Source organism: Butyricimonas sp. DFI.6.44 (assembly GCF_022132345.1).
Lineage (GTDB): Bacteria > Bacteroidota > Bacteroidia > Bacteroidales > Marinifilaceae > Butyricimonas > Butyricimonas muris.
Genome location: NZ_JAKNJD010000011.1, coordinates 173,015 through 230,685, shown reverse-complemented (window position 1 = coordinate 230,685; position 57,671 = coordinate 173,015). Strand labels below are relative to the sequence as shown.

Sequence of the window (57,671 nt, the reverse complement as noted above, 5' to 3'; positions counted from 1 at the left end):
CATTGTCGGTAATCGTTCCCCCGGACACGTTTTGACTCATGCCGGTAATCTGGGAAGCGATGGTGTTTGCCGTCAACCCGAAAGCTTCCAGCATGTAGGCGTCCGTGGAGATTTCCACGATAGCTTGCTCCTGACCGCTTAATTGAATATCTGCTATTCCACCCACGCGGACAAGTTCGTTGCGCATATAATTCTCCGCGACCTTACGTAACTCGTTCATGTCTTTGATCTCGTTGTGCGTGAGCGCGATGGTCATAATCGGACTGGCGTTCGCGTCATAACGGGTGACGTTAATCTCGTCCACGTTGTCCTGTTGGGCATAGGTGGAAACTGCGCGTTGCAGATCTAAAAAAGCGGCATCCATATCCTGATCCCAGCCGTATTCAACCGTGATTTTGGAATATCCTACCCTGCTGATGCTGTAAACGCTTTGTACACCTTCCTGTCGTGCGGCAGTACCCTCGACTTTTTGAGTGATTTGTCTTTCAACCTCTTCCGGTGGTCTTTGTCCGCTTTTTACTTCCACGTAAAGGGCGGGATTTTTCAAGTCGGGGAAAAGGTCTGTTCCCAGTTTATTATAAGATATCGTACCCAGTAAACATACCGCCAGCGTAAGCATAAGCACGCTCACCGGGTATTTTACTGCAAATTTGGTGATACTGTTCATATCGTTTTATTTCATGATTTTTACTTTGCCTCTGTTTCTCAAGAACTCGTAACCTTTGATAACGATCTTGTCACCCTCGTTCAAGCCTTCCGTGACTTCCGTGTAGCGGTCGTCGCTGATGCCTGTTTTGATGTATTTCTCCACGGCACGATTCTGTTCCACCGTGAATACGTTACGCATTCCCCGGCGGGCATTGACGATTTCTTTCGGGATAAATAACACGGAGTCTCTTTGCAAAGTAATAATCTCGCCTTTGGCGAACATTCCGGGACGTAATTTCAATTCCGGGTTGTTAATAGCGATGTATCCAGAGAATGTACGGGTTTCCTCGTTAATTGCCGGGGATAACTGGGATACGGTTCCGGATAAAGTATCTGATTTTATATTATAGTTGGTAACTAATACTTTTTGTCCCACTTTCACTTTTTCGATGGCATTTTCCGGAAGTGCGATTTCCATGTACATCTGGCTGTAGTCCATCATACCCACGATGATTTCGCCGGAAGCAACGTCTATTCCCGGAGTGAAATAGGGTAAAGTGACGATTACCCCTTTAAACGGGGCTCTGATATTTATTTTTTCCAACTCGGTATTTGCCGTTTCCAGTGCGGTTTGTGCTTGGATATAACTGCTCTCGGCGTTCAACACGTCTTTTTCGGTTGCCCCTCCTTTATCATACACGACCTTTTGCCCGTCCCATTCTTTTTTGGCGATATCAACTTGCATTTTCTTGGTTTGCAGCGATACGCTGTTCTCGTGTTCCTTATTGTTCAGTTTCACAATGACGGCTCCCGCTTCCACGATGTCACCTAATTTATAAGGGCGTCCGGTTTTGGGATTATTCATCAGTTCGTATTTACCGGTAATCTCTGATTTTATCTCGGCGGTTTTGGCGGCTTTTGCCGTACCCGTGGTGGTGGTCAATTCACGAATATTCCGTTTGCCGACTTCCGTGAGCCAGACGGGAGTTGTTGTTTCGGAAGAAGAGCTCGAACGTTGCTCGTTACAGGCGTTCAGAGAAAATGCGAGTAGAATGAACCCGATATATTTTATTGATTTATTTGTAGCCATAGTTGTTATATTTTGTTGTTTTTATTTTAGCAAGTCCACGGGTAAATAAGAAGTGTTCGTTTGGAAATCCCACAATGTCTGGATTTTCAGATCAAGTAATTTCAGTTTATAGCTGATGATCGTGTTTGTGTATTCAGTTTTGGCACTGGTTAGCTGATCTTGTTGATTCTTTAAATCTAAACCCGATAGAGAACCGCTGCGGTATTTTTCCACGCTGATATCATACGTGCGTTCGGCGTTTTCCACGTTTTTGCGTGCGATCTCTATTTTTTTCACGAGGCTGGGAAGTTCCCGGCATATTTGACGAATTTCGAGTACAACGCTTTTTTTGTATTCGGCTAAATCGATATCTTTATTTTCATTTGCAATCTGAGCCTTGCGTATAGCAGCTTTGCGAGTCCCCCAATCCCAAACCGGGATGGTAAGAGTGACTCCCACGGATTCGTTATCTTCCGGTTTGGTGAAAGCACCTTTTACCTTATCTCCATTACCGAATAAACCGACTTGGGCGGAAATATTTCCCTTGAATTCATTTGTTGCTTTTGCCGCGAGCAAATCAAAGAGACCTTGCTCGACACTGATCTGTTTTTGCCGGATCTCCATTCTTTGTTCCAAAGCATATTTGATAGCCAAGTTTTGGTCAACCTCTACCGGTGTAATATCTGTATTCGTGAGTACACTGATGTCCATTTCCAAAGGTAAACCCAAGGTTTGCTTGAATTGGTCTTTGGTAGACTCGTAATTTGTTTCAGCACTATACAGGCTTGTTTCATTATTTGCCAGAGTTACTTCCGATTGGAATAACTCTTCTTTTGGAAGTAGGCCTTGTTCAACCTTATTCTTGGTTATTTCATAGTTTTGCTTTGCACTTTCGAATGCTTCCCGTGCGTCTGTCAGGCTTTTGAAACTTTGGTAAACATTGTAAAATCCTGAAGTTACCGTCTTTTCAATGTTTAGTTGTGCCATAGCATAACTTATCTTGGCATTTTCCAAATCGAATTCCAATTGTTTCAAATCGATTTTGGTTCGATTATAGGTAAAAATAGGTTGATTCAATCGTAATGACAGGCGATTGGAAAAAGAAGTGTTTGTTAGATTGTTGGATTGATTCTGTGCATCTTGCCAGTTGAAATCATTACTTAGCGTCAATGTACCGTCGGTCCATTTCAAAGGTTGAGTGATACTGAAATTACCTCCGGCACTCATGGTACGGTAGGTATTCCATGTTGAACTTATTTCCTCGAAACTACTGCTTCTGGAATAGTTAAAAGGGCTCAAATCGAATTGGAATAAAGATTTTAAGGATGCTTTTCGTTGAAGTAAAGACAGTTCACTCTGTTCAAGTGACATTTTACTTTGTATCAACGACGGGCTTTGTTGATAAGCGATCTCCAAAGCCTTTTCTAGCGTCAAAATCTCTTGAGCGGACGTTGTTCCCGGGGAGAATATGATCAGTAGCCCGGAAATGATCAACGATAATGACGTACGTGTTTTCATAAACTGTTATTGTTATTATTTATTATTACTCGTGTAAACCCATTTTACCGCGTCGGCAATGATGATTTGTCCCGGTTCGGAACCTCTGTCACTCAAGGTAACTTTGGCGTTACCCTCCGAGAAATAGAAACTTCCGAGGGAAACCCAACCGGTGGTATTCCTGCCTCCCGTTTCGACAGACACTTCCTCTTCGCCGTCGTCATGTTTTACTGTATAATATTGGTATCTTTTGGGTTGTTCTCCACGGCCCCACATCATCCTGTCCATGCCGGGCGAGCTGTAAACGAAAACTTCATAGAAACCGGGGATTTGGATTCGCGTGTTCCATTCCGCTTGATTGTTCCCGCTTCCTGATTTCTTGTACATGGCACTATTAATATAGTCACCGTAATAATTTATACCGACGGTTGCCGTCCATTTACTTGGGGGCATCCAGAAATTCAAGTTTTTATACTTGTCTTCTTCCTCCTTTTTGAAAAGAGATTGTAACGTATTCTTCTGGTTCGACTCGATTACACGGAAACCTTTGTCCTCGTTGTCGACCGTGATTTCTTTCGGGTTAAAGGCGAAAACGGTAGGATTACCCGCGAAGATACCGCTTACCGTGTCGGTCGAGGTTGTGGTCACTTTCGCAAAATTGTGCATGATATCGCTCGGAAGATTCTGGGCAATATTCGTGTTGATCGTCAAGTTGCTGGGGCGATCGTCGCAAAGGATTCTAATCTCTTTATAACTTCTCGCGTCGATAATAAAATTTTTTGGCGGATTCTCTTCCATTTGGGCTGCTCTTCCCCGTCTGCCGGGACCACCTCGCATGAAACCGCCCTGTTCAACGCTGACAGAGATGATTCCGTCAATATTTGTCGGGTTATAAACTTGGAAGTGTACCATGTATTTCGTGTATTCACCTATGGCAACCTCGTCCGCGTCTATCCCTTTTACAATAAATAATGGCGTGGCGTTTATCGAGTACCACCCGGGAATGAAATCCATCAAGTTGAAATGGAATTTACGGATAAATTCATTATTCAAACGTGTGAAGTTGACTTCTTGGAATTTATATTTCTGAGAGAAGTCGGTCATGAATTTCTTGAAGTCTTCAGAGGGAACTCGTGAAGTGATATAATTTCGCAGGTATATCCCTTTTAATTTCATCATCTCGTAGAACACTTCCGTGGAAAGCGTGTTGTCCAGAACGGCTTGTTCAAAACTCTTGCCGTTCAAATAGGCCGAAGCCCGTTGACTGTCCCCCATGCCCGAGAACATACGGAACCACCTTCTTCCGGGATTTGATTCTTCCTGCTTCAACATGGTGTTCATCACGATGTCAATAATCGGGAAGTCCTGCGAATAGATAGATGTCGCGTAGTTAAAGTACATGGACGAGATGTCGTATTTATTTAATTTGGATGTACCGGACCAACCGCTGGTAAACATATTGACAAAAGAATTACCCTCTTCTTGATAGATTTCTTCCGATTGGAACACGCTGCGGATAAAATCACGTATCGTGTTCATTTCAAGATCAATATCTTCCGATGAACCTCCCCGCGGATCATTTTGAGCCCACATTTTCATCCTTTTCTTGGAGGCTTTGAAATCGCTGCGCGGCAGAGTGGCTGCCAGTTCGGGCAAGAACACCATTTCCGGTTGCATCTGTTCGCTATTGCCTTTCCAGTTGCGCACGTATCCGGCATAAGAGATGGGCGTTTCCGCCAAGACCAGCTTGGGGAACGGGTATTTGCGTCCCTTGCGCATCTCGTATTCCGTTTTGACATCTGAAAGGAAACCGGCTAGGGTATCCGCCATGTTCGGAAATTCTTTCGAGAAGTAATCGTGACCTTTAAAATTGTATAGTTCGATTTCCACGGAATCTACCGTAACGCTTTTTTTCTCGTAATCCCCGATTGCCAGACTTACCCCCAGTAAGGGAGCTGCATTGGTGAATAACGTCGTGTCGCCGCTTCGGGAGGAAGTACCTTGAGATAAAACCACGCGTTCCGTCGGGTTATACACTTTTAAAGAGAACGTGGCGAAATTCTTCCTTATATTATAAGGTGCTTCCGGGTTTACAGGAGGCAACGTGGTCGGGTACCAGAGACATTCCGGGGTTAACAGGGTAAATTTGTCCTGCACGTAAGCGTAGTTCTTCCCGAATCGGAGAATGCTATTCCCGTTTTGAGTGTCATAATATTCCTCGTCCGTGATATCCAGATAGCAAATATTCTCGTCTATTGTACCTTGATAACTGATTTGAAGTTCAGCCGTTTCATAAGGACGGAGTTTGTAATCCGCCACAACAACTTGAGCGTCCCTCTCGAAAGGGATATCCTGTCCCTTGGCGGTTAATTTTTCGACCTTCAACGACGGGTTCAAATATAGTAATACGTTATTGATCGTTTTATGATTCCGGTTCTGTACTTGCAGGTTTGCCGTAACCGAGATTTCTTTTTTGTTTTGTGAATAAGTGATATCCTGACTCAATAAATTAACTTTATCCGCGATGTTGTATTTTTGGTATTTCTCGGAATACAGGTGGCGTTGATTGTCGATGTGATGGTAGGTGGAATAGTAAGAGTACCCGCAACCTAATCCAAAAATCATGATAACGCAACCGATAAAGTTGAGTAAGATATTTTTCTTGGGATGCAAAGGAAGACGGTTTACCAGCGCGATAGTGAAAGAAAGTAATCCCATACCCAAGAACAGGAACGTGAAGCGTTGTGTCAGATAGGGAACGAGATTCGTGTGTCCCAGCACTTCGGAAAACATGTTCGGGACGGTAAGCGCGAAAAAGTCAAACGTTCCTTGCTCCACTCCGCCCAAGTACAACAATGTACCGCTTATGAATCCCAGCATGATAATAAATGTCACCGCTTGGTTGCGGACAAAGCTCATGACCACGAATGAAAGACCGAGCACGAATACCAGTGACGGGATAGACAGGGTAAGTAAATAAAAAATATAAGGGAGGAACGCGAACGGGGAATCGCTCGCGAAAACGTGTATAAAACCAGCGATGATTAATGCAATAATGTTCAACGACACGAAAGCCTTGATAATCCCCCATGTCTTGCCGACAATATAATCGGCGTTGCTCATCGGGCGTACATAGATCACCTCCGCCGTGTCCAGTTTCTTATCTCTCTTCAAAAAATTGCCCGCCAGAAATATGGCTATGATAGATTGAGCGATATTGAAAAGATAAATATTGACAAACGGGATTGACGAAGGCATGGCTACCATGCTCCAGCGATACCAGCCGAAAATATTTGATTGAAGGCTGATCTGGAAAAAGACAATGATTAAAAGGGATAAAACGGCAAATATCCGGAATAACCAGCTCCGGCGTAATAATTTGGTTTCGTATCTTGATATCGTGTTGATATTGTGGATGTTCATCGCTGATTTTAGTATAGGTTTACTTGAACAATTCGTTTTCTTGAATGGCTTCCACCTGCATGTTCATTTTGTCTTTCAGCAAGTAGTCCATGTAATAAACGTAGGCATGTTCCAGATTCGGTTCAATGGCTTTATGCGAGTATTCCTCGATGTTCTCCGCCACGACTTGAATCTCGAGTCCCCCGTCTGTAGGAATTGTCGAGATAATCGGGTATTTTTCCTTGATTTCCTCGTATTCCTGGTCGGTCACGAAAATCTCCCATACTTTCCCTCTTGCCAGATTGACCATTTCATCCGGAGAGCCTTCGAATTTCAATTCGCCCCGGTTCAGGAGAGCCAGCTTCTTGCAGGTACTGGAAATATCTCCCACGATATGGGTGGAAAGGATGATGATGGAATCTTTGTCACTGATGTCCGACAGGATATTGCGGAACCGGATTCTTTCTTCCGGGTCGAGTCCTGTCGTCGGCTCGTCGACAATGATTACTTTAGGATTGCCGATAATGGCTTGTGCTATACCCAACCTTCTTTTCATACCACCGGATAATTTATTTGCCCAGCGGTCACGGACTTCAAATAATCCAACTTTACGCAGCATCTCGTCTACCACTTCGCCCCGGTGCTGTTTGCCCTTGATTCCGGCAAGACCTGCCCCGTAATCAAGGAATTCCCACGTTTTCAGCTTCTCGAAAAAGCGGAAGTCCTGCGGCAGGTAGCCCAACATGGAGCGAATAGCCTTCCTGTCTTTCGCGATGTCATAGTCATCGAAGTAGATCGTTCCGGATGTGCAGCTCTGCAAGAGAGTCATGATTCGCATCAAGGTGGTTTTTCCCGCTCCATTCGGTCCCAACAGACCAAACATTCCCGGTTCGATTTCAAGATTCAAGTCTTTTAAGGCTTTTTTACCTCCCGGGTAAACTTTGTTTAGATTTACAATTTTGATACGCATAACATTGGTATTTTAGGTTGGTATAAATCTATGCATAATAAGTAGGAATGTATGTTAATAAAATGTGAAAACTGATTGTCCATATAAGACCTGTTTCGCTTAAAAAGGTTTATTTTTTTAACAAAACATTAACAAAAATCTCTCCTTATGCCCTGTTTGCGCTATTTCGGGTAAAAAATATGTCTTGATTTTAAAACTTGCCTAAGAGAATATTTCCCGGATTACCCGGATGCTTTTCGTGTTGAAGTCCATGTTTAAATGAAAACCGAGAAAGAGCAGGGCGATATCGAGAAGGATTTTCCGGCTTTGTTGATTGAGAGGGATGTCTTTGAGCGATTCCATCGGGCAGGAACAGAGTTGGTGTATGATTCGGGCGGAACGCGGTCCCGTGCAATAATTCTCGGGAGCGCCCGCGGGATAGAAACACCCGTCGTTAATGTTAAAAACATAATCCGGGTGATAGGTGCTGTCGTCAATGCCGAATCCCATGAGCTTGCTAAGCCGGAACAGGAACAGCAAGTTGAAGTTCGCGATATCCTCCCGGCTCGTGTTGAGATATTCCACGGAGTACCTGATATACTCGTACATGTTCTCGTTCGGGTCAGAATGTCGTAGTACCAAGTCCAGAAGCTCCCCCCATAACAAGGCGATATTCATCTTGTACACGTCGAAATAAATAGATGACGTGTTCACCAGTGAAGACACGGATTTTAACTTGTGAAGCCCCCCTCGTTCATTGGGATAATATTCGAGTTCGACGATCTGCATACATTGCACGGCGTGGTTGTTCTTCCGTTTATAAAGCGTCATGGGGGTGATAAATTGCATGTACCCCCGTTCTGCCGAGTACACGTGCATGATTTGCTGCTGCTCGGAATAGGGTAGACTTTTCAATATGATGCCTTTGATCGTCTGCATGGAAGCGTGTTACCGGGCATTTAGGAACTCGTACAGTTTCCGTACGGCTCGCCCCCGGTGGCTGATCTCGTTTTTAGCGTGCAGGGGCATCTCCGCGAAACTTTCCGCGTAACCGTCGGGGCGGAATATCGGGTCGTAACCGAAACCCTCGTGCCCGTGTTTCCCCGTGAGAATCTCCCCGTTCACGATACCCTCGAAAAGATACTCCCGATCACCGAGGATAAGGGCGATCACCGTTCTGAACCGTGCTTTACGATTACTGACACCCTCCATCTCCCGAAGCACCTTTTGCATGTTCGCCTCCGAGTCGTGGGCAGTTCCGGCGTAACGGGCGGAATAGACACCCGGGGCGTTATCAAGTGCTTCTATTTCCAGTCCGGTATCATCCGCGAAACAATCGTAGCCGAACTTCTCGTGTATATACCTCGCTTTTTGCAGGGCATTCCCCTCCAGTGTATCTTGCTCCTCGGGGATATCCTCGTGGCATCCGATGTCTTTCAGGGAAACGATCTCATGCCGACCGTCCAACATTTCCTTGATTTCTCCCAACTTGTGCGTGTTGTTGGTCGCGAAAACTAATTTCATAATCTATCAAAATTCGTGTATCGCGAAATTAACGAAATAGATTGTCTTTGCAAACGCGAAACGCTATATTTGTACCCGCTTAACGTGTTTCGACAGTGTTTATTATGGAACAAGGTCGGATATGAAGCATGAATTGTAAATCAAAGAACAATGAGAGGAATTGTCGTAAAATCTACCGGTAGCTGGTACGCGGTACGGATGGAATCGGGTGAAGTCTTGGAATGCCGGATAAAGGGAAAATTCAGGATGAAAGGGATTAAGACCACGAATCCCGTGGCGGTCGGTGATGTTGTGGAAGTAGAGATAAATCCCGATGGCGCGGTGATTCACCGGATAGAGGAACGGAAAAATTATATTATTCGAAAATCGACGAATCTCTCGAAAGAAGCGCATATCATAGCCGCGAATGTCGATCAGGCGATGCTGGTCGTAACGGTGAATCATCCCGTGACCTCAACGGTTTTTATCGATCGTTTTTTAGCTTCCGTGGAGGCATACCGGATTCCCGCCATACTCGTTTTCAACAAGATCGACTTGTATGACGAGGATGATCTGATGCTGCTGGGTGCTCTGACACAAATATATATGGAGATCGGGTACGAGTGTTTGCATGTGTCCTCATTGACAGGGGAAGGCGTGGAGGATGTCGTGGCGGTGCTGAAAGATAAAGTGACCGTGTTTTCCGGTTTGTCGGGCGTGGGGAAATCCTCTTTGATCAACCGGGTGGAACCGGGCTTGCAATTGAAAGTTGCCGAAATCTCCGAGTTCCACGACACGGGCAAGCACACGACCACCTTTGCGGAGATGTTCCCGTTGAGTTTCGGGGGGTATATCGTGGATACTCCCGGCATCCGGGCGTTCGGGCTGATACACATGGAGAAGACGGAGATATCACACTATTTCCCGGAGATATTCAAGCGGGCAAAAGATTGCCGTTTCTACAATTGCACGCATATTCACGAGCCGGGATGCGCTGTTATTCAGGCGGTAGAGGACGGGGAAATCAGCGAAAGCCGTTATTTCAGTTACACGAGCATGTTCGAGGAAGGGGAGGAGAAGTACCGTAAATAAGGTGAAAACCTACCTGAATTCAAGATGAATCCCGTATCAATTCCGGTGCAGTAGTACTTGAAACATTATTTGTATCCTTTTAGTAAGCTATTAAAACGCTATTATAGTATAGGGTTTTAATAGCGTTTTAATAGGGAACTAATAGCGTTTTATACGGAATTGAACCGGAAGTGATACGGGATTTCACATGAATTCAGGTAGGTTTTCTTATTGTTTTCCTTGGAAATGTTTTACTATTTTGAGATGGGGTACAAGTGATTCGGAAGATATTCTTTTGTATTTTTTGTTATGCCAGTATAAAATTAGAAGCTTTTGTGTAACTTTGAGAAGTCAATAATTTATACACGCGTGTGAGCTTTTGAATTTATGCAGGTTGATGATAAGTTGATATGTCGTTTTTTGGGAGAACATGATCACCGGGGAATGGAGGTCTTGTTCGAATACTATTATCGACCGTTGGTGCTGTGGGCAGACACGTTTTTGAGTGATATTCCGGCGGCGGAGGACGTGGTGCAGGATTTTCTCGTGGATTTCTGGGAGAAGCGGGCTTACGAGAGGATCACGTCGGGTAGTATCCGGGGATACCTTTTCGCGGCAGTGAGGAATCGGGCGTTGAAGTTACTGGAGAAGCGGGATGTCTTGCGGGAAGCAGGTGGAGTGTTGCCCGTGTTGGTGGACGAGAGTGATACGGATTGGCTCACGGAGGAGATTTTGCAGGCGGTAGAGGCAGAGATCGAGAAGTTACCCCCGCGCATGAGAGAGGTTTTGAGGGCGGTGTATATTGACGGGTTGAGTTACCGGGAGACGGCTGAAAAATTTGTTATTTCTATAGCAACAGTTAAAACATTGTTGGTAAATGCTTTAAAACGACTTCGAAAAGTTTTTTCTAATTTTCCCCGATTTTTTTCCTGATTTGAATCAACCGTTTTATCATTTTTCCGGTCTATGGGGCAAGAAATTGATATGATAGAATGGAAAGAAAATCTCAAATTACCGAATCCGAGTTATTGGACTTCTTTAATGGCAAACTTTCTACCGGGGAAGAAAGGGAGATTCTGGAATGGAAAGAAGCCTGTGACGAGAACCGTAAGTTGTTTGATACGGTGCGAAAGCAGAATCTCGTTATGCGGGAGGTTGTGCGTGCACGGTTGATCAAGGGGGACTATTCTTCGATACGCGGGCGTATCGGGGGGAGGAGGCGTCGGACATTCAAGTTGTGGTACGGGGTGGCGGCAGCCGCGGTGGTTGTTGCGGTTATTTCTTCGGTCGTGTTATGGCGGGATGCTTCTTCCGTTGACGAGAGTAGAACGATGGCTTATATCGGTCCGCCCGCTCGTAAGGCGATACTGGAGATGGCTGATGGCGGACAACATTACTTGGGGGGCAGTGGGATCAAGTTTGAGGAGCGGGATGGAGCACAAGTGGCGATCAGCAACGGTAAGGTCGTGTACGATAAAAAATTGGAGGAGTACGCGGAGGAAGAAAAAGAAGATGTGCTTGTTTATAACAAGATCACGATTCCCCGGGGAGCTGGGTTGTACCGGATCTCGCTTAATGACGGTAGCGTGGTGTGGCTGAATTCGGACAGCAGGCTGGAATACCCGGAAAAGTTCGCGAAGGGGGAACGGAGGGTGCGTGTCACGGGAGAGGCGTTTTTTGACGTGACACGGGATACGGTGCGACCGTTTGTCGTGGAAACCGTGCGCCAGTTGGTGACGGTGCTGGGGACGAAGTTTAACGTGTCTGCCTATCCGTCAGAGCCGGAGTTGACGACGCTTGCCTCCGGGAAGGTGAAAGTGATTCCTGTCCACGGGGCGGAGGCGGTGGTACTTTCCCCGGGGGAGCAGTCTGTCCTGGGCGTTGGTGTCGATAGCTTGCGTGTATGCCAGGTGAAAGTGAGTGACGTGGTGTCGTGGAAAGACGGAATGATCAGTATCGAGAATATGGCGTTGAGCGAAATCCTGAAAGTCGTTTCGCGTGCTTACGACGTGGATTTCGTGACGGAATCTTTGCCCGGGGAAGACATTATACTGCAGGGAAGTATTTCGAGTGACGAGACGCTGGAGGTGTTTCTTGCCGTGTTGAGTAAAGTGGCAGATGTGAAATTTAAAATAAATGCCGATGGAAAAATAGAAGTTCAAAAGTTAAAGTAAAAAAAGAGAGAGAATTCAAGGAATTCTCCCGCTTACGGTGTGTAACGTCTGTTGGTGGCAGACGATATCTTATTAATTCAAAAACAAATGTATGAAAAAAAAATCTAGTCACACCATTTTTCGGGTGGAAATTCGAAAATGGAGTAAGATCGTTTTGGTTAATTTTATTTTGACTCTGTTGTCGTGTGCCTCCGTGTATGCGCAGGATGATACTTTGCGGCAACAGAGAATAACTGTCAAGTACCGCAATAATACCATCTTGGAAGTACTTGAGGATTTGAAAGCAAAGACGGGATATACTTTTGTTTACAAGCAAAATGATATATCCAATGAGGTGAAAATCACGGAGACTTTCACGAATGCGACGCTGGACGAGGTGCTGGGAAAGGTGCTCGTGGCTCATGGTTATGATTATTCGATCGAGGGTAAAGTGATCGTTGTCAAGAAAAAACCGAAAACCAAAGAACCTGAGGTACGGAACATTATCACGGTCAAGGGACGCGTGACGGACGAGAAGGGAAATCCCATGCCGGGGGTAAGTGTCGTTATCAATCAGACCTCACGGGGAGTGGCTACTGATAAAGACGGGAAATATGATATTTTGGTACGGGCAGACGACGTGTTGAAGTTCTCGTTTATCGGGTACAAAGACCAAACGGTACCGATAGAAGGGAAAGATGAGTTGAATGTATCACTAAAGCCCACGGAAGAGGCGTTGGAAGAGGTTACAGTGGTCGCATACGGGGAACAAAAACGCGAGTCCGTGACCGGTTCTATTTCTGTGGTAAATGTCAGTTCGTTGAAATCTTCTAATAGCGACCTTACTGCCAGTTTCGTGGGACGTATTCCAGGTATGATCGGTTATTTGAAGGGTGGTAAACCGGGAGCCTTGACCGAGGCCGAAATGAACACGCAGTTCACGGTGCGCGGTATCACGTCTTTCGGTAACAACGCGAACACGGCTCCCTTGATTTTGTTGGACGGGGTAGAGGTTAGCGTGTTGGACTTGTCGCGTATTGACCCGGAGGATATTGATTCATTCAGCGTGTTGAAAGATGCTTCGGCTACCGCCATGTATGGAGCTCGTGGGGCAAACGGTGTGATTCTCGTGTCGACGAAAAAGGGAGTCGAGGGTTCGGTGTACACTTCTTTCCGCTACGAGGCAATTGCTTCACAACCGACGCGGAAAATCGACGTGGTAGATCCGATCACCTACATGAAGGCTTATAACGAGGCGTTACAGACACGCGACCCGTTGGCACAACCGAAATACACGGCAGAACGGATTGCTAACACGGGCAGCGACCGTTTTCCCTCTTGGGTATACCCTGCCAACGATTGGTATAAATTGTTGTTTAAGGATATGTCTTTCAATCATCACTTGGGATTGAGCGTGCGAGGCGGAACCAAGATTATGCAGTATTATGCCTCCGTCAGTCACAATTTCGATGAAGGTATGTTGAAAACGGATAAGTTGAATTCGTTTAATGTTAATATTCGGAATAATACTACCTCTTTGCGTATCAATTTGAATATTGATATGACTCCCACTGCGAAATTGTTATTGACCTCCACCTCTTCGTTGGACAGTTATCATGGTCCTTTGGCTAACGTGACTACCGCTTATGGTATGGCGTTTAACGCGAGTCCGGTGGATTACGCGGCGGTCTATCCGGCGGATGATACCTATAAATTTCCGCACCTTCGTTTCGGTTATGAAACGATAACTTCCCAGAACCCTTATGCTTCCATTCAACAGGGATACGTGGAACGGAGTCGTTTCGCTACCTCCAATCGGGTGGAATATATTCAGAACTTATCTGCGTTCTTAAGAGGTTTGGAAATCCGAACCAACGTGTCGCTATACAAGCAGGCTTATTACAGTACGCCGTTTCTGACGGAACTTTATAAATATCGGTTGGCTGACTATAATCACCAAACGGGTAAACATGTGTTGGAACAATTGGCAGAGGGAGATAAGACGCTGAAAGTGGATCCTAACTCTAAAGTAGCAGAGGGAGAAACGCAGTTGACCGGAGAGTTCCGGGTGTATTACAACCAGTTCTGGGGCGATCATACGGTCAGTTACACGGGACTGGTGAATATGTCGCAGGTGACCTCTTCTGCAGGACGGGATTTGTTTTCTGCCATCAAGAACCGGAATATGGGACTTTCCATGCGTCTTTCATACGGTTTCAAGGAACGTTTCTATTTGGAGGGTAGTTTCGGGTACAATGGTTCCGAACGTTTCGCGGAACATAATCGTTTCGGTTTTTTTCCCGCGGCCGGGATCTCTTACGTGATTTCGAAAGAGCCGTTTATGCAACGTTTTAACAACTGGTTAACTTTTATGAAGATTCGTGCTTCTTACGGGAAAGTGGGTAATGACGGCATCGGTACCGGGTCTTCCGCTTATGGCAATACCGGCAGATACATTTATTTGGAAAACATGGGACAGGATTCCCAGGACCATTATCTGGTTTATTCTTATGCCAACCCGACGATTCAGTGGGAGATTGCAGAAATGACCAACTTTGGTTTGGAGATGACTTTGTGGAAAGGGTTGCTCGATTTTACATTGGATGTATACGAGGAGATCCGTCATAATATTTTGGCTCAACGCACGATTGTGCCCGCCAGCATGGGATTGGGGCTATACCCGTATGATAACGTGGGCAAGGTGCGTTCTCGCGGTTTCGATTTGGCTGTTAAAGTACAACATGCATTTTCCAATGATTTGTGGTTTATCTTGAACGGGACTGCCACCTACAACAAATCGGTGTACAAATCCATCGAAGAGGCTGCCGACAAACCGTCTTGGCAAGGAAAAGTGGGGCATGATATTTCGCAAGTGGTGGGTTACGTGGCAGAAGGATTGTTTCAGAGTCAGGAGGAGATCGACCGTTCGCCGAAACAATCGGGCGACGTGATGCCGGGAGATATTCGCTATCGTGACGTGAATGGCGACGGCAAGATCAGCATTGATGACGCTGTACATATCGGATTTCCCACGGAGCCTCGTTTGGTATACGGTTTCAATGGAACGATCAGCTACAAGCGCGTGGAATTTAATTTCGCATTCCAGGGAGCAGGTCAACGTTCACTCTTTATCAACCCGAGTGCCGTTACGCCGTTCGTGGGCGACCGTGCCTTGTTGAGTGCTATTTGGAAAGACCACTGGACTCCCGAGAATATGAAAAGCAGACCCCTGTGGCCGCGTTTGTCTACCAAGAGTATCACGGCTCACAATATGGAGGAGGCTTTGTTGGGTCAAGAAACTTTGCGCGCTTCCACTTATTTTATGCGGGAGGTGAAATTTTTGCGTTGCCAGTCGTTAGAGTTGGCTTGGAATTTACCGATCCAATGGGCAGAGAAGCTCGGTATGCAACGGATCAAACCTTATATCCGGGTGAACAATCCGTTTTTGATCAGTGATTTTGATTTATGGGATGTGGAATTGGGAAGCAACGGATTTAATTATCCGATCCAAAGGACATATTCAGTAGGTGTTAATTTTAGTTTCTAAAAATCATGTATATGAAATTTAAAAGTATATTCATTTTGATTTGTTCCGCCTGGTTATGGACGGGGTGTAACGAGTACCTCAATTTAGTTCCCGAGGATGATATTCTGACGATTCCCAAAATATTTGAGACACGCACCGGAGCGGAACAATGGATGATTGATGCAAACCAGGGATTTGTTCCTTTGCAAGTGTATACGACCACGAATCCGGCTTTTTGTGGTGCGGACGAATACATTTCCAACCGTTATGCGCGGGAGAATCGCGGAATGACCTCTTTCTTGATCGCCGATGGCTTGCAGACGGCTTTAGCACCGATTAATGATATGTGGACCTATAATGGTGTCTATTATTATATTCGGTATTGCAATACTTTCTTGAAGCATATCGGTGATGTCTATAATCTGAATGAAGGCGAGCTGGAAACTTGGACGGCAGAGATCAAAGCGTTGAAAGCTTTTTACTATTTTGAGTTGGTTAAACGCTATGGTCCAATCGTGTTGGTGCCTCAGAACATCGACGTGTATGCCCCGATGGAGGAACAACGTCAACCGAGAAGTCCGCTGGATAGTTGTTTTAAAGCGATCAATCAGTTGTTGGATGAGGCAATCCCTTATTTGCAGGTATTTGCCGAAAAAGATGCCACTCGTCGAATGTTTTTCTCGAAAGAGGGAGCGATGGGTTTGAAATGCCGCGTATTGCTCTATGCCGCTTCTCCGTTGTTTAACGGGGGCATAAGTGTGTACAAAGATCTGAAGAATAAGAATGGCGAGTTACTTTTCCCCGTGGAGGATAAAGAGAAGTGGCGCGTGGCGGCTGAATATTTGGATGAAACTATCCAGTTTTTGGAGGGACACGGTTATAAATTGATTGCCGGTACCCAAGAGAAATCCACCCCATTGTTGAATACCATGCGGGATTTGGAGTGTTCGCTGTGGGCACCGAATTTCCAAAATTCCACGGAGGCGGTGATGATGGTGAGTGGATTCTCGGATCTATTCCAGAGAATTCTGCCGCAATTGGGAACTAAAACTACGGATCCACACTATAGTTCCGTGTTAGATGGTAGTATCGGTACGAATATCCGGATGGTACGGAAATTCTACACGGCGAACGGATTGCCCATCGAGGAGGATCGGACGTGGACGTATGGAGATGGCTACGGTATGGCGCAAGAGCGGGATGTCATGTACACGAGCGTGGTGCCGATGGGAACGGATGTGTTGGCATTGCACTTGAAGCGAGAACCTCGTTTTTACGCAATGATTGCTGCTCCTGGGCTGTACTGGCAGCTTGGGAAGTCCGTGAACTATAATTTGATCGTGGATTCTTATCAAGGCGGTTTGTTCGGATTAAAGCAAGATCGGCTTTATCCCAATTACGCGCAAAATATTACCGGCTATTTCGTGAAGAAAGGTACGCGTAGTGATTTTAATTTGAAAACTTACTCGCAAGATATCATGTCTTTCGCCGTGAATGTTTCCGTGACGATGCGATTGGCAGAGCTTTATTTGGCAGTGGCAGAAGCCTGGAACGAGTATGAAGGTCCGAATGGAGCGCATCGGGATCAGATTTTCGATCGTTTGAATGCCGTGCGCGAGCGGGCAGGTATCCCGACCGTGCAGGATAGCTGGGGAAGATATGGCGTGAATGCGAATAAATTTAACGAGCAGGCGGGATTACGGAGTATTATCCAACGCGAACGGACAATCGAGTTGATGTTCGAGGGACATCGTTTCTGGGATGTACGTCGTTGGGGAACTGCAATTACTGAAGGCTGGAACGACAAACCGATGGGCTGGAATGTACTTGGAAAGAATTGGCAAGCCTTTTATAATAACGGGCAAGGTCCGATGGTGGTGTGGGATCAGGCGCAGTTTATCCCGGCACGGGATTACCTGTTCCCTATCAAGAGTGAAGAAGTGATGATTTCCGGTATCGTGCAAAATCCGGGATGGTAATGACTAAAATTGACTGAATATGAAAAAGATATTTGTATGTCTACTCCTTTTAGGGTGTTTTTGCTGGGTTGCTTGTTCCGATGATAAGGAGGGAGCATTCGGTACGACCATCAGCGAGGATATGTTTTCTTTTACCCCGGTGGAGGGTGGTGCCGTGATGCACTACAAACTGACTGACCGGCGGGTGAATAAAGTGAAAGTGGAATACACGGACGAGTACGGGTTGAAAGTGTATAAAACCGCGGATTATGCCGTGGATTCCATCGTGTTGAATGGATTCAACCAGGTACACGAGGATGTGCCGGTTCGGGTTTCATTCCTGGATAAAAATGAAAAGGAATCCGACGTGTTACACTTTGCGTTTAATACTCGGGCTTCCAATCTTTATACTTTTTTTGATGTAGTGAAGGTGAATTCTTACTGGAATGGCTTCCAGGTGATCTATGATTTAAAGGGAAGAACGGAAGGATCGGCGTCCGTATTTTTCGTGGGAATTAATCCGACGACGAAAGTGCAGGATACGCTCTTTTTGGAAAACTTCCTGTTGGAAGAGGGACGTAACGTGAAGGCTTATTCCATTGATGATTCGCAATTACAGGATGCTTATACTGTGGTGATTACTACAGAGGATGATCGGCAGCGGATTGTCCGAAAACAAGTATGGAACGGAGTGGAAGGCGTGGATCGCTTGTTGATTCCGAGTAAAGATTTCGAGTTAATCGATCCGTTCAATAAGTCGAAAGAAATGGAGTATAATTCATCAAATAACTATAATCCGGGTGCGTTGGGTAAGGCTTATCTTTTCGATGGCGATACAAAAGGAACGACGGGGGCGGAATATTATAAATCGGGGAAAGCTACTCCGCCATTTGCGTTCTTGGCAGGTCCTAATGCTTTATGGCGTCCGGACAATGATGTCTATTTCGTGTTGGATTTGCAGAAACCGATGATTGTCGGAGAGATGCGGTTTTATATGAAATATGTTGATGGGTATGCAGCAAATAAAGATTTCGATAATGATTATTATACTAAATTGCCTTGCGATATGCAGGTCTTTGCTTGGGTAGGAGAAGGTGATTATAATAAGGATACGAATCCAGGAACGGCAGAGGATTGGGAAGAGGTAGGTCGCTTCAAACAGGAACAGACGGCTGAAAATGTCGATCGGTGGTACAATGAAGCACTTTTGAATCCGTTACCATGGCAAGGAACTAAAGCAGATGTCGAGGCGCGCAAGCCGGTGTATTTGTCTATACCGTTCCCTTTTGAAGAGCGGGAGTGCCGTTTCTTCAAGATACAGTTTAACGAGACATTCTTGGATGTAAACAAGAATTATTCGTATAACCATAATAATAACAATAACGTGACTGTCCAAGAATTGGAGGTTTACGGTCAAAAATAACGAGAGGTATGAGAACAAGTTTTTTGAAATATGTATGGGTGTTTGTGGCCGTACTTGGATTGTTGCCGGCTTGCGAGGATTTGGAGGATACCTATTCAGATTATACCGGTGATGGACCGGTGCAGTACCTGACCAAGATTTATGACCTGCAAGGAGAGCCAAAATGGTTGAGCGTGTTGTTGACTTGGGAGTTGAAACTAGACCCGGGGCGGACGGCGATCTTGGTGGAATGGACGGATGATTCGACGACCTATTCCCAGGTGATCGATAAAGACGCGAGGGACTTCATGATTACGGGTTTGAAAAACTACGAGTATGCGTGTAGCGTGAAAGCTATCGAGCAAAAAGACGGTGAGGTTATCGGCAAGTCGATCGGAGATCCGGTGTACGTGCGTCCTTTCACGTATGCTTCGGAAGAATTGACGCTGTTCTCGCAAGTGGTGAGAAAGGCGTATCAAGTGGCAGGCAAGAAATTGTTTGTATTGTTTGAGCCTTGGGCGGATAATTTGATTTCTTTCCAGGTGGGGTATTTCGAGAAAGGGAATGCCACGGAAAAATTCTGGACAGTGGAAAAAGTGAATAATTTGCCGGACGGGAAGGTGTACGCGATGATCGGAGAGAATGTCGATTTCACGAAGCCGATTAACGTCTATCGTAAGGGGAGAATCGCTTCTATCGATAACATGGAGTTGGAGCTGCAACCCGTGCCGTTGTATTTCGAGACACCGATGTTTGATGCGGCTTTTGCTGCCGAGGTGAGAAGTCGTTTGGATTTGATAGGAGAGATTAAGCAAAGCGATATCAATGATGTGGAGGTGTTGGATATCGACTACGATCAATTGTCGTTGGTCGACGTGTTGCATTTCCCGAACTTGAAGGAGCTTCACTTGGGACGCAATCGTTTGCTGGCTGCCGGAACGGAAAATGCGGTGAAGTCCGTGTTGACAAATCAAGAGGAGAGTGTGGCTGCTTTGGAGGTTATTGCCGGTGAATTGGGCGTGAAGATTTATCATTACGGGAACCATTATTTCAACACGGTTCCTGATTTCTTCACCGCAAAGAATCAGGTGGCCGAGTTGCCGGAATTTTCATTATTGAACACAGTGGGATGGGATATCACGGTCAACCCGATGGATGCCATGGGATATAATTCCGGTTTGGCGAATTTGTTGCAGGAAAGTGACGCATACTGGAGTCCCCAAGCGAGTGAGATTCTCCGAAGACATATTATCGAGATTGATATGAAGGAGAGCAAGCGTATTCTTGGTTTCAAAGTCGGTCAGGCCATGACACCCCCGGCTGATGTACAAACTCCCGATGTGTTGGATATTGAGTTTGAAACAGGCTCCGGAGCTTGGGAGTCGGCGGCATTTAGCAGGAGCGTGACGGTCGGCACTGGTAAGGGTGAGACCACGATTATCTATTTGGATAAATCTCATAGCGTGAAAACGGCACAAAAGATTCGCGTAACGGTTGCCGATAAATTCCATAAGAAAGGATATAACGCCTCTTATGCTTACGTGGATTTCTATACTGTTGTATTATCTTCTTTCATGGTGATCGAAGGCAATTAAACGAACTTCATAGATCTTTGTTATACAGCCCTCTTTTGGGAGGCCGGGTTAACCGCCCAGCCCCCTGGAGGGCTTTTTTACCGATTAAAAATAGATATGATGAAAAAATGGATTCTATTATTGACGTGCGCTTGTACGATTGTTCAACTTTACGGACAACGATACACGAGGAATTACCATACGGTAAGATTTAAATTTGAAAATGGTCAAAGTGATAGTGTGACTATCGTGAGGGAAGAACTTCCTTATAATTTTAATTTATCCTATTTCGGAAAGCAAGCGGGGGAGCTCAGTCCGTCAGCTTATTGGGATATGAAAGATGGAGATGATGAAAATTACTATAAAGATAGAGACCCCAAGAATAATCCTAAAACTCATACTTCTGAAGCATGGGAGGCATGGTTATGTACTCGAATTATACCTGAAGAGGTGAAACGTAAATTAGATCTTTCTTGCAAAAAAGGAGATGAAGATAGAGAGGCTAGTTACATATTTGTTAATCGTGAATTCGAAATCATGGTTTGTTTTGATAGAGGCGGGAGAATAGTTCAAGTTGATTTTGCTTTTCGTAATTTGGATTTATACGAGTCTGTAACCGAGGAGCAATTGAAAGTAATTTGCAGTGGGATTGTGAAATATTGCCGCATGATTGAAGGTATTTATCGTTTGCCGCATGAAGGTGTGGAGGCAAAAGAATTTGCGCCGGCAGCAACATACGTGTTAGTGCTATGTCCTAATTCTGATTTACGATGGGCAAAGGAATGTCAAGAGTACAATCCAAAATCGTGGGCTAAAGTGTTGAAACATTTTGATACGTTGGAGAAAAGAAGGAAATAAGATATGAAGAAATTAATATTATTTATTTCTGTTATTTTGTTTGTAATAAGTTTTTCCGGTTGTTTACAAGAAAATGAAATTGGTACTATGATGGCGAACATGGACGATGGCGATATAGTGGTTTGTGATTATATTTGGGATGCTCCAGATCGATATTGTCTTACCATGAATCAGTTACAAGATTTATTTAGAGGGACTTTAAGTTTTCGAGAGGACAAAATTCGGTTATTAGCAAAAGAACTTGAATCCTTTCTTTTAAATAATCCTTGTTATCGACGGATCATGTATGAAATATACCAAACTGTTGGAGGGAAGAGAGAAAGTAAGGCTTTTATAAAGCTTGATGAAAAAGATTCGAAATTGCAAGCTGATCCTAGGCTTTGGGCTCGTTATGATCAAGGGACGAAAACAATTATATTTAGGGATTTACAGGTTGGTGTAATAGGAGGGATACAAGGTACTGAATTGGCCACATTGATTCATGAATTGATGCACCATTGGCAGTATTTGTTGTTCGGTGAAAGTTATATGCAAGCACAATATGAAAAAAACTTTGAATTCGAAGTGACTTTTTTGTTGGATGTTGCAATGATACAGTATGCTCATCGATATGCGGATTTAGGAGCAGAACAAGTGTTATTGTATTTGAAATATGATCTGAATAATCCTGTAATTTATACTCAGGAAGAGAAAGAAAGGTATATCAATGCGATTAATAATACATTGCAGGGGAATGCTGTTAGTATTAAAGCTGAACTTGACTTTTTAGCTGCTAATTTTAGAAAGTATGATTATGCCGTTTATACCCCGTGGGCAGAATATAGCCTTATAAAGCGATTATATCCATAGTTATTTCTATCATAATGACAAATTAAAAAATAGAATCATGAAATCATTATTTGTATTGTTAGTTGGTATTTTGCTTTCTGCTGGAATTCAGGCACAGCAAGAAAATGGAGGAAGTCAATCAAAAGGGATTTTGTTTGAATCTGCCCGTTCGTGGAAGAAGACCGTGGAGAAGGCGTTGGACGAAAGGAAATTGCTTTTCGTGGATTGTTATGCTGATTCCGGTGAAGTGAAGAAGGCGCAGGAGGAGATGGAAAAGTATGTCAATTTACTGAAAGAGATGGCTAGAATACAAACCCCGGCGCAAGGAGGAATGCCCGCGACGGCAGTGGCTTCCGGAAATAATATTCGGTTGGAGCGTGGCGTAACGTTGAATTACGAGTTCCGTCAAGGAGTTCCGGTGGTGAAGGTGGTGATCAACGGGCATACGTATTACTTCCTGTTTGACACGTGTGCTGGAATTACTTGCGTATCCGATAAATTGGTAAATGCAGAGAAGTTGGCTTATCAACAGACAGGTAATTCCATGCAGGGAATTGACGGGCAAGTTGTTATGGCTGAAATTCCAGAATTATTGTTAGGAGAATTGGCGGTGAAGAATAAACAGGCGGTAGTAATGAGTGTGCATAATCTTGTTTTTCAACATTTGGGTGTAGACGGAACGATTGGAGCGAATATTATCAATGATTACGTGGTGACTGTTGACTCTCGTGCGAAGATAATCACTTTTTCAGATCAGGCGGATGCTTCTGCTTCTCGTTGGGATACATTGAGGCTTTGGAATAATGTACCATTACTTTCTATCAAGGTAAGGGGGAAAGGCGGGGTTCATGATGTACCGGCATTGTTCGACACGGGAAATGGAACGGGTGCTATTGGATTACCTTCTGTAGAAGGGTTTGAACAATGGACGCAAGCTGGGATTATTGGCGACGTGGAGGAAGGGAACGGTTTTATAGGAACGATGGTGGGCGGTATGGTGAAGACCGATAAGCTTTACCGGGGACGGATGACGGGTCTTCATTTGGGAGATGCTGTTTTCGAGAAGGTGCCGATTATTACCGGGGGAATAGGGTATTTGTTGCTTTGTTTTCAGACGACGGATTTGGGCAAATTCGTTCTTGACTATCCTAACGGGCGTTATCATTTTGAACCTTACGCAGATGCTGGGGTGTGGGAAGGAGATCGTCGTCCCGTGATGACGGGGGCTGATAATGGGGAATTGAAGATTGCTGCCGTGTGGGGAAAAGAGGCAAGAAAGAAATTGGCTCCGCAATGGACGGTAGTTGCTTTGGATGGCAAACCGCTGGAGAAAGTGACATTGGATACTCCCAATATTGACGAATTGCTCCATGAGCGTGGGGTGAAGACTGTGACGGTTCGGGATGTGGAGGGGAAGGTGTATGAGGTGAAGGCGGAGGTGTTTTTATCAAAGGGATTGTAAGATTTGGGATAAAAATTAAGCTAATTAAGAGCCTGTTTAAATTTCGTTAGGGGGTGTAAATATTGGGTATCCTAGATCGTCATTAGTGCATACAAGCAACAAGGATTCAGACCTATACACAAAAGATGGATCGTGGAAAGAACATTCGTGTGGTTTGATCACGATAGAAGACTATCCCGAAATTATGAACTTACATTCGATATGGTAAAAATTGCCGATATAAAATTATTAATACAGAAAATTTAAACAGGCTCTTAGATGAGAATAAATTCAATATGCTGGATATGGGCAGGTTTACAGTAAATGATTTTATATATGACGAGCCAAGTAAATATATTCTTTTCCAGAGACAGTTAACAGGAATATTTAAATTTTATAAACTTTTGACTCAAAAGGCTAAGCGTTTTTCCCGAGAAAAAACATAGTATATGGTGTAACGTATTATTTTTTTTTGTACATTTGCGCCGTTTTACTTGAAGAATCGTGGACAGATTGAAAGAATATAAGATAGCCTACAGGGGCTTAGGGGAGGGCGTTCACTCTTTCGAGTTTGTCATGGATGACAATTTTTTCGATTGTTTTGACGTGACAAAAGGGACGAAAGGGAAAGTAAACGCAAGAGTGGAGATCGTGAAATCATCCTTGCTGATGGAGGTGCGGATGAAGATCGACGGGGTGGTGAAAGCTATTTGCGATCGCTGCTTGGAGGAGATGGATTTATCAATTAGCGGAGAACTGAACTTGTACGCGACGTACGGGGGAAGGGAAGAGGGGAATGATGATGATTTTATTATCTTGGCGCAAGATGAGGATTATCTGGATTTGAGTGAGCCGCTATACGAAATATATATGCTGAATTATCCTATTCGAGTGGTTCATCCCGAGGGCGAATGCAACGAGGAGATGGAGCGAGTGCTTGAGGATATGACAGTGGAAGAGAGTGATGAGATTGATCCCCGTTGGGATGAATTGAAGAAATTAATTAATAATAACTAAATAAAACTAGAGAGAAATGGCACATCCTAAACACCGGGTCTCCAAACAGAGAAGGAATAAGAGAAGAACTCACGATAAGGCAACTGTTCCTGCAATAGCAAAGTGTTCAAATTGTGGTGCTGCGGTACAGTATCATACTGTATGCCCTGAGTGCGGGTATTACAGGGGTAAATTAGCTATCGAGAAAGCTGTCGTTGCATAATGTTTGTGCAATGACGGGAATTGCCTTGAATAATACAGAGCCCCCTGTAAAAAGGGGGCTATGATTGTTTATAGGTGGCGGTTCTCTGTTTAATTTTGAAAAGATATTTTTATGGAAAGGCCAAGAGCGGTAATCACCGGGGTAGGAGCGTTTTATCCCGATTACATTTTAGACAACGAGGAGTTGAGCCGGATGGTGGATACCACGGACGAGTGGATCATGACACGTATCGGGATCAAAGAGCGGCGTATATTACGGGATACGGATAAAGGCAGTGCTTACCTCGGAGCCAAAGCGGTAGAGGATCTGTTTCGTAAAACAGGGTTGAAACCGGAAGAAGTCGACCTCTTGATCTGCTGCACGGTAACGGCAGATATGCATTTCCCGGCAAACGGGAATGTGATTTCCGATATGGTGGGAATCAAGAACGCGTTTAGTTTTGATTTGAATGCCGGGTGTTCCGGATTTCTATATGGTTTGACGACTGCCACGCAGTACGTGGAAAGCGGGCGTTATAAAAAAGTCGTTGTCGTGGGAGCCGAGAAGATGTCGGCAATCACGGACTACACGGATCGGGCGACTTGTCCGATTTTCGGTGATGCCGCCGCCGCGATACTGCTTGAACCGACACACGAGGACGTGGGGGTGATCGATCATATTCTTCGTTCCGACGGTATGGGGCGGGTTCACCTGCACATGAAAGCGGGTGGTTCTTTGAAGCCGCCATCCATTGAAACCGTGACGGCAAGAGAACATTATATTTATCAGGAGGGGCAACCCGTGTTCAAGCATGCCGTATCGAATATGGCGGACGTTTCTGTCGAGATCATGCAACGCAATAATCTCACGTCTGAAGATGTTGCTTGGTTGGTGCCGCATCAGGCAAATCTGCGAATTATCAAGGCTACCGGCGAGAGAATGGGATTGGATGCTTCCAAGGTGATGGTAAATATCCATAAATACGGTAACACGACATCCGCGACAATCCCGTTGTGCCTGTACGAGTGGGAAGACCAGTTGAAAAAAGGAGATAATTTAATTCTAGCCGCTTTCGGTGCCGGGTTCACGTGGGGAGCGATTTATTTGAAGTGGGGATACACGAAGGCTAAAAACTAGAAGTTGCCGGAAGGCAATAAGATAAGGTCCATAAGGTCGAGATTTTTTTCTGACTTTATGGACTTTATACTTTTTTGCCCTTGTAGACTGAAAAAAATATTTTCGATTTTAAATTACTTGTTGTATATTTGGTCGTTTATTACTCAACTAAGATGGAAAAAAGTGTGAATCCGGACTGTCAAGGGAAAAGACAAACGGTTGTTTTGGAAGATTCCGTGGTGGGGGGAGATATGAGTCTGCCCGGGGATTTATGCTTATTCGGTAAAATTTTGGGTAATATTACAGCGGGGGGACGAGTGGAAGTGAGAAAAGGAGCGCTCGTGACGGGCAACGTGCTTTGCCGGGAGTTATACGCGGAGGGAGTAGTTGAAGGAGACGTGGATACTCATTCTTTGATAATAGGAGAGAATGCGGTTTTGCGGGGGAAAGTGGAGGCTGGAAAGTTGCGGATCGAGGGGGAAATATATGATATGAAATGGTTACGTCTGGTAAGAAAATAAAGTAAATGCAAGATCATGGGAAAAGAAGTACAACAACAAGTTGCGTTAAACCTATTAAGTGAAGGGACTCAGATTACCGGAGATCTTCATGCATCGAATGATATACGTGTCGACGGTACTATCAAAGGAAAAATAAACACGACGGGACGTCTGATTATCGGGCAGACGGCGAGGGTAGAGGGCGAAGTGACTTCCCCGAGCGTGGATATTCTGGGTACGATGGAGGGGAGTATCGTGTCGGACGGTTCGGTTTCATTGAGAGCAAAATCCGTGTTCACGGGAACGATTAAAGCGGCTTATATCGCTATCGAGTCGGGTGCTGTATTTAATGGTGAATGCCATATCCAACGTGATGTAAAACAGAAATAATTAATAACGTGGTGTGTCGTGTATCCGTAGTAGTGTCTATACTGCTATCGCTGGTTGCTTGTGAAAAGGCACAGGAAAAGGTAGACAAGGGTGTTTCCCTTGAACTGGCGAAAGAACGTAAATCCAATATCGGAGGCGTATCTTACCGGTTATATTTCTCTATTCCCAAGGAGAGAGAGGAGCCTATCATGGCAGAGTCGGAAATCTTCTTCGAGTTGTCGGAATTAACCCCGATTGTTCTTGATTTCAAGGAAACGGAAGATAAAATTCTGGCTGTTACTTCCGGGGGAAAGAGGGTTCCTTACACGTTCAAGAACGAACATATCATTATTCAGCCGGAACATTTGAAAGAGGGACGGAACGAGTTGAATATCCAGTTTATAGCGGGAGAGTCTTCGCTGAATAGAAGCGAGGATTTGATGTACACCTTGCTGGTGCCGGATCGTTGCCGGACATTAATGCCTTGTTTCGACCAGCCGGATATAAAAGCGCGTTTCAAGTTGACGCTTAAAATTCCCGCCGGGTGGCAGGCAATAGCGAACGGGGAACGTATTCGGGTGGAATATTTCAATGATTATAAACTTTACGAGTTCGGGGAGACGAAACCTTTGAGTACGTATTTATTTGCATTCTCGGTAGGGCGGTTCTCGTACACGGAACGATTCATGGATAACCGTTGGATCGGGATTTATCACCGGGAAACGGATACGGCGAAAATCAATGCCAGTATTCCGGAGATTGCGAGGCAAGTGAGCCATTCGCTGGAATGGATGGAACGGTACACGGGAATTCGCTACCCGTTTGAGGTGTATAACGTGGTGGCGATTCCGGCTTTCCAGTACGGGGGTATGGAACACCCGGGAGCGACTTTTTACAAGTCATCGACTCTTTTCCTTGACCGGGATGCGGATTTGACGGCACAGATGAAACGGAGTGAATTGATCGCGCATGAGACGGCACACATGTGGTTCGGTGATTACGTCACGATGAAGTGGTTTAACGATGTGTGGCTCAAAGAGGTGTTTGCCGGATTCATGGCAGACAAGATTATCGCACAGTTGTACCCGGAGGTGAATCATCAGTTGAACTTTTTCTTGAATCATTATGAACCGGCATTACGGACAGACCGCACGAGAGGGACACATCCGATCTTGCAGGAATTGAATAACTTGAAGGATGCAGGCACATTATACGGGGATATTATTTATCACAAGGCTCCTATCGTGATGCGTATGCTGGAGCGGGAGATTTCCGAGTATCAGCTGCAAATGGGTTTACGGAAGTACTTGCGTCGCTGGTCGTATTCCAACGCGGATTGGGATGATTTGATTCATCTGTTGACGAGTTCAACGGGACGTGATCTGGAAACGTGGAATGAAATCTGGATAAAGGAGAGCGGTGCTCCCGTGATTGAGTTTGGCAAGGATGCTATTGCCATGATAGATGAAAGTGGCAAAAAACGGGTTTGGCCGCAAGCGATTTCGATTTATTGGATGAGTGCCGGAGGGCGGCTGTATCGTCAAGCGCGGGTGTTGAAGGATACGTTGACTCCTTTCAGGAACCCGGGCGTGATATTGCCGGATTGCGACGTGTCGGGATACGGTTGTTTCCTGCCGACGGAGTACAGTGTACAATTTCTCTCTAAAGAGTTGAACCAGATAGGAAATCCGCTTTATCGTGCTGTCGCTTGGCAGTTGTTGTACGAGGGCGTGTTGAACAAGAAGGTGAAAGGAGAGTTCTTCGTGAAACTTTGTATGAAACATTTGCCTCATGAAAAGAATAATCTGGTAGTGAATCGAACCTTAAGTTTCTTGAGGACTGTTTATTCGACTTATCTGGATGAGGGGGGAAGGCAGTTGTTGCAGGAGGAATTGGAACGTTTCTGCGTGAACATGATTGATAATGATGCGGGGAATAAAAAATCCTACTTCAATACTTTGCTGACGCTTTATTCTTCGCCCAAGATCGGGGAGTTTTTTAAAGAGGTATTAAACGGTGAGAGGGAGTTGGCAGGTTTGACGGTCAGTGATGACGATAAAATCAAGATAGCGTTTAATCTCGTGTTGCGGGATTCCAATCTTTACGGGGGAATGGAGAAGCATATTAACGGGGCGATAAAGAATAAGGATTTGTTGAATCATTTCGCTTACGTGTTGCCCTCGGTTTCCGGTAACAAACAAGTGCGGGACAGTGTGTTCAGTGCTTTGTTGAAGAATGAAAACCGGGTGAACGAGGTTTGGGTGGAGGAGAGTTTGCGTTGGTTGAATCATCCCCGCCGGAGAATGGAGGCAGAAGAATACATTCCGCGAATGCTGGATAAATTGAAAGAGGTTCAAGAAACAGGAGATATATTTTTCCCGTCGGCATGGTTGAGCGCGGGACTTTCCGGGCATACCAGCAAGAACGCGTATTCTATGGTGAATGCTTTCTTGGAAAAGCACCCGAATTATCCGAAGAATTTGAAATTAAAGATATTATCCAATTCAGACCATTTACGACGCCTTCACGCGGAGGAACGTGAACGATAATGTTTATAGATTAGATTATGAATGTTCGAGAAAACTCATTGATATTGATTCCGGCTCGTTACGCTTCTACCCGTTTCCCGGGGAAGCCGTTGGTTGAGATTGCCGGAAAGCCCATGGTGCAGCATGTTTACGAGAAAGCGGCAGCGGTATCCGACTATGTTTACGTGGCGACGGATGATGAACGGATTTATGATGCCGTGACGGCCTTCGGGGGACGTGCGGTGATGACTTCTACCGAGCATCGTAGTGGAACAGACCGGTGTTACGAGGCATACGTGAAGGTGCATGAGGCTTTGAACCGGAATTTCGGGGTTGTTGTCAACGTGCAGGGGGATGAACCGTTTATTATCCCGCAACAGATAGAGTCTTTGATTTCCCGTTTTGAAGAGCCGGCGGTGCAGATTGCTACTCTGGCGAAGCCTTTTGAACGGAATGATGATGTTTTTGACCCGAATAAAGTAAAGGTGGTGTTCTCCGTGAAGAATACGGCTCTTTATTTTAGCCGGAACCCGATTCCTTATTGCCGGGGTGTGGAACGGGACGGGTGGCTTGCCCGGACTCCTTATTACAAGCATGTCGGAATGTATGCTTATCGTCCGGAGATTTTGAAGGCAATAACTTCTATCCCCCAAGGAGTTCTTGAACAAGCGGAGTCGTTGGAACAATTACGTTGGTTGGAGAACGGGTACACGATAGCAATAAGTATCACCGATCATGAATCGGTCGGGATAGATACTCCGGAAGACTTGGAAAAAATATAAATTAAAAGCTAAAAGTTACGATTCGTATATCAAACTTTTAGCTTTTAACTTTTATCTTTGATGCCAGCATCAAATTGTCATAATGTCTTTCTCTTTCTTGGCGAGATACTCATCGATTTTTTTGCCGTATTCATCGGTCATCTTTTGAGCCATGGCTTCGGCATCTTTGGACATATCTTCGGGAAGCCCGTCTTTTACCATTTTCTTTACTTGTTCGATCACGTCCCGGCGGGCGTTACGAACGCTTACTTTGGCAGTTTCGGCTTCACCTTTGCTTTGTTTCACGAGGTCGCGTCTGCGTTCCTCGGTAAGTTGCGGGATATTGATGCGGATCATTTCTCCGTTGTTATCCGGGTTTAATCCGAGATTAGCAGTCATAATAGCTTTTTCAATCGGGGCTATCATGCTTTTCTCCCACGGTTGAACGGCAATGGTTCTCGGGTCGGGAGCCGAAATATTGGCTACTTGTGATAACGGGGTAGGACTACCATAATAGTCAACCAGCACGTCTTGTAGGATTTTGGGGTTGGCTCTTCCCGCTCTGATTTTACTGAGTTCGGATTCAAGGTGATTCAGAGCGGATTCCATTCTCTCTTTTGCTTCGTCGAGATAAAATTGTACTTCCTCGTTCATATATTTTTTAGTTTGATTTAATATTCATTACGAACCAAGCAAAGGTATAAAAAAATCTGTATTTTTACTCTATCCTACGCCACGTTTCCTTTACCTGTACGTTTTTCAACGTTCCGTTTGCCAATTTTAATTTCGCTTCTCCCGTGAGTACGAGAATCTGGTTGTTTGCCTCGAACTGGTACGTGGCGGTATATTCTATGATATCTTTTACCTTCACGGATTGGGAGGATTCAATGAGTTGCCCTGCCGTAATCTTGTAGGTGCCTTTTGTGCCGTCGGACGTCAGGAACGAGAAATCGTCATAGAACTCCTTTTGTATCGGGTGTTTAACCTCAATTCCATTCTCGGATATTTTTTCCCATTTGCCGGCAAGCGGGTTAGCCACTATCGTTCGGAATAACTTGCCGGGGCTGAAGATACATTCTTCCACGTACTTTTTGAATTTCTTTAATCCCAAGTAATCCCGTATTTTGATTTCCCGGATAACTTTGTTTTCTTGGAAACGAGGGGTGATATTCACGTATCGTGTGATAAAATTCTCCTCGGGGAGGCTGTCTATCAGTCTGATTTGCTCGTCCCACTCTTCCTTGTAGTATTTCAGAATCATGTTTTTATCTTCGGCGGGCAGCGTGAGGGAAGGCATCACGATGCTCAGCATGATTTCCGAAGATTGTTGTTGTTCCCGGGCAGAAGTAACCAATCCTTTGTAGGCGGCTTTGTCCGAACCGTAACGCTTTTTCAAGTACAGGCGGTACATTTCGGCGGAGGAGGAGGCCACCGTGTCCGTGCCTTGTTTTAATTTTGCCTCGTTTGCCTCAAGAGCTTTCAGATACTTGTCGAAAGTACGTCTTTCCACGTTAGGAGCGGTACTTTTCAAGGCGAAATAGACGGGTACGGTATAATATACCCGGACGGGCGTGTTGTTTTGTTTGCCGGGATACCATTTCGGCATGGAAGCAATCACTTCTTTTGCCTCGTTATCCAGTTCGGTGGATACACCCCGGATGATTTTCACGTCATTCACCGTTCCGTCTTTCTCTATAATGAAACGAACGTACACTTTGCCTTCTATACCTTTGGTTTTAGCGGCTTCCGGGTATTGCACGTGACTGTATATCCAAGCATTCAGATTACCGGGAAAAACGGGCATTTCTTCGACGAACATGTAGACTTTATTGTCTTCGGTACTGTCTTTGGTCTGTTCGTGATGGTGTTGCGCAATGGTCGGAAGCGTTCCTGCCAGAAGGAACATACTCGCGAATAATACTTGTAACTTGGTGACAAGTTGTCGATTAAGGGTGTGCGGCTTGAATATCATGGTTCGTGTCTTAGCGTGATAGATTACTTTCTTTTCTCACAGCTAAATATAGAGTGAATTTTTGGTATTTGCAATGAATATTAAGTGTTTTGTAAATTTTAAATCTAAAATGGGTAGATTCTCGATGAAGCGGATTACTTTTGTCTTCTTAAAGAAACGATATGAAAAGGAAAGATTTTGAGGTGATGGCACCGGTTGGTTCCTACGAATCACTGGAAGCTGCATTACAGGCGGGGGCTGATTCCGTCTATTTCGGCGTCGAGGGATTGAATATGCGTTCCCGTTCGTCGGCTAACTTCACGTTGGATGATTTGCGAAATATTGCGGAACGTTGTAGCAAGAGAGGGGTGAAGACTTATCTCACGGTGAACACGATTATATATAATAATGAACTGGATAAGATGCACCGTATTATCGATTGCGTGAAAGAGGCGGGATTAACTGCCATTATCGCGTCGGATATAGCGGCTATCCTGTACGCTCGTTCTGTCGGGGTAGAGGTGCATATCAGCACGCAATGTAATATCACGAATTACGAGGCGGTGAAGTTTTACGCGCAGTTCGCCGATGTTGTCGTGCTGGCTAGGGAGTTGGACATGGATCAAGTGATGACGATTCACCGTCAAATCGTGCAGAATGATTTGCGAGGTCCCAAGGGAGAATTAATCCAAATCGAGATGTTCACTCATGGAGCCTTGTGTATGGCTGTTTCCGGGAAATGTTACTTGAGTCTTCATGAAATGAACGCTTCTGCTAACCGGGGGGCTTGTTACCAGATTTGTCGGCGTTCCTATACGGTGAAAGATACCGAAAGCGATATCGAGTTGGAGGTGGATGGCAAGTATATCATGTCCCCGAAAGATTTATGTACTATCGGGTTCGTGAATAAGATGATTGACGCGGGTGTGCGGGTGTTTAAAATTGAAGGGCGTGCCCGTTCCGCCGAGTACGTGAAGACGGTTTGCGAGTGCTATAGCGAAGCGTTGGATGCCTACACGGACGGAAGTTACGATGCGAAGAAGATAGCCGCATGGAAAGAACGACTGGCTTCGGTGTTTAACCGCGGTTTTTGGGATGGCTATTATCTTGGACAACGTTTGGGAGAATGGAGTGAAGTATATGGTTCGAAAGCCACCAAGAAAAAAATATGTATCGGTAAAGTCACGAACTATTTCACGAAATTACAGGTCGGAGAATTTAAACTGGAATCATACGACTTGAAAGTAGGCGATGAGGTGATGATTGTCGGTCCAAGCACGGGAGTGGTACAAATGACCGTTCCGGAACTTCGCCTTGAATTGGATCCCGTGGAGCGGGTAGAGAAAGGCGCCGTGTTTTCTATGCCTTGCGAGATGAAATTAAGGCGTTCGGATAAACTGTATAAGTTGGTGGATAATTTGTAAAACAAAAGGCTGCAATGATGAGTTGCGGCCTTTTATTTTATGGTTATTTGAATGGATTCAATTTGGGTGGCTTGATGTTAAATAGATTGTAACTCAAGACCAAACTTCCTCTCATGTGCAGCATTTTATAATCGAAATATTGATTGCTGGGTTTGAATATATCTTTGAATCCGCAACTAAACCGTAACCCGAGTTCGATACGGGGAAATAGTTGGCGTTCGTATCCGGCAATGAAACCCATATCCCAGCTATCCAAAATATTGCTAAAGTTAATATGCAAAGGATTACTCGGGTCAATAGAACCGTTATAGACTTTATCATCGGTCATCATGTATCCTTTGGTCACTGTATTCCGAAATTTGGCATTAATGATCCATGCCCCATAGAGTCCAACCAGAATACGGTCTTTTTGATTGCTAAACGTGTATTTGAAATAAAGAGGAACTTCCAGCATGGTAAAATCCATTGACATTTCGGCAGAGCCGCAAAAACGGGAAATAATATTGTTTTTATCGTCATGAAATCTTTGGTCATCAATACGGGCGTCAGCATCAATAGCCACTTTTTTGTACGTGAGTTCTGCACCTAATGTCCATTTCTTTGTTACAGGGAAAGTTAGTTTTGCTCCCAATGATGGCGAAAGTTTAGGATAGGGGTTGAACACGTCCGGAACATTACTGAACGGAAACGGGATAGCCCCGCCAATATCAGTTCCTAGCTGAACTCCAAGAGCGAATCGATATTCTACTTGATCATCAGTATCTACTGAAGTCGTGTTGGTCTTTGATTGATTGTTGTCTTGGGCAACGGTATTTAAAGTACAAAATAACGGTACAAGTAAAAGGTATATCAGTTTCATTTTCTTTTCAGGTTAAAAGTTTACAACAACGTTATCAACGGTTAAGGTACTACCTTTAGCTCCGATAAACAGATCTCCTTGCCTGCTGGAAGTCATTACGATAGATATATGTGTCGGTTCCAAATCTTTGTACTTGCTATCGTATTTAATCGGGATCGTGTAATTGTTCCAGTTGCGTAATGCTGTATTCGCTCCATCGAAAATGATTTCCCCTTTTCCTAAAACCTTTAGGCCGTCAACGGGATCCCCGTGATATTCTAATTCTCCATTACCTTCCCAGCGAAGTAGTTCAACCCAGATACGTCCTTGGTCAACTCCTGTCGTATCTTTTAATTTGTAAGAATTTAGTCCTACTTTTTCTGAGCGTTGGAATTTTACACCAGCTTCGTATTTGGCGTCAACAGAAATGGATTCCGGACGCATGATAAATGGTATTCCGAAATAGGTCATTAACGGGGGATTGCTTAAAGCAGAAATATTTATTTGGAAGTACCCGGTAAATATTGTTCCGGCCGTTATTAACTCTCCGATACCCAAACCGCTTAAATTTTGGATGCCTGTCTGGAGTTGAGCGGCGTAACCGTTTTGATAAGGAACCGGAGTAGTCCCTTGTACGAATGAATTATTTGCCGTTGCCCATCCAAGCCCCTTGCCCGGCGTCGGATCTATGTTTACTTTAGAAGTATTTTCGTTAATCCATAATTCAAAATTGGAATTTTCAATTGTTGGAACAACTTGTATATTCCAAACACGTTCGTCTTGATTGTCTTTTGCGATTAAAATGATTTGTTTTTTATCGTTGGGACCGGAAAACGTGAAAGGAGATTCTGCAGAACCGGCTTTGATTTCTCCGTTATGAGTAATGTCAGCCTCAATGGTTACTGGCCAGCTGAAATCTTTCTTGAAGTTAATTCGGATATTATTATCATGAATGGAAACATTTACATCCTTTTCAGCATGATTCGTAATATGAAAGTTAGTAATGTCTGCGTTAGGCTTATCCTTTAAAACGATTTGCCCCAAGTGGGGTACACCGCTCTCTGAAATAAGATAAAAAGATTGTGGAGTATATACATCCTTGAATGTAAACTCTTTAAGGTTTAATGGATTTTCATCCACGCTAATGGCCTTATCTGTAGTTGAAGAAAATTTGATATTAGCCTTTATCGTGAGTGGAAATAATTTTCTTCCGTAATCCAATGGAATACTTACCACGTTATTACTAACGGTAATGCCTTCTTTATTTAATACGATCCCTTCTGTTTGATCAGTAATTGAGAAAGAAACAATCTCCGCATCGTCACTTAACTTGCTTACTTTCTCACATGAACTGAATAATCCAAGTGCTAGTAAAAGAATCCCGTAATATTTTCTCATATAAATTTAATTTTCGTAATACTCAGCAATTTTTATGCCATCCGTATAAATACGGAGATGAGGTTGATAAAGTTATCTATTGGGTATTTCATTACAAAAGGTATTGCAAGTTATGTTTCATCGTTGTAGTCAACTGGTCGTAATTTGCGACCAGTTCTTTGATGTCACAGCTTGTGATATCAAAGCAGAAACCCTATTCATCCTTCTTTTTCTTCATATACCGCATGATATAGAATACAATACCGCCCAACAAAGCCAACAAAAGAAGACTTGAACTTATAGCTGAAATTCGGGCTCCCATGTAATAAGACTCCGGTTTGTATTCGAATGTAACGGTATGTTCTCCCGCGGGGACTATGACGGCACGTAAGATATAATCAGCCCTGAGAAGATCGGTTTTGTTACCGTCGATATAAACATTCCAGCCTTTGGGATAATATATTTCACTGAATACGGCCAATTGTTCGTTTGCTGCGGAAGTCTTGTATTCCAATTTGTTCGGGGCGTACGAGGTCAATTGTATCGTGGCGTTCTCGTCAAAATTGAAACCTTTATCTTGAATGACGGATTCAAACTCTTTGCTGATGACGGCAGATTCTCTCGGGTCTATTTGTTTCAGCCCGAGTAATTCTTCATCCGGCGTGTTCACGAGTTCATAATCCTTGACAAACCATGCGTTCCCGTAAGCGTATTTATTGTTGACGGGGGCGGAATTGGCATGCACGATGACATATTTCGTGTTCAACATATTCAACACGGTTTGCTTGGAAAGACTTTCTTCCATGGCAGAGAGTGTTGGAGAACTTTCCAGCGTTTTACCGATACTTTGCATCTCGGGATAGATGAAATAATCAATAATATCTTGGTAACGCTGTAACTTGGCGGCACTGTATCCCCCGATCGTCTTGTGATGATAACTGGTATGCGAATCATTGAACGTGTTCACGGATATATCCAGTACCCGATAATTCGGGTCTTTATCTGCAAGGATGGCTTGATCCACCGGACGAGGTTGGTATTGATTGTTAAACTCCCGTTGTTTTACAAAGTGGTCGTTATTGAGGTAACGTTTATCCACGGTCCACATATCGGCAAGAATCAATAGTCCCATGACGATCACGACATGAGTGCTTTTGATTTTCTGAATCATCCATGCCCAAATAACGATGCACGCCAATAAGATAAATACCAAAGAACGGAATGCGTCCGAGCGAAGCAGGGATTCCCGGTCTTGGGGTAAATATTGTCTGAGCCAATCCGGGTATTGACTGTCTGCCGGCGAAACGAAACTTCCGGCTAAACCGGGTAATAACGCGAACAAGGCACAAATACCACCGGTAACTCCTACGGCTATTTTCAATCCTTTGAGCAGAGTCTTTTTCTCGTATTCCCCGTTAAGAATTTTGTTCAGAGTATATATCCCTAGCAAAGGAATGGTCAACTGCAACACGATCAATATCATGGACGGCACCCGGAATTTGTTGTATAGCGGGATGTAGTCATAGAAGAAACTCGACAGGAACATGAAATTCCGTCCCCAGCCCAAGAATAGAGCCAGTAAAGAAATTCCCACTATCCACCACTTCATGGGTCCTTTGATTAACACGAGTCCCAACACGAAAAGGAAAATGGCGATAGCTCCCATGTACATCGGTCCCGCCGTGAATGCCTGTTCGCCCCAGTACAAGGGTAATTGTTGAATGATTTGATCGGCGTTCGACGCTCCTTGACTATTCAGGAATTTGTATGTTTCCGAATTTTTGTCTAACGCTCCGCCGGAAGCTCCACCCTTGAAGTTCGGTATCATCAGATTGAGGGTTTCGTCAATCCCGTAACTCCATGCGGTGGCGTATTCTTTATCCAACCCGCCTTTGGTTTGGCTATTTTGGTTTAAGGTCAATTCCGACCCGCCTCGCATCGTGTACTTGCTATATTCCCACGTCGGCCACAAGTGATTTATATTTGTGGCTGCTGCGAATAGAACCGCTACCACGAGTAGCGTGACAGTTTTTAAAAAGGCGGGAAGTGCCTTTGCCTTGACGGCTTTGTATAATTGTGCTATTCCGTAGAATAAAACGATAAAAGCGAGATAATACGTGATTTGCGGGTGATTCGCCATGATTTGGAAAGCAAGTGTTATCCCGAAGAATACCGCCCCCAACCACCGATTCTTTCGGAAGGCGAAAACGACAGAAGCCAAGACCATGGGCATTAATGATATTGCCACCATCTTCGCGTTATGTCCTACTTGAAGAATCTGGAAATTGTACGAGCAGAAACCAAAAGCGAGAGCACCCACGATAGATAACCACGGGTTTACCCCGAAAGCCAATAGTAACAGGTAGAAACTGACAAGCCCTAAAATCAGATAGCTGGCAGGGCGAGGTCCCACGAACAGACTGTCATACACGTTTTTCAAGTAATTGCCTTTATATTCTGTGGAGATCATCGTGGTCGGCATTCCGCTGAACATGGAGTTTGTCCACAACGGCTCTTCTCCTGTTTGTTCCCGAAACTGTATAATCTCGTTCGCCGCCCCTCGCCACGAGGAAATATCCGATTGCATTACTATTTTGCCCTCGAATAAAGCCGGAAAGTAAGCGTAGGCAATAACGATAAATAGGATAAAAGCTACAAGATAAGGATAAAATGATTTGAGCTTCGGCATCTTCATGTTTTTGTGTTTTAATGTATTCGATTTCTCGCGAAAGTAAAAAATATAATTATCAAAATAGAGGAATGTATTTAAAAATTGTGAGAAGGGGATGGTCTTGGTGGGACGATGGCATTCGTGTTTCTTGAAAAATGTATGCCTTGGATTAGGCGGTAGATAAATTATTTGTATTTTTAGATTTTTATTTTTTCTCTAAAAATACAAGAGAGTTATGAAAGTTTTTATGTTGGCTAATCCGGTTGCCGTGCATACCCAAAAATGGGTGAAGTCGTTATCTGATAGAGGAATAAATATATTACTATATAGTTTTAGGCCTTACAAGGAAGAGGGGTTTTATAAAAACATGGAGAACGCGGAGGTGCGTGGCTTTACCAAGGAAAGAAATGCACGGGGGATAAAATCGTTTTTCTTGTTTAAGCTATTCTGGTACTATATCCCTTTGGTTTGGGATATCAAGCGACAGATTCGTGCTTACAAACCGGATTTGGTACATTCCCATTGCATCAGTGATAACGGTTTGTTCGGGGTTTTGTCCGGATTTCATCCTCTCTTGGTGTCTGTCTGGGGAACGGATATTTTTGTCTACCCCTCGAAAAGCGGTATTCGGAAACGAATAATTCGTTTTATATTGAAACGGACGGATCACATTCTGTCAACGAGTCACGTGATGGCAGAAGAAACTCGGAAATATACATCCCGGAAGATAGAGATCACTCCTTTTGGTGTGGACATCAGTTTATTCCGGCAGTTGGAGAAAAAGCCCGACGGGGTATTCACCGTGGGGATTGTGAAGACGTTGGAGTATGGTTACGGGATTGATGTACTTATCGATGCTTTCGCTTTGTTCCGGAAGAAATATGCTGAGACAAGCATGAAGTTGCGTGTTGTCGGGGATGGAAGTTTGAGAGGGAAACTTGAAAAACAGGCAGAAGATTCGGGAGTAGGAGATGATATCATTTTTGAGGGGCGTGTACCGAATCATGAATTGCCGGCGATATTGAATGATTTTGATGTATTTGTAGCTCTTTCGAGAAGTGAGAGTTTTGGAGTCGCAATAGTGGAAGCCATGGCATGCCAATGTCCCGTGATTGTGTCCGATGCCCCGGGATTCGTGGAAATTGTGGAAGACGGAATAAACGGGTTGATTGTGCCTAGGGAGAATGCCGCCGCTGCAGCGGAAGCCATGGAACGTCTTTTTCTGGACGACAGGTTGCGACTTGCTTTAGGAACAAGCGGTCGGGAACGAGTGGAGAAAATGTATGATTGGCAGAAAAATGTTGACACCATGATTGCTTTATATCAGCAGGTATGAGTATCTTTGTTCCCGTTTGAGAAATATTTCGTGTATAGATAAGTTTATATTTTAGCGTAAAAGATGTTCGGAGATATAAAACAGACCATGAAGCATACCGTCGTGTATGGCGTTGGAAACTTTGCTTCCAAGTTGGTTGGTTTTATTCTGATTCCGTTGTACACGAACGAAAAATTCTTTTCTCCCGCCGATTACGGGATGCTGAGCCTTCTGGACGTAACGTCCCAAGTATTGGTTGCCGCTATGGGATTGGCTTTTTATGCCGGGCTCGTGCGTTGGTATTGGGATAAGGAGTATGCGGAACGTCAGAAAAGTCTGTTCTTCACGATAATGCTGATGACCACGGTGGCAGCTGTGGGGATGGGTATGATCCTGTGGGGATTCCGGGATTCTATAGAGGGGTTGTTGTTGGCAGGGGAGAAAATGGAGTCGTTTGAACAATTGCCTTACGTGTTCAATTTGCTGTTGGTGTATTCCGTTTTATCCGCGATAGTGGCACCGGTGTTGGATCTGTTGCGGTTGAAAAGCCGTTCCGTGCAGTTCTCGGTAGTCAATATTTTGAAATTGGTCGTTACCTTGGGTGTAACTGTTTATTTTATCGTGGGGCGGCAAAAGGGAATTACCGGGGTGTACGAGGCGCAAGTGATCGGGGCTATATTCCAAATATTACTCCTGTTGCCTTTTATTATAAAAAATTCAGCCTTGAAATTGGAATTTGCGGCTATTAAGCAAATTCTTTCGTATAGCTACCCGTTGATGTTCCCCGCTATCGTGGGCGGTTTATTGACCGTTTTCGATAAATATATGCTGAATTACATGAAAGGGATGGATGATGTTGCCTTTTATGCATTCGGTTATAAAATCGGTAACACGTTGAAAATATTCATCGTTGCTTCCGTTCAATTGGCACTGACGCCCTTGATGATGAAAAAAATAAACGACCCGAACAATCGACGTTTTTATTCAAAGATATTTACCTATCTCTCTTTCGGAGGAATGTATTGTGTTTTGGGATTAAGTTTATTATCCAGAGAATTGATTGCCTTGGTGGCGTCTAATCCCGCATATTATGCTTCCGTGTATATCGTTCCTTTTATCACTTTCGGGATATTCTTCGGTATGTTGCGGGATGCTTCCGTTATCGGTTTACAAATCACGAAACGGACAAAAATTATCAGTTCCTCGATCATCTTGATCACGTTTATAAATCTGGGATTGAATATACTTTTGATCCCCGTGATGGGAATGTACGGGGCTGCATTGGCAACCTTGGTGGCGCAAATAATTTCTTGGGGCATACCCTACTATTTTGCGCAAAAGGCTTATCCGATACCCTACGAGTTGGGTAAGTTGGGAAAAGTTCTTGCGGTTGGTACAGTAATCTATCTTCTGAGCGTTCTGACGGCTCCGTTGAATATATGGATTGCTTTCATTATTAAGATCGGGTTGTTGGTTGCGTATCCTTTTATGCTCTATGCATGGAAATTTTACGATGACGTGGAACTTCAAAGAATCACGGGGATGTGGGATAATTGGAAATTGATGTTGGGATATTATTGGTCTTCTTTGACCTCTATGCCTCGTAAAACAGTTAATCTGGGAAAGACTGTTGTTGCCGGGCGATTGAGTAGGGAATTTAGTAAACGAAAGGCTAAATTTTTATTTTTAGTGCCTCGTAAGAGAATAGCTATAGCCTTGTTGGATAAAAGTAAATATCATAACGATTTCGCCGTGTATTACGAAACGGTGAAAGGCAAGAACTCGGTCAAGTATTTTCATCAGCAGGCGCACAAGAAAGGGGCTGAATTTCGGTCTATTGAACCGGAGTTATTCGAGAATGAGATTTTTGAAGTGAATACTTCATTGGAAGTACGACAGGGAAAAGAGATAAAACAAGAATATTTGCAGCGGGGAAATATTACCCGGGGCGAGGGGATGGACGTATACGGGGTCTTTATGGATGATAAACTGGTCGGGTATATCCGTACATTGCATTTGGGCGAAACGATATTTATAAATAATATATTGGGGCATGGCGCTTATCTGAAAGCAGGGGTTGTGTATTTCTTGCTTTTGGAAGTCGTGCAGCGTTGCTTTGAGCGGGACGATGTAAGGTATATCATTTATGACTCCTATTGGGGAAATTCTCGAGGGTTAGCTTTATTTAAAAAACGTTTCCATTTTGAACCGACTAAAGTGACATGGATAAACCGATGAACCGCTGGAAAAGAATATATCATAAGTTATTTCGGCAGAAAGACCGGATAGGGGAGTATGAAGCTCTCTTGAAACGGGCTTTGGAGAACGGCTATCGGGTAATGTCGTTACTTGAATGGGTGCGGGAAGATTATCCGTCGGGGCATGTTCTCTTGCTTCGTCACGATGTGGATATAGATTCCCGCGGGGCGGAAAGGATGTTCGAGGTGGAAAGGCGTTTAGGAGTTCATGCCTCTTATTATTTCCGGCATTTAACCATGAAACCCTCTCTCGTGAAGCGGATGCTTCGTGAAGGATTCGAGGTCGGGCTGCATTACGAAACGTTAGCCGTGAAGATGAGGCACTTGCAATTGAAGGACAAAAAAGAGATTTCTTCCGAAATCCTTCTCTCCTGTCAACAACAATTAGCCGGGGAAATCCAAGAATTTAGAAAGAGTTTCGGTTCCATGACCTCTCTCTGTTCCCACGGTGCGGCTTGGAACAGGAAACTGGGTGTCCCGAATCATATTCTCGTGGACGATACGTTCAAAAAAGAGCATGATATCCTTTTCGAGGCTTACGACGAAGCTTTGAGGGAAAGAATCACGACCTACATATCGGATGCCTCGGTGACCGACGCTTCTGTCTGGCGATACGGTAAATCCCCTGTCGAGGCTATCGAGCAAGGTGATTCCGTGATCCTGTTATTGACTCACCCTGAGCATTGGAATCATCATTTTCTCTCGAATGTGCGCAAACTTTGGTTGTCTTTCTTAGATCGTTAGTATATCGTATTCAACGTGTTGCCTGCCACTACCGAGTTGTATTTTTCCAACACGGCTTTCTTCCCGTTCTCTCCCATGCGTTTCCGTTCTTCCGGGTGTTGATAGAGATAGATGATTTTTTCCGTGAGGTCGCCCACGTCCTCGTTCCGGAATACCATTCCGCCTCCGGTTTCTTCGATTAATTCCAACTGGGGGGTACAATCCGACACCAGTACGGGAGTTTCAAACAGCATGTATTGGTAAACCTTGTTGGCAATACCGGAATCATGTTGCGGATTCTTGATTAAAGGGGATAACCCGATAGCGGATTGGCGGGCAAAAGCGGGAAACTCGGACAGATCCTTCCATTTGTGGTAAATGATTTGCTCTTTTATTTGAGGATCATCCATATAGGTCTTGAATACTTCTTTATCCCCTTTATCAATAGGACCGATAAGCAATAGTTTTATATCCGGGTACTTCGGGGCAAGTTCTTTTAACGCTTTAAAACAGGTAATCAATCCGCGGCGTACACCGATAGCCCCGAAATAGAACATGATAAAATCTTGCTTGGCAACCGTTTCGGGAGCGGTATCGTGTTTTAAAAGTTCCTCCGTGTCCGGCACGTTGGGATAAATAACGAAGCGTTTTCCCGCGAGTGACGGGTATTTTTGTTTTAACTCTTCTTGAAAGCTATGACACAACACGACGATGTTGTCGGCATATTCAAGGTATCTTTTTTCCAGTTTTTCCCAGCGTTTGGGAACCACGAGCAAACTCTTCGGGAAAGTCGTTGCCCACGTGTAGGATTGTATCGCTGCCGGGAAGTTCTCGTGCAAGTCGAGAGTGATCGGGAGCCGGTATTCGCGGCTGCCCGTGTACACGGGTTTTGCCATGTACAAATCATGCGTGTGTAAGGCTTCTACCCCGGTATTTTTTATGAAACGGCGGATTTGTTTTTGCCATATCCAGTTGTATAGCGGGAAACGGTTCACGATTCCGAACAGGATTTCTCTTTGCCTGTTTGACATCTTGAAGCGTGTGATTTTAGTTTTGCCGATAGTCCCCGATAGTCCGATATTCAGCAAATCCGGACAGAGAACGTGTATCTCGTGCCCGTGATTTTCCAAAACCTTGATCTCGTTCAATACCCGTTGATCTCTCGTGATCTCTTTATCTAATATGACACCTATTTTCATGTCTTATTTTTTATTTCCGTAATAATTCTTTGAAAATCCCCTCACTTCTTTACCCAACAAGGCATTCCACCCTCCCCACAGAAGCCCGAATCCGTATGCGAACACTTGAATCAACAGCGTGATGATTGACAAGAAGGCAATCGCAAGGCTGTGATACTTTCCCAAAGATTGAAGGAAAGCCAGCAGGCAAACCGCCAGCAGTCCGCAACCGGCAATGCTCCACAGGACACGTATCGGGAATATTAGCCCCGTGAAACAGGTCACAATGGCTAATCCGAACAGACCGAGGATAAGGATCGCGGGTAACAGATGTACCACTTTCAACGTGTACGGGTGACGACGGGAGAGGTTGATACGTGCCACTCCCCAGTTGAATATCTGACGGAAGAATTTCGGGATGCTTGTCCGTCGCTTGTGGTAAACGTAAGCATCGGGAATAAGTCCTACATTGAATCCGGCATTGTATATACGCATCGAGTAATCCATGTCTTGCCCGTGGCGAAGGCCTCCCATCTCTCCAATCGTGTCATGGACTTCGCGGGATATGCCCATGTTAAAACTCCGGGGATAGAAACGTCCGACATGTTTTTTATTTCCTCGCGTGCCGCCCGTGCCGATAAAAGAAGTCATGGAATAATTGATCGCTTTTAACAGAGGGGAGAAAGAGGGATGACACGTGTCGGGTCCGCCGAAAGCGTCGTAATGGTGTTCGTTTTGTACTTTCTCTATTTCACGTAGCCAATGGGGGGGAAACATGCAATCCGAATCCACGAAGATAAAATAATCTCCTTTGGCTTCCCGCATCCCGTGATTTCTTGCGGCTCCCGGACCTTGATTCTTTTGGTAGACGGCACGAATCTGCAAACCGCTTGCCGAACGGTATTGCTCTATAAATTCCCGAAAACCGTCTTTCGAACCGTCATCCACGAAAAGAAATTCAAAAAGTTCCCGATCACCTTTCATTCTTTCGGCACTATCGAGAAGTTCTTTCACTTCATCCAATCGGTTGTAAACGGCTATGATAATAGAATATTTCATACATTTTCCCTTTAATAATAAGCCTCAATATTATCTTCCACCCGTTTATAGATAAATTGCTGTTCCCAAATCGCGAGTCCTAGGATAATCCAAATGAAATTATAGTGCCACCGGAGTTTCGGGTGAGCCGGATAATCCAAGATATACCGGATATATTCGTAATTGAATATACCTTGTTTTTCGATGTATTCCTTCGTCAGAATCTTTTCGGCGGTATCCTTCAAATCCTTCTTGAACTGGAGATACGGGTTCACCGTGAATCCCCATTTCTTCTTGGTGATGATTTTGGGCGGCAGATAAGGTTTCATGGCTTCCCGGAACAGATACTTCGTCTGGTTATTCTTGATTTTCAGTTCCACGGGCAGAGAGAATCCGAAATCCACCAGATCTCGGTCGAGGAAAGGCACCCGTTCTTCCACGGAATGAGCCATTGACATCCGGTCGTCCGTGAGCAGGTAATCATTCACCATTTTGGACTGGAACTCCGTGTATAGCACTTGATTTAGCGCGTTCTCGTTCTTCACGTCGTTGAAAATCTTATCGAACTCCTTGTGAACCGGAATAAGTTCCGCTTGGTGTTGATGCAAAAACTTCTCCGAGTAAATATTCTTGTAGAATGGCATGTCGTAATCCCACGCGTTACGGAGGATAAGATAAAAGCGTTCCACGTCCCCGATCGAGAGAAGCATTTGTACTCCCCGTCGGTACTCGTCATATCTCAAAGACTTGGAATTATTTTGTAGTTTGAAAATAAAATCCGATTTCCAACGTCCGAAGCGTTGCATCCATCGCGGCATATGGCGGTGCCATTGGTTGAACGGGTAAACGAACTTGTGTATATCGTACCCGGCAAATAGCTCGTCCCCGCCTAATCCCCCCAGTACAACTTTCACCGTGGGGTGGACGAACGCCGACATGTTGAATCCCTGCAACAAATTGATTTTCGGTTCTTCCGCGTGCCATATAACTTGCGGCATTTGTCGCATCGGGTTCATCGACAGACTCAGCGTGTGATGATTCGTGTGAAAATGATCCGCTATCTGTTGCGCATCGGGAAACTCGTCCGTGGGTTCGTTGAATCCCATGGTAAACGTGTTGATTTCCGGTACACCTAGTTCATGCATCTTTTGCACGATAGCGGAAGAATCTAACCCTCCCGAAAGATATACTCCCACGGGGACGTCGCTCACCAGCTGGCGTTTCACTGCCTGTTTGATCAACGCGTTCATCCGCTCCTTTGCCTCGTCTTCCGTGATGGAGCGATTGACATCGACAGACAATTGCCAGTAGCGTTTTACCGTGAACAACCCTTTCTCGAACACGGCATAATGTGCCGGCGGGATACGTTTGATTCCCTCGAACAGGGTTTCGTTGCCTTGCGTGTACCGCAAGTTCAAGTGAACGTGTAAGGCCTTCAGGTTGAGTTGTCGCTCGTACTTGGGATGAAGGATAATGGATTTTTGCTCCGAGCCGAATACCAGTACGCCGTCTTTCAAAAAATAGTGAAGTGGTTTCACCCCGAAATGGTCCCGGGCAAGAATCAAGCGCTCGTTCTTCATGTCCAACAGGGCAAAAGCGAAAATACCGTTCAGCTTGTTGAAGAGTCCGGTACCGTGTTCCTCGTACAAGTGAACTAGCACTTCCGTGTCGGTAGCCGTGTAAAACACGTGTCCTTTATTTTTTAATTCTTCCCGTATCTCCTCGTAATTGTATATTTCCCCGTTGAAAATAACGCAAACCGTTTTATCCTCGTTGAATACGGGTTGATTCCCGCAAGTTGTCACGTCGATAATGGACAAGCGCCGATGCCCGAGAGTAAAATCCCGGTGGACATAGACGGCTTGGTCATCCGGACCGCGGTGTTTTATGGCGGTCAGCATTTCCGACATCAATTCTTTGTTATCCTTGTCGCGTTCAAATATTCCGGCTATTCCGCACATATTCTTTGTTAATTAATTGGACATCGGTTGCATTTTTTACAAAAGTAACACAAAAAAGAGAGATACGGAATATCTATACTTATTTTATGGTTGGGCAGCCTATTCTTAACCTTTTCCTAACCTCATGAACGTAGCATGAACGTATCATGAACGTATCATAGACGTAAATCAACGTTTATGATACCTTCATGATTGGTCATTGCACCATTTATGTGGTCGGGTAAAGGTTAGGTCATGGTGGTGAGGGATGGGGCTATAACCTGTTCAGTTTTTTCAGAGCCTTGAATTTATGGCGATACATTTTCAGGATATTCCGGATATTGTCGTATCGGCGGAATTTTTCACTGTACGTGCGTAATTCGTCTTTACCCGTGATTTGGTGGAGTACCAGCAATTGATGGCGTACCAGCCGGAGATAGCCGATAGTGCAGGGATCGTTTTGCGGGTAACCGGGCAGGTCGCAGCGGTTGAAGCGGGACCAGTAACCCATGTCGAATTTAGGTAGTTGGCGGATAAGTCCTTCCACACCTTCCTTGAATAGATGGAGGGCGAGGGCGTGCCCGTCGGGATTCACTTCTTCCGGGACGGCACGAATGTAATCGTGTAGACCGAAGAGCGAGAATATATGCCCGTCCAACACGCGGGTAGGGCAGGCGGCCGTGTACTCTTCATAGAACGTTTCGCCGATTGCCCGGTCAACGGAAACACCGCCTTCGGATATATCTTTCGTGAAAGGGATAAGGGCAAGTGTTGCCGCGTGCAGGTATTCCGTGTTTCGTGTCATTTGCCATGCCCGCAAGAGGATAGAGATAGCCCGGCTTTGGGTGAATGCCGATTTCCACGGGGTGGTGACGCGGTATTCCGGTTTGGCGGTTTCGGTCAGCCAGTAGCAGCCCAATTCGGGCGATTCCTCCCGTTGCTGCATGAACCAATCGGCAAAACGGAGGAAATAGGCTTTCTTTTCGCTATCATGTGTTTTGAGCCAGCTATGAAACACGGCCAAAGCGTATTGCCCGATGGTGATAGGGTAATAGTAATATCCTTTCCCGTCGACCACGTCGATGTAGGAGTGCACGAGGGGAATACCCGCTTCATCAAATTGGAACGGGTGGTTGCCGCCCCGCGTGTTGATTTTGTCCTCTTCAAAAAGAAAATAATAATAAGTCAGTTCTGTGCTTTTGTTGTCCGTGCAAGTAGCCAGATGCTTGTTCTCGTTGAAATCGGTCAACAATCTTTTTCCGAAGAATAGGGCATTTTTCAGTTTCATAGGCTTGTTTATTTCGTGTGCCGGGAAAGCACGTGATTCATGAAATGAGCCAGCTCCCCGGTGGTTGCCTCGCGGGAATAACGGGAACTGTTCGAGAACGAGTAGGCGGGTGTTTGACGTTGCCATGCCTCGTGGAGTTTGCGTAATATTCTTTTGGCACCTTCCGTGTCATTGTAGTCGACCATTTCCCCGCATTGACATTCGTCGATGATGTGGCGGGCTTCACCCTCGGTATTGCCGACGGCGAAGATGGAACGTTGTGCCCCGATGTACTCGAACAATTTTCCGGTAAGGATGCCCTTGTTGTTTGGTACGTTATCAATGACAAGTAACAGGGCGTCGGACGAGTTGATATGGCGTATCGATTCGTCGTGGGGGAGATAGGATATGTATTTCGTGTCGGCTGTCAGCCCGTTTTCCTCCACGAGTTGTCGCAGTTCGGGACAGGTGTTCCCGATGAATTTCAGCCGGAACCGTATATTTTCTTCCCGCAATTCCCGAAGGGCGGGTAGTAAAGGTGTCGGGATACGGGTGACTGAAAGTACTCCCGTGTAAGTAATCACGGGGCAGTCGTTACGCGGGAGGGGAGCCGGATGGTTGTCGTAACCGTTGAAGACCAGACAACCGTTTCGCAGTTTTTCGCGTTTGCTTTCGAGCAATTGCAGGATGTCCTTGCTGATGGACACGATGCCATCGGCGGCATTCAAGGCGTCGTGTTCCAGACGACGGTCTTTACGCTCGGCACGGACACTTCTTTTCAGGTTTTGGTTGTAAACGACTTCTTTCCACGGGTCGCGATAGTCGGCAATCCACGGTTTGCCTGTTTTTCGGGCAAGGGCTTGACCGATTAGTTGCAACGAATGGGGAGGGGAGGAGGTGAGAATCAAATCAATGTTTTCCGACCGGATGATTTTCTTTCCTTCCCTCACGGCATAACGTTTCCAGCCGACACGGGCATCGGGGATGAAGAGGTTTAGCCGAATCCATTTGGAGAGGCGGGTGACGAGGTTCGGGCTTTTCTCGGAGAGAATATAGGTACCGATTGCGTCGTCCTTCTTTTTGCCGGAAACCAGTTTGAAAATGGAGAACGGTTCGAACGTTTTTGTCTTGTACACTTTTAGGTGCGACGGGATTTCTTTTTCCAACGAGGGGTCTTTAGCGGGATACTCGCCTTTTCTGACGGTCAGTATCACGGGGTCCCACCCGTACTTGGGCAGGTATTTCGCGAAGTTTAGCACCCGTTGTACTCCCGGTCCCCCGCTTGGCGGCCAATAGTAGGTAATAATTAAAACTTTCTTTTTCATCTTACGCCTCGATTAAAGTATCGACAATCACTTTCGCGGCATGTCCGTCACCGTACAGGGGGGTAGAAAAGTCAGGGTGCGGTTGCTCCCGGTAGGCTTGGATAATTCTGTCGTATGAATTTCTCGCCAAGGTATTGTAACCGTGGTCGACGAGTTCAGTCCATTCCGTTTCGTTCCGGAGCGTGATACAATATTTCCGGAAGAAGAAAGCCTCTTTTTGTAAGCCCCCGCTATCCGTCATGACGAGCGAGCATTTGTCCAGCAAGTGAATCATTTCAAGGTATCCCACGGGGTCGATGAAACGAATGGGGGAGAGTCGGGTATTATAGCCGGAAGCCTCCAGTTTTGCCCGGGTACGGGGATGAAGGGGGAGAAGGACGTCTTGCTCCCGTGAAATCGTTTCCAGTGCCCGGATAATTTCCGACAAGTATTCGGGAGTATCCGTGTTTTCAGCCCGGTGCAGGGTGGCGAGTACGAAATCCCGCTTCAGTTCGATTTGTGGCGGACGGCTGTATTGCCGATAGAAGAGGGCGGCGTCCAGCATGACATCTCCCGATAGCACGACACGGGAGTCGAAATGGTCGAAGCCTTCGTTTTTCAGGTTGCGGATAGCCGTTTCCGTCGGGCAGAAAAGGATATCGGAAACGCGGTCTGTCAGAATCCGGTTGATTTCTTCCGGCATGGTCATGTTGAATGAACGCAACCCGGCTTCCACGTGTGCCACCCGGATATGTAATTTCTTCGCGGCAAGAGCCCCGGCGAGGGTGGAGTTCGTGTCCCCGTACACAAGCACCCAGTCCGGTTTCTTGTCCAGAAGTACTTTTTCGATTTCTTCAAGCATCTTACCGGTCATGGCGCCGTGACTCAGGCTGTTGATATTGAGGTTGTAACCGGGAGCGGGAATCCGCATTTCCTCGAAAAACAAATCACTCATATTGGGGTCGAAGTGTTGCCCCGTGTGTATGATGGTTTCGTGAATATCGTCGCGAGTGCTGATTTCCCTGCTGACTACTGCCGCTTTCACGAATTGAGGTCTTGCCCCTACGATGGTGATAATGTTCATGGAACGGGTATTATTGATTAAAAAACGCGTGTATTTGTTGTATGATATATTCTTGAACCTCCGGTTTCATTTCCGTGTGGATGGGCAGGGATAGTACCTCTTCGCTCAGTTGCTCCGACACGGGGTACGAGCCTTTCCCTTGTCCTTCGCGGAGGTAGGCTTGTTGCAGGTGTAAAGGAACCGGGTAATATATCATGCTCGGGATGCCTTGGGATTGCAGGAAAGTCTTCAGTTCATCCCTGCGTTTGTCCGCCACTCGTATCGTGTACTGGTGGAACGCGTGCGTGCTATTGGCTGCTCGGGCGGGAAGTATAATGCCTTTGACGGAAGCCAGTCCCTCGTCGTATTTGTCGGCAACCCGGTTACGGGCGGCAGTGTATTCGCGGAGATAACGTAATTTCACGTCGAGAATGGCGGCTTGTAGCGTGTCTAACCGGGAATTGCAACCCACGATATCGTGGTGGTATTTAATCTTTTGCCCGTGATTGGCAATCATGCGGGCACGTTCTGCCAGTCGGGCGTCCCGGATAAATAAGGCTCCGCCGTCCCCGTAGCATCCCAAGTTCTTGGACGGGAAAAATGAAGTGGTGCCGATATCGCCGATACACCCGGATTTCAGTTTCCGTCCGTCGCTGAAAGTGTACTCCGCCCCGATGGATTGCGCGGCATCCTCCACCACGGAGAGGTTGTGGCGTTTGGCAATTTCCATCAAAGGCTCCATGTCGGCACATTGACCGTACAGGTGAACGGGTACGATGGCTTTCGTGCGGGGGGTGATTTTTTCTTCAATCCGGGTAACGTCTATCGTAAAGCGGTCTGCCACACAATCCGCAAACACGGGTACTAAATGCAGTAAGGCAATCACTTCCGCCGTTGCCACGTAGGTATGCACGGGCACAATCACTTCGTCACCCGGTTGTAAGCCTAAGGTCATCAAGGCAATTTGCAGGGCATCGGTTCCGTTCGCGCAAGTTATCGCGTGCTCCACTTGATTGTATTCCGCGAGGTGTTGTTCAAATTGTTTAACTTGCGGTCCGTTGATAAATGCCGCAGAGTCGAGGACTTCCTGTATGGCGTGGTTTATCTCTTCCCGAATACGTTCGTATTGCCCGTGAAGGTCTACCATGGCTATATTCATGATGGAATATTTTATATTATTATTCTGTAATCTTTTCTACAATACCGTTTTGCAAGCGATACCGTTGTTTGCTTTCGGGACATTCGGCGATGCCGTCTTTGTCGAAATGCAGCCTATGCCCGTATTCGCTCATCCATCCCAGTTGGCGTGCCGGATTCCCGACCAGCAAGGCGTAAGCGGGGACGGTTTTGGTCACGACAGCCCCGGCGCCGATAAAGGCGTAAGCCCCGATGTCATGCCCGCAGACGATGGTTGCGTTTGCCCCGATTGTCGCACCTTTACCCACGTGCGTCCGTGCGTACTGGCTTTTGCGGTTCACGGCACTCCGCGGGTTCGTTACATTCGTGAACACGCAGGAAGGACCCAAAAATACGTCGTCATCGCAGGTCACGCCCGTGTAGACCGATACGTTGTTTTGTACTTTCACTTGATTTCCCAGAATGACGTCGGGAGAGATTACTACATTCTGTCCGATATTACAGTTTTCCCCGATGCGGCAATTGCTCATGATATGTGAGAAATGCCATATTTTAGTTCCTTTTCCTATGATTGCGCCTTCGTCAATGACGGCTGTTTCGTGTGCGAAATATTCTTCCATGTCGTATTTATTTTTCAAAACAAAAATAGCGCTTTTTTTGACAAAAGAAAACCGCCCGGTGTATCGGACGGTTTTCTTGGTTTGTGGTTTAGGCTATTAGTAAAATTTATATCTGGCATCGGTAACTCCTGCTTTCTTAATCAAGGCGGGAAGAGTCTGATAATAAATTTTGGTCATGTTCATTTGTAGTGCTGAATTCTTTGCAGCCTCGATTTGTTCGGGGGTAGCCGTTTCAACGGTTTTGGAATTAACTACTACTACATATACTCCTTGGTTACCGATAATCGGTTTGGAGATTTGATTTTCCTGCAAGGTCATCACTTCAGAGATTAATTTGGGTTCGATTCCGGCTCCGGGGATTTGGAAGGAACTGAAGCTGACATCCGTCGCATCCATAACTTGTGCGTTTGCCTTTTGAGCGACAGAAAGCAAACTTTCGCTACCGGAGATAGCACCGGTCAATTCTTTTGCGATGATTTCACCTTTTTTCTTTCTGATAAGTTCGGTACGAATCATGGGGGCTACACTGTTTAACGGTGCGATACCTTCTTCTTGAATGTTGGTTAACACGGCAACCGTGAATTTATCCCCTGTTTCGAAAATCGGAGATTTCTCCTTGTCCATAAGGATGAATCCCGGTTTATCCGTTAAGTAAGCCTGACGGATAATCTCTCTGGCACTTTCAATACCCGGGATAGTAGCGTCGTTTTTACCTAAATTCGCGATACGCTTGGTTTGATTGTTAGCAGTAACAGCCGCATCGAAATCGGCAAGCGTGTTGATATTGTTAGCGAAAGTACGGGCATCATTGTAGATTTTGTTGACCGTCTGTTGTGACGGGGTAATCTCTTTGGCAATGATTCCGAGTAATACTTTCTCTACCGGTTTTGTCATGTCCATTACTTGAAGAACGTGGTAACCGTAAGGAGTTTTCGTGATTTTAACTTCATTTTTCTTGGCAATAAATGCAGTGTCACTGAATGAAGGTATCATCATTTCCTGTGTAAACCATCCCAAGTCACCCCCGTTGATAGCTGAATTTTGATCCGCGGAATATTTTCTGGCAAGGTCGTCGAAGTCGCCTCCTTTACGGATTAATCCAGCCAGACTGTCCGCTAATTTCTCAGCGCGGGAAGCCTCCATCGTTTGGGTTGAAATCAAGATATGGCGGGCTTTTACAGAGTCGGGCATTACTTTACGGTCGGCTACGCGTGCAATATTGTACGCGTTGTCTTGCAAGTAAGGTCCGTACACGCCGTTACCTTTTTCAGTGAAAAGAAATTCATCCAATTCTTCATTCCCGATTTCTCCTTTTTTGTAGTATTTGGGTTGGAATCTTTTTTCGGATGAAAGATTAGCGAATTCAATCACGTTACTTGCATTGGTAAATTCCGGAATGGACTCTTTTACCCATTCTTCTGTTTCTTGAATATCTTCGGCTGAAGCGGAAACGTCAAAGTTCACGTAAACGATTTGCCGCATTTCCTGTTGTTCGAACAGGTATTTGTGTGAATTGTAATAATCTTTTATTTCGTTGTTCGTCACGCTTACGGCTGAATCGCTTACCGTGTTATAACTCTTCGAGATGAAGCTGATGTCAACAGTCGTTAAAGCATTCTCGGCGTATTCTTTTGCAATCTCGTTCGGGATAAACATACCTTTCATTAACAATGAATTGTATTTCTCTTGCTTGCGGGCTGCTTCTACCTGATCTTCCATGTTCAACCAATATTGTTTGCTTGCTTGAGCTTGCATATTATTGGCGGGAGCGTTCAAAATCATTTGTATTCTTTCTCTGGCAAGATTTTTATCGAAAGCACCGGTTTGCGGATCGGTGAACAATTGTTTGATACTGGGATGCATATTTTCCCCTAAAGTGAAATCGAACAACTCATCTCCGCTGACACCTAGCCCAAGACTTTCATATTCTTTTTGCATGATGTTTTCGGACACGATCTGATTCCACGTGTTTTCGCGAATCATTCGTTGTTGCTCTTCGTTTAGAGAAGGTAAATTGTTCATTGATTTGATCGTTTCCTCGTTCTCCGCTACCTTTTGCTGATAATCCTGAATGCTGATAGCTTCTCCGGCGATCTCTCCGACTTGATTTTTAGAGCGGTTAAGAAGGCTGGCTCCAGAACTAAGCGCATCTCCAACAATGAAAGCCACAAGGGCCAAACCAATCACGATACTAACAAGTAGTCCGCCGCGATTTCTAATTTTTTGTAATGTTGCCATTTATATTAAAATTTTATGTTTTCCACACGAAATAATCTATTTTCGAGGGTACGAATATATAAAATGGATTGGTTTTATGCAAATAAATTTTATCCCCTTCTATATATTCACTTACTCACTCTTTTTACTCTTCTTTTTTGTGGTTGTTTTTTTCGTTTTTTCTGTTGTTTTTTCTGCTGTCTTCTTTGTTGTTTTTTTCGTCGTTTTCTTTTTGGTGTCGTTACCTTTCGCTATGATAGCCATGGTTTCCTCGAACGTCAATTTATCGGCCTCTTGTCCTTTCGGGATTTTATAGTTTTCTTTATTGAAAGTAATATAAGGTCCGAAACGTCCGTTAAGGATTTGAACACCATTATCAAATTCTTTGATTTTCCGGTTTCTCTCGATTTCCCGCTTTTCCTCGATACGCTCGATAGCGGTTTCCAGCGTGATTGTACCCGGCTCGTCAACTCCTTTTTTCAAAGAAACGAAGAGCTGATTATGTTTGATGTACGGTCCGAAACGACCGATACCCACGCTGACGGGTTTGTCTTCATATTCGCCTAACTGGCGAGGAAATTTAAACAAATCAAGAGCTTCTTCCAGCGTGATGGTTTCCATTAATTGCCCTTTAAGCAGCCCGGCATACCGTACATTTTCACCCTCGCCGATTTGAGCCATAGGTCCGAAACGTCCGATACGAACGCTCACCGTTTCACCCGTTTGAGGTTCCGTTCCCAGTATGCGTTCTCCCCTGTTACGCTCCGACTCTTTCAGCGTTTTCTCCACGTTCGCGTGAAAAGGACGGTAGAAAGAGCCGATCATGGATTGCCATTCGATTTCTCCTTCAGCGATATGATCGAGTGCGGTTTCTGCTTTGGCAGTGAAATTGTAATCCATGATGTTGGTAAAATACTGGGACAGGAAATCAGTAACGACCATCCCGATATCCGAGGGGAAAAGTTTCTTCTTTTCTGCCCCGAAAGTCTTCTTGATCTTGTTTATTTTGATATTTTGTCCTTTTAAATCGATTTGGTCCAGTTCCCGGTCAACCCCGTCCCGGCTTTCCCGGAGAATATAGCCTCTGTTTTGAATCGTGGTAATTGTCGGCGCGTAGGTAGAAGGACGCCCGATACCCAAGGTCTCCATTTTTTTCACGAGGCTTGCCTCCGTATAACGGGGCGGGTGCAGCGTGTATTGTTCCTGTGCCTGCACAAGCGAGCGTTCCAGTTGGTCGCCCTTGCGAATGGCGGGTAGTAATGCTGCCTCGTCTTCTTCTTTCTCGTCATCGAACGATTCCATGTAAACTTTCAAGAAACCGTCGAAGATGATGACTTCTCCCTCTGCCTCGAATTTATATTTTTGTCCTGAAATGGCAATGGTTACGGTAGTTTTTTCCAGTTCCGCATCTGCCATTTGGGATGCCAGTGTCCGTTTACGGATCAAGGCGTAAAGTTGCTGCTCGTTACGATCCCCGCTAATGGATTCTTTGTCCATGTAAGTCGGGCGGATAGCCTCGTGGGCTTCCTGTGCCCCTTTGGTTTTGGTTGCGTAATTCCGTGGCTTGGAATATTTTTCTCCAAGGGCATTCGTGATCACTGCTTTGGCTGCACCGATAGCCAGTTGGGACAGGTTCACGGAGTCCGTTCTCATGTAAGTGATCGATCCCTGCTCGTAAAGCTTTTGTGCCACGGACATGGTTTGGGAAACGGAGAAACCGAGTTTCCGGGATGCTTCCTGTTGTAACGTGGAAGTCGTGAAAGGCGGAGCCGGTTTACGACTGGTCGGTCTTGTAACCACATCGCTGACCGAGAAGGAGGCTTCTTTACAAGCTTCCAAGAACTTGAGTGTTTCTTCCCGCGTGGAGAAACGCTCGGATAATTCCGCTTTCAGGGGTGTGATATTCCCGTTAGCATCTTTCGTTTCGAATGTACCGATTACTTTATAGTACTTTTGTTCCTCGAAATGATTGATTTCCCGCTCTCTCTCCACGATGAGTTTTACCGCCACGGACTGAACCCGTCCGGCAGAAAGCGATGGTTTTACCTTTTTCCAGAGAACCGGAGAAACTTCAAATCCCACCAGTCGGTCGAGTACCCGACGGGCTTGTTGGGCGTTTACCAAGTTACCGTCAATATCCCGCGGGTTATTGATGGCATGCAGTATGGCATCTTTCGTGATCTCGTGAAAAACGATCCGTTTCGTGTTTTCCTTTTTTAAGCCGAGCACTTCAAACAGGTGCCAAGCGATGGCTTCTCCCTCGCGGTCCTCATCGGAAGCCAGCCACACGGTCTTGGCCTCTTTCGCGAGTTGCTTCAACTCTTTTACAATCGCTTTTTTATCGGGAGATATTTCGTATTGGGGTTGGAAATTATGTTCTATATCTATCCCTAAATCTTTTTTTTCAAGATCTCGGATATGTCCGAAGCTGGACTTTACAACATAATCTTTTCCTAAAAAACGTTCAATCGTCTTGGCTTTCGCCGGAGACTCGACAATTACTAAATTTTCAATCATACACGATTCTCTTTTACTTTTCGCTTCCCTCGGAAGCAGAGTTATCGCTTTTTCAAGCAGTTCGTCCTAAAATTAGGGTGCAAACTTACGTAAAACAATTGAAAATGAAAAACGGTTGACAATTATAAATGAAAAAGAGGAGGTATAAAGTTCATAAAGTTTGTAAGGTTCATAAGGTTTATGGTCCCTGCGGGTGCTTTGTCTGCGGCAGTATGAACTGCCGTTAAGTTTTGCCCGAAAGACATCCATTACTTTATAAACTTTATGAACCTTATAAACCTTATGAACTCTTATAGATATTTATTCGCGATTTTTTTCCAGCGGGCTTTTTGTGCGTCAGTGCCTCGGGTGGTAAGTTGCGATAAATAGTAATTTAATAACCGTTTGTCTGCTTTTACTTTTGGCATCTCTTTCTCGCAAGTAGCCAGAAAACGATCGACATTGCCATCCTTTACCGCTCTACCGATAGCCACAAGCCCGAG

Annotated in this window: 44 protein-coding genes and 1 pseudogene (2 of these 45 running past the window's edge); 22 read left to right on the top strand and 23 right to left on the bottom strand. The window is 45.1% G+C overall.

All coding sequences use genetic code 11. The annotated features are described in order from the left end of the window. From L0M98_RS16130 to L0M98_RS16100, 7 genes are all read right to left on the bottom strand, one after another. A protein-coding gene (locus tag L0M98_RS16130; RefSeq protein WP_099291200.1) for an efflux RND transporter permease subunit crosses the window boundary here: on the bottom strand, positions 1-667 show its 5' portion. Its footprint begins 2,423 nt before the window's first position; 667 of the gene's 3,090 nt are visible here — the first part of the coding sequence; its start codon is at positions 665-667; its stop codon lies off the left edge, out of view. Between the two features lie 6 nt (positions 668-673). Further along, on the bottom strand, positions 674-1,738 hold the full coding sequence (locus L0M98_RS16125) for an efflux RND transporter periplasmic adaptor subunit (protein WP_227216824.1): 1,065 nt from the start codon (positions 1,736-1,738) through the stop codon (positions 674-676). A gap of 21 nt (positions 1,739-1,759) precedes the next feature. Then, positions 1,760-3,235, bottom strand: a complete 1,476-nt coding sequence (locus L0M98_RS16120; protein WP_227216825.1) for a TolC family protein — start codon at positions 3,233-3,235, stop codon at positions 1,760-1,762. 15 nt (positions 3,236-3,250) lie between these two features. Next, positions 3,251-6,637: a golvesin C-terminal-like domain-containing protein gene (locus tag L0M98_RS16115; RefSeq protein WP_227216826.1), complete on the bottom strand. Its 3,387-nt coding sequence runs from the start codon at positions 6,635-6,637 to the stop codon at positions 3,251-3,253. Positions 6,638-6,656: 19 nt separating this feature from the next. After that, positions 6,657-7,586 (bottom strand): ABC transporter ATP-binding protein, encoded by a 930-nt coding sequence (locus L0M98_RS16110; protein ID WP_099291197.1) that lies wholly within the window; start codon positions 7,584-7,586, stop codon positions 6,657-6,659. 201 nt (positions 7,587-7,787) lie between these two features. Next, positions 7,788-8,504, bottom strand: coding sequence for a DNA repair protein RecO (gene recO, locus L0M98_RS16105; RefSeq protein ID WP_227216827.1), 717 nt, complete (start codon positions 8,502-8,504; stop codon positions 7,788-7,790). 9 nt (positions 8,505-8,513) lie between these two features. Next, positions 8,514-9,089 carry a non-canonical purine NTP diphosphatase gene (locus L0M98_RS16100; protein ID WP_186974777.1) on the bottom strand — a complete coding sequence of 192 codons (576 nt, stop codon included), beginning with the start codon at positions 9,087-9,089 and terminating at the stop codon, positions 8,514-8,516. Between the two features lie 150 nt (positions 9,090-9,239). Between L0M98_RS16100 and rsgA the strand changes: the two genes are divergently transcribed. The 18 genes and pseudogenes from rsgA to kdsB all read left to right on the top strand — a co-directional run bounded on the left by rsgA (position 9,240) and on the right by kdsB (position 30,372). Then, complete coding sequence (rsgA, locus tag L0M98_RS16095) at positions 9,240-10,160, top strand: ribosome small subunit-dependent GTPase A (protein WP_227216828.1); 921 nt, start codon at positions 9,240-9,242, stop codon at positions 10,158-10,160. 366 nt (positions 10,161-10,526) lie between these two features. Next, positions 10,527-11,072 (top strand): RNA polymerase sigma factor, encoded by a 546-nt coding sequence (locus L0M98_RS16090; protein WP_099291193.1) that lies wholly within the window; start codon positions 10,527-10,529, stop codon positions 11,070-11,072. A 59-nt stretch (positions 11,073-11,131) separates the two neighbouring features. Beyond that, entirely contained in the window at positions 11,132-12,313 is a 1,182-nt protein-coding gene (locus L0M98_RS16085; protein ID WP_099291192.1) for a FecR family protein, read from the top strand. Between the two features lie 91 nt (positions 12,314-12,404). Beyond that, complete coding sequence (locus tag L0M98_RS16080; protein WP_227216829.1) at positions 12,405-15,839, top strand: TonB-dependent receptor; 3,435 nt, start codon at positions 12,405-12,407, stop codon at positions 15,837-15,839. A gap of 11 nt (positions 15,840-15,850) precedes the next feature. Then, positions 15,851-17,797, top strand: coding sequence for a RagB/SusD family nutrient uptake outer membrane protein (locus tag L0M98_RS16075; RefSeq protein WP_099291851.1), 1,947 nt, complete (start codon positions 15,851-15,853; stop codon positions 17,795-17,797). 19 nt (positions 17,798-17,816) lie between these two features. After that, positions 17,817-19,199 carry a DUF4959 domain-containing protein gene (locus tag L0M98_RS16070; protein WP_227216830.1) on the top strand — a complete coding sequence of 461 codons (1,383 nt, stop codon included), beginning with the start codon at positions 17,817-17,819 and terminating at the stop codon, positions 19,197-19,199. Positions 19,200-19,207: 8 nt separating this feature from the next. Next, a complete protein-coding gene (locus L0M98_RS16065; protein ID WP_227216831.1) occupies positions 19,208-20,773 on the top strand; it encodes a DUF4998 domain-containing protein in 1,566 nt (521 codons plus the stop codon). Positions 20,774-20,869: 96 nt separating this feature from the next. After that, complete coding sequence (locus L0M98_RS16060; RefSeq protein ID WP_227216832.1) at positions 20,870-21,610, top strand: hypothetical protein; 741 nt, start codon at positions 20,870-20,872, stop codon at positions 21,608-21,610. Positions 21,611-21,613: 3 nt separating this feature from the next. Further along, positions 21,614-22,459: a hypothetical protein gene (locus L0M98_RS16055; protein WP_227216833.1), complete on the top strand. Its 846-nt coding sequence runs from the start codon at positions 21,614-21,616 to the stop codon at positions 22,457-22,459. Positions 22,460-22,496: 37 nt separating this feature from the next. After that, entirely contained in the window at positions 22,497-23,900 is a 1,404-nt protein-coding gene (locus L0M98_RS16050) for a retropepsin-like aspartic protease (protein WP_099291187.1), read from the top strand. Positions 23,901-23,993: 93 nt separating this feature from the next. Beyond that, a pseudogene (locus L0M98_RS22705) lies at positions 23,994-24,146 on the top strand (IS5 family transposase); the annotation flags it as partial. A 237-nt stretch (positions 24,147-24,383) separates the two neighbouring features. Beyond that, positions 24,384-24,896 (top strand): YceD family protein, encoded by a 513-nt coding sequence (locus tag L0M98_RS16045; RefSeq protein ID WP_227216834.1) that lies wholly within the window; start codon positions 24,384-24,386, stop codon positions 24,894-24,896. Between the two features lie 16 nt (positions 24,897-24,912). Continuing rightward, positions 24,913-25,098 carry a 50S ribosomal protein L32 gene (gene rpmF / locus L0M98_RS16040; protein WP_099291185.1) on the top strand — a complete coding sequence of 62 codons (186 nt, stop codon included), beginning with the start codon at positions 24,913-24,915 and terminating at the stop codon, positions 25,096-25,098. Positions 25,099-25,209: 111 nt separating this feature from the next. After that, positions 25,210-26,214, top strand: coding sequence for a beta-ketoacyl-ACP synthase III (locus tag L0M98_RS16035; RefSeq protein WP_186974774.1), 1,005 nt, complete (start codon positions 25,210-25,212; stop codon positions 26,212-26,214). 152 nt (positions 26,215-26,366) lie between these two features. Further along, positions 26,367-26,714, top strand: coding sequence for a bactofilin family protein (locus tag L0M98_RS16030; RefSeq protein ID WP_186974773.1), 348 nt, complete (start codon positions 26,367-26,369; stop codon positions 26,712-26,714). 15 nt (positions 26,715-26,729) lie between these two features. After that, positions 26,730-27,083: a bactofilin family protein gene (locus L0M98_RS16025; protein WP_186974772.1), complete on the top strand. Its 354-nt coding sequence runs from the start codon at positions 26,730-26,732 to the stop codon at positions 27,081-27,083. Positions 27,084-27,091: 8 nt separating this feature from the next. Beyond that, positions 27,092-29,611 carry a M1 family metallopeptidase gene (locus L0M98_RS16020; RefSeq protein ID WP_227216835.1) on the top strand — a complete coding sequence of 840 codons (2,520 nt, stop codon included), beginning with the start codon at positions 27,092-27,094 and terminating at the stop codon, positions 29,609-29,611. Between the two features lie 17 nt (positions 29,612-29,628). Beyond that, entirely contained in the window at positions 29,629-30,372 is a 744-nt protein-coding gene (gene kdsB, locus L0M98_RS16015) for a 3-deoxy-manno-octulosonate cytidylyltransferase (protein ID WP_227216836.1), read from the top strand. A 69-nt stretch (positions 30,373-30,441) separates the two neighbouring features. Here kdsB and frr read toward each other — a convergent pair whose 3' ends face one another. Both frr and L0M98_RS16005 read right to left on the bottom strand, forming a co-directional pair. Next, entirely contained in the window at positions 30,442-31,005 is a 564-nt protein-coding gene (frr, locus tag L0M98_RS16010; RefSeq protein ID WP_099291177.1) for a ribosome recycling factor, read from the bottom strand. Positions 31,006-31,069: 64 nt separating this feature from the next. After that, positions 31,070-32,323, bottom strand: coding sequence for an energy transducer TonB (locus L0M98_RS16005; protein WP_227216837.1), 1,254 nt, complete (start codon positions 32,321-32,323; stop codon positions 31,070-31,072). A 161-nt stretch (positions 32,324-32,484) separates the two neighbouring features. Between L0M98_RS16005 and L0M98_RS16000 the strand changes: the two genes are divergently transcribed. Further along, the gene (locus tag L0M98_RS16000) at positions 32,485-33,726 is read left to right on the top strand and encodes a peptidase U32 family protein (RefSeq protein WP_227216838.1); all 1,242 of its coding nucleotides are present in this window, start codon (positions 32,485-32,487) and stop codon (positions 33,724-33,726) included. Positions 33,727-33,769: 43 nt separating this feature from the next. On the opposite strand, the gene L0M98_RS15995 is transcribed toward L0M98_RS16000, so the two are convergent. From L0M98_RS15995 to L0M98_RS15985, 3 genes are all read right to left on the bottom strand, one after another. Further along, positions 33,770-34,585 (bottom strand): outer membrane beta-barrel protein, encoded by an 816-nt coding sequence (locus L0M98_RS15995; protein ID WP_186974767.1) that lies wholly within the window; start codon positions 34,583-34,585, stop codon positions 33,770-33,772. Between the two features lie 12 nt (positions 34,586-34,597). After that, the gene (locus tag L0M98_RS15990) at positions 34,598-35,962 is read right to left on the bottom strand and encodes a PCMD domain-containing protein (protein WP_227216839.1); all 1,365 of its coding nucleotides are present in this window, start codon (positions 35,960-35,962) and stop codon (positions 34,598-34,600) included. A 193-nt stretch (positions 35,963-36,155) separates the two neighbouring features. Further along, entirely contained in the window at positions 36,156-38,636 is a 2,481-nt protein-coding gene (locus L0M98_RS15985) for a YfhO family protein (RefSeq protein ID WP_227216840.1), read from the bottom strand. Between the two features lie 211 nt (positions 38,637-38,847). On the opposite strand from L0M98_RS15985, the gene L0M98_RS15980 reads away from it, so the two are divergent. The 3 genes from L0M98_RS15980 to L0M98_RS15970 all read left to right on the top strand — a co-directional run bounded on the left by L0M98_RS15980 (position 38,848) and on the right by L0M98_RS15970 (position 42,929). Continuing rightward, positions 38,848-39,948, top strand: a complete 1,101-nt coding sequence (locus tag L0M98_RS15980; RefSeq protein WP_227216841.1) for a glycosyltransferase — start codon at positions 38,848-38,850, stop codon at positions 39,946-39,948. Between the two features lie 63 nt (positions 39,949-40,011). Then, the gene (locus L0M98_RS15975; RefSeq protein ID WP_227216842.1) at positions 40,012-42,165 is read left to right on the top strand and encodes a lipopolysaccharide biosynthesis protein; all 2,154 of its coding nucleotides are present in this window, start codon (positions 40,012-40,014) and stop codon (positions 42,163-42,165) included. Further along, the gene (locus tag L0M98_RS15970) at positions 42,150-42,929 is read left to right on the top strand and encodes a hypothetical protein (protein WP_227216843.1); all 780 of its coding nucleotides are present in this window, start codon (positions 42,150-42,152) and stop codon (positions 42,927-42,929) included. Before L0M98_RS15975 ends, L0M98_RS15970 begins: the two co-directional genes overlap by 16 nt. Here L0M98_RS15970 and L0M98_RS15965 read toward each other — a convergent pair. From L0M98_RS15965 to L0M98_RS15915, 11 genes are all read right to left on the bottom strand, one after another. Beyond that, entirely contained in the window at positions 42,926-44,107 is a 1,182-nt protein-coding gene (locus tag L0M98_RS15965) for a glycosyltransferase family 4 protein (protein WP_227216844.1), read from the bottom strand. The genes L0M98_RS15970 and L0M98_RS15965 overlap by 4 nt on opposite strands. 3 nt (positions 44,108-44,110) lie before the next feature. Then, positions 44,111-45,145: a glycosyltransferase gene (locus tag L0M98_RS15960; RefSeq protein ID WP_227216845.1), complete on the bottom strand. Its 1,035-nt coding sequence runs from the start codon at positions 45,143-45,145 to the stop codon at positions 44,111-44,113. An 11-nt stretch (positions 45,146-45,156) separates the two neighbouring features. Then, positions 45,157-47,085, bottom strand: a complete 1,929-nt coding sequence (gene asnB / locus L0M98_RS15955; protein ID WP_227216846.1) for an asparagine synthase (glutamine-hydrolyzing) — start codon at positions 47,083-47,085, stop codon at positions 45,157-45,159. Between the two features lie 253 nt (positions 47,086-47,338). Beyond that, positions 47,339-48,352 carry a D-glucuronyl C5-epimerase family protein gene (locus L0M98_RS15950; protein WP_227216847.1) on the bottom strand — a complete coding sequence of 338 codons (1,014 nt, stop codon included), beginning with the start codon at positions 48,350-48,352 and terminating at the stop codon, positions 47,339-47,341. Positions 48,353-48,360: 8 nt separating this feature from the next. Then, positions 48,361-49,656 (bottom strand): glycosyltransferase family 4 protein, encoded by a 1,296-nt coding sequence (locus tag L0M98_RS15945; RefSeq protein ID WP_227216848.1) that lies wholly within the window; start codon positions 49,654-49,656, stop codon positions 48,361-48,363. A 1-nt stretch (position 49,657) separates the two neighbouring features. Then, positions 49,658-50,719, bottom strand: a complete 1,062-nt coding sequence (gene wecB, locus L0M98_RS15940; RefSeq protein WP_227216849.1) for a non-hydrolyzing UDP-N-acetylglucosamine 2-epimerase — start codon at positions 50,717-50,719, stop codon at positions 49,658-49,660. A gap of 10 nt (positions 50,720-50,729) precedes the next feature. Then, complete coding sequence (locus L0M98_RS15935) at positions 50,730-51,857, bottom strand: DegT/DnrJ/EryC1/StrS family aminotransferase (protein WP_227216850.1); 1,128 nt, start codon at positions 51,855-51,857, stop codon at positions 50,730-50,732. A gap of 19 nt (positions 51,858-51,876) precedes the next feature. Continuing rightward, positions 51,877-52,455, bottom strand: a complete 579-nt coding sequence (locus L0M98_RS15930; protein ID WP_099291161.1) for an acyltransferase — start codon at positions 52,453-52,455, stop codon at positions 51,877-51,879. A 96-nt stretch (positions 52,456-52,551) separates the two neighbouring features. Continuing rightward, a complete protein-coding gene (locus tag L0M98_RS15925; protein ID WP_099291160.1) occupies positions 52,552-54,693 on the bottom strand; it encodes a peptidylprolyl isomerase in 2,142 nt (713 codons plus the stop codon). A 111-nt stretch (positions 54,694-54,804) separates the two neighbouring features. Then, positions 54,805-57,189 (bottom strand): type I DNA topoisomerase, encoded by a 2,385-nt coding sequence (topA, locus tag L0M98_RS15920; protein WP_227216851.1) that lies wholly within the window; start codon positions 57,187-57,189, stop codon positions 54,805-54,807. Between the two features lie 290 nt (positions 57,190-57,479). Beyond that, a protein-coding gene (locus L0M98_RS15915; RefSeq protein WP_227216852.1) for a thioredoxin family protein crosses the window boundary here: on the bottom strand, positions 57,480-57,671 show its 3' portion. The gene runs 990 nt beyond the window's last position; only the last 192 of its 1,182 coding nucleotides appear in the window; its start codon lies off the right edge, out of view; the stop codon is at positions 57,480-57,482.

Bases quoted from the DNA above. Each gene is read 5' to 3' on its own strand.
- L0M98_RS16125 (WP_227216824.1), bottom strand. From the start codon at position 1,738: ATGGCTACAAATAAATCAATAAAATATATCGGGTTCATTCTACTCGCA.
- L0M98_RS16120 (WP_227216825.1), bottom strand. From the start codon at position 3,235: ATGAAAACACGTACGTCATTATCGTTGATCATTTCCGGGCTACTGATC.
- L0M98_RS16115 (WP_227216826.1), bottom strand. From the start codon at position 6,637: ATGAACATCCACAATATCAACACGATATCAAGATACGAAACCAAATTA.
- L0M98_RS16110 (WP_099291197.1), bottom strand. From the start codon at position 7,586: ATGCGTATCAAAATTGTAAATCTAAACAAAGTTTACCCGGGAGGTAAA.
- recO (WP_227216827.1), bottom strand. From the start codon at position 8,504: ATGCAGACGATCAAAGGCATCATATTGAAAAGTCTACCCTATTCCGAG.
- L0M98_RS16100 (WP_186974777.1), bottom strand. From the start codon at position 9,089: ATGAAATTAGTTTTCGCGACCAACAACACGCACAAGTTGGGAGAAATC.
- rsgA (WP_227216828.1), top strand. From the start codon at position 9,240: ATGAGAGGAATTGTCGTAAAATCTACCGGTAGCTGGTACGCGGTACGG.
- L0M98_RS16090 (WP_099291193.1), top strand. From the start codon at position 10,527: ATGCAGGTTGATGATAAGTTGATATGTCGTTTTTTGGGAGAACATGAT.
- L0M98_RS16085 (WP_099291192.1), top strand. From the start codon at position 11,132: ATGGAAAGAAAATCTCAAATTACCGAATCCGAGTTATTGGACTTCTTT.
- L0M98_RS16080 (WP_227216829.1), top strand. From the start codon at position 12,405: ATGAAAAAAAAATCTAGTCACACCATTTTTCGGGTGGAAATTCGAAAA.
- L0M98_RS16075 (WP_099291851.1), top strand. From the start codon at position 15,851: ATGAAATTTAAAAGTATATTCATTTTGATTTGTTCCGCCTGGTTATGG.
- L0M98_RS16070 (WP_227216830.1), top strand. From the start codon at position 17,817: ATGAAAAAGATATTTGTATGTCTACTCCTTTTAGGGTGTTTTTGCTGG.
- L0M98_RS16065 (WP_227216831.1), top strand. From the start codon at position 19,208: ATGAGAACAAGTTTTTTGAAATATGTATGGGTGTTTGTGGCCGTACTT.
- L0M98_RS16060 (WP_227216832.1), top strand. From the start codon at position 20,870: ATGATGAAAAAATGGATTCTATTATTGACGTGCGCTTGTACGATTGTT.
- L0M98_RS16055 (WP_227216833.1), top strand. From the start codon at position 21,614: ATGAAGAAATTAATATTATTTATTTCTGTTATTTTGTTTGTAATAAGT.
- L0M98_RS16050 (WP_099291187.1), top strand. From the start codon at position 22,497: ATGAAATCATTATTTGTATTGTTAGTTGGTATTTTGCTTTCTGCTGGA.
- rpmF (WP_099291185.1), top strand. From the start codon at position 24,913: ATGGCACATCCTAAACACCGGGTCTCCAAACAGAGAAGGAATAAGAGA.
- L0M98_RS16035 (WP_186974774.1), top strand. From the start codon at position 25,210: ATGGAAAGGCCAAGAGCGGTAATCACCGGGGTAGGAGCGTTTTATCCC.
- L0M98_RS16030 (WP_186974773.1), top strand. From the start codon at position 26,367: ATGGAAAAAAGTGTGAATCCGGACTGTCAAGGGAAAAGACAAACGGTT.
- L0M98_RS16025 (WP_186974772.1), top strand. From the start codon at position 26,730: ATGGGAAAAGAAGTACAACAACAAGTTGCGTTAAACCTATTAAGTGAA.
- kdsB (WP_227216836.1), top strand. From the start codon at position 29,629: ATGAATGTTCGAGAAAACTCATTGATATTGATTCCGGCTCGTTACGCT.
- frr (WP_099291177.1), bottom strand. From the start codon at position 31,005: ATGAACGAGGAAGTACAATTTTATCTCGACGAAGCAAAAGAGAGAATG.
- L0M98_RS16005 (WP_227216837.1), bottom strand. From the start codon at position 32,323: ATGATATTCAAGCCGCACACCCTTAATCGACAACTTGTCACCAAGTTA.
- L0M98_RS16000 (WP_227216838.1), top strand. From the start codon at position 32,485: ATGAAAAGGAAAGATTTTGAGGTGATGGCACCGGTTGGTTCCTACGAA.
- L0M98_RS15995 (WP_186974767.1), bottom strand. From the start codon at position 34,585: ATGAAACTGATATACCTTTTACTTGTACCGTTATTTTGTACTTTAAAT.
- L0M98_RS15990 (WP_227216839.1), bottom strand. From the start codon at position 35,962: ATGAGAAAATATTACGGGATTCTTTTACTAGCACTTGGATTATTCAGT.
- L0M98_RS15985 (WP_227216840.1), bottom strand. From the start codon at position 38,636: ATGAAGATGCCGAAGCTCAAATCATTTTATCCTTATCTTGTAGCTTTT.
- L0M98_RS15980 (WP_227216841.1), top strand. From the start codon at position 38,848: ATGAAAGTTTTTATGTTGGCTAATCCGGTTGCCGTGCATACCCAAAAA.
- L0M98_RS15975 (WP_227216842.1), top strand. From the start codon at position 40,012: ATGTTCGGAGATATAAAACAGACCATGAAGCATACCGTCGTGTATGGC.
- L0M98_RS15970 (WP_227216843.1), top strand. From the start codon at position 42,150: ATGGATAAACCGATGAACCGCTGGAAAAGAATATATCATAAGTTATTT.
- L0M98_RS15965 (WP_227216844.1), bottom strand. From the start codon at position 44,107: ATGAAAATAGGTGTCATATTAGATAAAGAGATCACGAGAGATCAACGG.
- L0M98_RS15960 (WP_227216845.1), bottom strand. From the start codon at position 45,145: ATGAAATATTCTATTATCATAGCCGTTTACAACCGATTGGATGAAGTG.
- asnB (WP_227216846.1), bottom strand. From the start codon at position 47,085: ATGTGCGGAATAGCCGGAATATTTGAACGCGACAAGGATAACAAAGAA.
- L0M98_RS15950 (WP_227216847.1), bottom strand. From the start codon at position 48,352: ATGAAACTGAAAAATGCCCTATTCTTCGGAAAAAGATTGTTGACCGAT.
- L0M98_RS15945 (WP_227216848.1), bottom strand. From the start codon at position 49,656: ATGAAAAAGAAAGTTTTAATTATTACCTACTATTGGCCGCCAAGCGGG.
- wecB (WP_227216849.1), bottom strand. From the start codon at position 50,719: ATGAACATTATCACCATCGTAGGGGCAAGACCTCAATTCGTGAAAGCG.
- L0M98_RS15935 (WP_227216850.1), bottom strand. From the start codon at position 51,857: ATGAATATAGCCATGGTAGACCTTCACGGGCAATACGAACGTATTCGG.
- L0M98_RS15930 (WP_099291161.1), bottom strand. From the start codon at position 52,455: ATGGAAGAATATTTCGCACACGAAACAGCCGTCATTGACGAAGGCGCA.
- L0M98_RS15925 (WP_099291160.1), bottom strand. From the start codon at position 54,693: ATGGCAACATTACAAAAAATTAGAAATCGCGGCGGACTACTTGTTAGT.
- topA (WP_227216851.1), bottom strand. From the start codon at position 57,189: ATGATTGAAAATTTAGTAATTGTCGAGTCTCCGGCGAAAGCCAAGACG.